We start from the raw sequence: 54,971 nt of genomic DNA, 5'->3' as shown, positions 1-54,971 counted from the left end.
GGTTCGCCGCCCGCACGTCTGGCGGACGTGGCGCCCATCAGCCGCGCCGAACTGGCGCACGACATTGCCGCCTTCGTGCCCGACGATGCGGACCTGGCGCGCATGATCAACTTCCAGACGACGGGCACCACGGGCCACCCGCTGCTGATCGCCTCGCACCCGCTGGTGGCGGGGCGCTACCTGGCCTTCCACAAGCGCGCGCTGCGCCGCTTCGGCGTGACCTTGCGCCATGGCGCGGGGCAGGTGGGCGTGATGCTGCTGGGGCACCAGCGCCGCTGCTTCACCTATGTCTCCGTCACGCCCTCGATGAACGAATCCGGCCTGGCGAAGATCAACCTGCACCCGGACGATTGGCACCACCCGGACGACCGCGCGCGCTACCTGGACGCCATGGCGCCCGAGCTGATCGCGGGCGACCCCATCTCGTTTGCCGAGCTCCTGACCTTGCCCATGGCGCACAAGCCGGCCGCGCTGATGTCTGTCTCGATGATGCTGTTGCCCGGCATGCGCGCGCGCCTGGAAGCGCGTTTCGCTTGTCCCGTGCTCGACATCTATTCGCTCAATGAAGTGGGCCCCGTGGCCGTCTACGACGAGCAGGCGGGCGGCCACGTGCTGCTGCAGCACCGGCTGTACGTGGAAATCCTCGATAGTGCGGGCCAGCCAGTGCCGGATGGCGCGCGCGGCGAAATCACGGTGACCGGCGGCTTCAATTTCTGCCTGCCTCTCGTGCGCTACCGCACGGGCGATTACGCCTCGCTGGCGCATGGCCCGCATGGCCCCGTTCTGGTGGGGCTGGCCGGCCGCAGCCCCCTGCGCTACAGGACGGTCAACGGCGAGTGGATCAATAATATCGATATCACGCATGCCTTGAAACCGCTGGCCATCGCCCTTTTCGGCGTGCACCAGCATGGCGACGGCGCCATTGCGCTGCGCCTGGCGCCGAACGCCATGCCACAGGCTGACCGGGCGCGTGCCTTGCTTGCGCCTTTTTTCGGCGCCATCACGGTCGAGACCCTGCTGGCGGAAGACAAGATCATTCAATACACCTCGGATTTGCAGGAAGCAGTGGCATGAACCTTTATAAGCGCGGCCTCGTGGTCGGCAAATTTTGCCCGCTGCACCAGGGCCACGAACTGTTGATCAAGCGCGCGCAAGACGCTTGCGAAGAACTGCTGGTGGTCAGCTACACCAGGCCCGAATTTCCCGGCTATGAGCCGGCGCGCCGGGAACGGTGGCTGCGCGCGCAATTCCCGCAAGCGCACATCGTGGTGCTGGACGATGCGCGCCTGGCAGCCCTGTGCGCCGCGCGCGGCGTGCCTGCCCGTCATCTGCCGCACAACGACGACGATGGCGAGCTGCATCGCCACTTCATGGGCTGGTTGTGCTGGACGGTGCTGGCGCTGCCCGTCGATGCCGTGTTCACCAGCGAAGACTATGGCCCCGGCTTTGCCCAGGTGCTGGAACGGCATTATGCCGGCGGGCCGGTGGCGCACGTGAGCGTGGACCAGGCGAGAGCGCAGGTGCCCGTTTCCGGAACCTTGGTGCGGCAAGACCCGCATGCGCACAGCGCCTTCCTGTCGCCGATTGTGTGCGCCGATTTTGTCACGCGCGTGTGCGTGCTCGGCGGCGAATCGAGCGGCAAGACTACCTTGGCGCAGGCGCTGGCGGCGCATTTCGAGACGGCCTGGGTGGCCGAATATGGCCGCGAATTGTGGGAAAGCCAGGATGGCATATTGAACTATGATGATTTGCTGAAAATCGGCCGGGAACAGCTGCGTCGCGAAGCGCAGGCGCTATTGGCTGCGCGGCGCTGGCTGTTTTGCGATACCTCGCCCATGACGACGTATTTCTACTGCGTCGAGATGTTCGGCAAGGCGGAGCAGGAGCTGGCGCGGCTGGCCGAGCACCGCTACGATCTGGTGCTGCTGTGCGCGCCCGATTTTCCCTTCATCCAGGATGGCACGCGCCGCGACGAGGATTTCCGCGCGCGCCAGCATGCGTGGTACCAGGCCGAGCTGGCGCGGCGGGGGATCGCCTTTGTCAATGTGTCAGGTTCGGTGGACGAGAGGGTCAGGCAGGTGGCGCAAGTGCTGGCGGCGCGAATGCCGTGCTGACCGCCGCCAGTATCTCGTCCGAAAACGCGGCATCGTCGACGGCGCGCGCCAGCGCCACGGCGCCCACCATGGCCGACAGCATGACGATGGCTTCCTGCCGGGGGGGGCGTTTTTTCTGCCACGGAAAATGCGTGGTCAGCTTGCCGATGATGGATTTCAGGTGGAAGGTGAAGGCGGGCAGCACTGCCGGCTGCTTGCGCGCGTCGCCGGCCAGCGCCGCCAGCAAGCAGCCGTTTCCCGGCGCATCGCGGTGGGCCGCGCTCACATAGTCGCGCACATACTGGCGCATGGCTTCCGGGCTGATGGTTGCCGCATCGAGCGCCGCGCGCGAGTGCTCCGAGCCGTGCAGCGTGCTTTCCGCCATCAGCGCTTCCTTCGAGGCAAAGTGGTTGTAGAAGGGGCCATGCGTGAGTCCTGTCGCCTTCATGATCTGTCCCACGCTGACGCCGTCAAAGCCCTGTTCACGGAACAGCCGCGCCGCTTCCTGCAGGATGCGCTGGTGTTTTTCTGCCGTTTCGGCCGCTGGGTATCGCATGGTGTTCTCCCGATTATTAAATAATTTCTGTTGACATCATACATTACGTGCGTCATGCTTGCGACGCTAAGCATGATGATCGTCATGTTTAGTGTCGCATCAAAACATGATGTCTATCATGTTTGATCCGTCCTGCTGAAAGCCATTCATTCGATTTTACCAATTGCAAAGGAACCATCATGAGTACAGTCAATACACCGGGCACGGCCCTCGTCACTGGCGCGTCGTCGGGCCTGGGCGCCGTGTATGCGGACCGCCTGGCCAGCCGCGGCTTCGATCTGATCCTCGTGGCGCGCCGGGTCGAACGCCTGGACGTGCTGGCCAGGTCGCTGGCGGAAAAGTATGGCGTGTCCGTGCGTGTCATGGCGGCGGACTTGTCCGCACCGGCCGACCTGCAGCGCGTGGCCGATGAGCTGGCCAGCAATCCGGCCATCACCATGCTGGTCAATAATGCGGGCGCGTCGACCCTGGCGCCCGTCGTCGATACGCCGAAAGCGGGCATCGCCACCATGGACAAGGTCAACGTGACGGCCGTGGCGGAGCTGAGCTACGCCGTGCTGCCGCGGTTCAAGCAGCGCAACAGCGGCACCATCATCAATATCGGCTCCGTGCTGTCCTTCCACATCTTGCCCGTCAGCACGATCTACAGCGCCACCAAGGGCTATGTGATGAATTTCACGCGCGGCTTGCAGCAGGAGCTGGCCGGCACGGGCATCGTGGTGCAGCTGGTGCTGCCCGCATCGACGGCGACGGAAATCTGGGAATTGAGCGGCGTGCCGCTGGCGCAGCTGGACCAGGCCACCATCATGCGCGCCGAAGACTGTGTCGATGCGGCGCTGGCGGGCCTGGACCAGGGCGAACTGGTGACCTTGCCTTCCGTCGAAGACCAGGCATTGTGGGAGAAGTTTGATGCAGCCCGCCTGGCCCTGTTCGCAGGCGCGATGCGCGGCAAGCCGGCATCGCGCTATGGCATCGCGGGCTGATACACGCGAAAGAGGAAGCTACAGCGGCCGTACGGGGATGCAGATGTCGCAAGAGAATTCGCCGGTGGCCGGATCCAGCGCCGTGGCCGCGGAAAAGCGCTCGAAGCACGGGCGCTCATCCCACTGCAGGCCGCTGGCCGGCAGCCATTCGCGCGTCATGCGCGTCCACGTTTCGGCAATGGCGCTGGATGGTCCCTTGAATTGCGCTACCGCATAGCGCCCGCCCGGCAGGGTGGTGATGCTGGCCCGGCCGCCCGACTGGAATGCATCGGGCACGGCGACGCAGGCGTCGTAGCGGCATTTGTCCGGCGGCGTGATGCTGGGATCGTCATGGCCGATGCCGTAGCACGTCGCGTCGCCCAGGCCGTGCGACTGCATCCATGGCGCGACGGTGTCGCGCCAGAAGGCGCCGATGGCGGGGCCGTAAGGGCCGATATGGCGCCGGCACGCCACGGTGGCGGGCGGCAGGTCGAGGATGGTGACTTGCATGGGACTCTCTCTATGAAGTGGATTGGAGTGCCCATGGTGCTGGAAGTTCGGCCCGTTTTCCTGACCGGGATTGCGCATGGCCTGATCCGGATTGCTATCTTGCCGGCGCAGGCGCATGGCTGCGAGCATGGCAGCGTTTTTTGCGGCGACGCCGGCGCGCCAGGCCGTCGGCGTGCAGCCGAATTTCAGCTTGAAGGCGCGCGCGAACGCTTCGCCGGAGCCGAAGCCCGTCGCCAGCGCGATGTCCAGTATCGCTTCGCCGGGGCGGCAGGCCAGCCGCAAGGCGGCCGTTTCCAGGCGCCGGCGGCGCGCATAGTCGCCCAGCGTCTCGCCCATCCAGGCGGCGAACACGCGGTGAAAGTGGAAGCGTGAAAAATGCGCGACGTCGGCCAGCTGCGCCAGCTCCAGCGGCGTGTCGAGGTGGCGGTCGATATGGTCAAGCACGGCATTCATGCGCCGCGCGTATTCGGCGCGGAAATGGCCGGATGTCGGCTGCTCAGGGGGAGTAGGAGAGGAAGACATGCCGCCGATTATGGCATGAAGTCCCCTCCGGGCGGCGTGGAAAAGAGGCTTACGCCGCGTTCAATGCCTGCTCCAGGTCTTCGCGCAAGTCGTCGATATGCTCGATGCCCACGGACAGGCGCAGCATGTCTTCGGACACGCCCGCCTTGGCCAGTTCTTCGGGATTGAGCTGGCGGTGCGTGGTGGAGGCCGGGTGGGTGGCCAGCGACTTGGCGTCGCCGATGTTGACCAGGCGCGTGAACAGTTGCAGGGCGTCGAGCACGCGGGCGCCGGCCGCGCGCGGATCTTCTCCACTGGCCAGTTTCAGGCCGAAGGACAGGATGCCCGAGGCGCGGCCGTGCATGTATTTTTTCACCAGCGCGTGGTCCGGGTGGTCTTCCAGGCCCGCGTAATTGACCCACGCGACCTTCGGATGGTTTTTCAAGTGCTTGGCCAGGGCCAGCGTGTTGTCGCAGATGCGGTCCATGCGCAGGGCCAGGGTCTCGATGCCCTGGATCAGCTGGAAGGCGGAGAGTGGCGAAATGGCCGCGCCCATGTTGCGCAGCGGGACGACGCGCGCGCGGCCGATGAAGGCGGCGGGGCCGAACGCTTCCGTGTAGACGACGCCGTGATACGACACGTCCGGTTCGTTCAGGCGCTTGAAGCGCTCCTTGTGTTCGGCCCATGGGAATTTGCCGCTGTCGACGATGGCGCCGCCCACGGTGGTGCCGTGGCCGCCCAGGTATTTGGTCAGCGAGTGGACGACGATGTCGGCGCCATGCTCGATGGGGCGGAACAGGTAGGGGCTCGGTACCGTGTTATCGACGATCAGCGGGATGCCATGCGCATGCGCGATCTCGGCCAGCTTGGCCACATCCGTGACGTTGCCCAGCGGGTTGCCGATCGATTCGCAGAAGATGGCCTTGGTGCGCGCATCGATCAGCGCGGCGAAGGTTTCGGGCTGGCGCGCGTCGGCGAAGCGCACTTCTATGCCGATTTGCGGCAGGGTGTGGGCAAACAGGTTGTAGGTGCCGCCATACAGCTGGCTGGCGGAGATGAAATTGTCGCCCGCTTCCGCGATGGTCTGGATCGCGTAGGTGATTGCCGCCATGCCCGACGCCACGGCCAATGCCGCCACGCCGCCTTCCAGCGCCGCGACCCGCTTTTCCAGCACGTCCTGCGTGGGGTTCATGATGCGCGTGTAGATATTCCCGGCGACCTTCAGGTCGAACAGGTCGGCGCCATGCTGGGCATTGTCGAAGGCGTAGGCCACCGTCTGGTAGATGGGGACGGCGGCGGCCTTGGTGGTCGGGTCGGGGGTGTAGCCGGCGTGCACGGCCAGGGTTTCGATTCTCATGTGGTCTCCGGTTCGAATGGTCTGCAATGGTGAAATCCGCAGCCATTGTGCCATGCGCCCGTTACCAAGTTATCACGCTTGATAGAATTTTAAGTCATAAGCTAGTGCTGTCTTGATATAAGTCATTCAGCTCTGCCTTGCCGATAAACCGTTCATGCGTGCCATGCTGGGCGCAGGCAAACGCGCCGCCGATGGCGCCGCGGCGCATGGCTTCGTCCAGGCCCGCGCCGCCCAGCCAGGCGTGCAGGAAGGCGGCCACGAACGAGTCGCCTGCGCCATTCGTGTCCACCACGGGCAGCTTCAAGCCAGCCGCCGGAGTGTGGCGCACGGTCTCGCTGCCCCGTTCCAGCAGGTAGGCGCCGTGCGCGCCCGCCATGGCGATCACGGCCTGCGCGCGGCCTTCCGCGACAATCGCGCGCATGACGGACTCCGTGCGCTCGCCAAGCGCCGCCGTGCTGAGGAAGACCAGGTCGGCGCGCAGCGCAAAGACCATGTGGTGCGGATTGACGCCATCCCAGTCGTGCAGATCGGTCGACACGGTGGTGCCGCACGTTTGCGCATCGTCAAACAGCGCGGCCACCCAGCCCATGATGGAAAAGTGCGCGTGGCGCGCCGGGCCCAGGTAGGGCAGATAGAAGGCGGCGGGCATGCGCACGTCTTCCGGGTGGCGGCCGTCGTACAGTGACATCCTGCGCCCTTGCGGGTCGACCAGGTTGACGCTGCGCCGCGTGCCCGACGGTTCGACGATGTGCGAGAAATCGAGCCTGGCATCCTTATAGCGCTGCAGGATGGCCGCGCCTTGCGCATCGTCGCCGATGAAGTCGATGAACTTGCAGCGCAGTCCCAGCGCGTGGCAACCGAGTGCCACGCCATTGCCCGTGTGCGCCACGTAGTCGCGGATGGGCGGCACGTGCAGCGAATCGGTGACGGGCAATTGCAGGTCGGGGACGCGCACGATGGTGTCGATGCCGGCGCCGCCGACTACTAAGATGTCATAGCTACTCATGGTGCTGCCTTTTCTAACAGGACGGTGCCGGCCGCATTCACGGCGACGGCGCCGTCTTTGACGGTGTAAGTGTGATTGGTGTAGGCGTCGCGCAGCGGGGTGCCATCGGCGAAGACGCCGTGTACCTTCAGTTCGAGTGCGCCTTGCGCTTCGGGCACGGCGATGACGGCGTCGCCATCCATCACGCGGGCAAACGCGTACGGCTTGTCGTCGATGAATCGGTGTTCGCCGCGCGCCAGGGCAGGGTGGCGCAGGCGGAACTGGCCCAGCTTGCGCGCATGCGCGAGGGTGACCGCATCCATCGAGCTCCAGTTCATGTCGGAGCGTGTGGCCTGCTGTTCGTCGCCGATGGGCGCCACGCCAGGCTGGCGCGCGCTTTCATCGCCATAGAACAGCTGCACGCCACCCGGCGCCAGCAGCAGGGCGGACAAGCCATGCCGCAATTGCTCGCGCGGGAACAGGCTCGTGTCGTGCGAGGAGATGTACGACAGGATGTCGTAGCGGGGCGCATTGCCGATGCGCTTGCCCAGCAACGTCGCGTACTGGCGGTACACGCCATCGATGCTTTTCCAGTCGCCGCCCGCGCGATTCTGGAAATCGAAATTGATCATCGAGTCGAAGCCCGCGTCATGCCAGCTGCTGCGCTCGGGGCCATGGCCCCACGCTTCGCCCGTCATCCAGAACGGTGCGTCGTCGATCTTCTGCTGCGGGTGGCGGGTTTTCCAATCCTTCAATGCATCAGTGGCGGCAGCGCGCAGGGCCAGCCAGCTGGCCGGCTCCACGTGCTTGACGGTGTCGGCCCTGAAACCGTCGACGCCGAATTCGCGCACCCAGTCGGCCAGCCAGCTGACAAGGTAAGTGCGGACAGTCGCATCGGGCAGGGCCACGGCGCGCGTATCGCTTTTACGCTGCAGGATGGGCGGCAAGCCCACGGCCTTGCTGCTTTCCGTGCGGAAGTCGGGCAGATACGCCAACTGCATGGTGAAATCGTCCTTGCCGCCGTCGGGATAGCCTGGCAAGCCGGCGCGTACCCAGTCCGGCCCCCACCATTGTGCGAAATCAAAGTTGTTGTAGTCGATGTAGCTATGATAGTCGCGCAGGGTGGCTTTTTCATGGCCCGGCCACAGCACGGGTACTTTGTATTCGGACAGGGTGCGCAAGTCCGCGTAACCGGGGTGGTTCAGCACCACGTCGAACAGCACGCGGATGCCTTGCGCGTGGGCAATATCGATCATCTCGCGCAATTCCTCGCGCGTGCCCATGTTGGCGTCCATGGTGGTGTAGTCGAGCGCCCAGTAGCCGTGGTAGGCGTAATGCTGGAATTGCTGCTTGCCGCCCACCACCCAACCGTGGATCTGCTCGTATGGCGCCGTGATCCACAGGGCGTTGACGCCCAGTTCCTTGAAGTAGCCAGCTTTGAGCTGCTGCGTGATGCCGGCGATGTCGCCGCCGTGAAAGCTGCCGACGTCGCCGCCTTGCGGGTCGGCGGCGCGGCCATAACTGTGGTCGTTGCCAGGATTGCCGTTGGCGAAACGGTCCGTCACGGCGAAATAGACGATGGGGTTGTCAGCGAAGCTGAAGCTCCCTGCCTGCGCCGAAGCGCTGAGTAACAGGGCGGCCAGCGCAGTCAGGGAGCGTCGCATGGTCAGCCTTTCACGCCGCCAGCCGTCAGGCCGGAGATCATCCATTTTTGCGCCAGCAGGAACACGGCCGTGATGGGCAAGCCGGACAAAATGGCGGCCGCGGCGAAGTCGCCCCACAGGTATTTTTGCTCGTACAGGAACAGTTTCGAGCCGACGGCCAGGGTCAGGTTGTTCTGTTCATGCAGCAGCACGGAAGCGATCGGGTATTCGATGATGGCGCCGATGAACGACAACAGGAACACCACCATCAGGATGGGCACCGTCATCGGCAGCAGCACGTAGACAAACGCTTGCCATTGCGTGGCGCCGTCGACCTTGGCCGCTTCCTCGATTTCGATGGGGATGGTTTGATAGTAGCCCTTGATGGTCCAGATATGCAGCGCGATGCCGCCTGTGTAGGCCAGCACCAGGCTGCCGTGGTGGTCGATGCCCAGCCACGGCACGTAGCTGCCCAGCACGTCGAAGATGGCGTAGATGGCTACCAGGGCCAGCACGGCGGGGAACATCTGCAGCAGCATCAGCGCGGACAGGGTCTGCGACTTGAAGCGGAACTGCATGCGCGCGAACGCATACGCGCAGGTGGTCGACAGCAGCACGGTGACGGTGGCGCTCATGCTGGCCACCTTGATGGAATTCCAAAGCCACAGCAGTACGGGGAAGTCCGGTTCGACCAGGGTGCCGTTGGGCGCCTGGTAAGACATGCCCAGCGCCAGGCGCCAGTGTTCGAAGCTGATCTCGGGCGGTATCAAACTGCCCGAGGCGAAATTGCCAGGGCGCAAAGAGATCGACAAGATCATCAGGAAGGGAAACATCACCAGCGCGATCAGCGCGATCACGGCGACGTGGGCCGCCAGGATGCGCCAGCGGTTGGAACGGTCGACAACGATAGCCATGGTCGGTCCTTTATGCTTTGTTCATGCGCGTCAGGCGCATGTTGACCAGCGAAATCGCGGCCACGAGGAAGAAGATCAGGGTCGAGATGGCGGCGGCCAGGCCAAAGTTCTGGCCGGAATCCTCGAACGCGATGCGGTAGGTGTAGGACACGAGCAAGTCCGTTGTGCCTGCCGGTAACGTCGTGTCGAGGAAATCGGGACGTCCGCCCGTCAGCAAGCTGATCAGCACGAAATTGTTGAAATTGAAACCCAGGCTGGCCACCATCAGCGGCGTCAGCGGTTTGATGATCAGGGGCAACGTTATTTTGAAGAAATTCGTCAGCGGTCCCGCGCCGGCCAGGGCCGACGCTTCGTACAGGTCCGACGGGATCGCCTTGATCAAGCCCATGCACACCACCATCATGTAGGGGTAGCCGAGCCAGGTGTTGACGATCAAAATCATGGCCTTGGCCAGCGTGGTATCCGAGAACCAGGCGGGCTTGATGCCGAACAAGGCGTCGAGCACGAGGTTGATTTCGCCGAAGTTATTGTTAAACAAACCTTTGAAGACCAGGATGGAGATAAAACCCGGTACGGCGTACGGCAGGAACAGCAGGGTGCGGTACAGGCCGCGGAAGCGCAGCGCATCCCAGTTCAGCAGTACGGCCAGCACCATGCCCAGGCCCGTCGTGGTGGCCACGCTGATCAGGGCGAAAACGATGGTCCACACGAAAATGCGCAGGAAGGGGCCGCGGAACGCTTCATCGGAGAAGATCTTCACGAAATTGGCGAAACCGACGTTGACCTTGAAGCCCGGTTCCAGCTTCGTGCCGTCCGGCATTTCATAAAAGCCCGTCTTGAAGTTCGGCTTGACCAGTTCGCCCGTGGCGATTTTCTTGAGCGTTTTGTCCGGCAACTGCTTGTAGACGTGCGCGACGGGGCCGAATTCGCGCAAGCCCACCATGCGCAGCTCGATCCTGTTCGGCAAGATCAAGGTGAGCAACTTCAGATCCTTTTGCAGGGCGATGATATCCTTGATGGGCAGCGGCGGGGCCAGCACGGGCGCCTGCACGGGGTCGAGCGGCGTCACTTCCACGTTCAGGGGCACGGCGCGCTTGAGGGCCAGCGGCTGCGTCAGCAGCACTTCGCCCGTGTCCGGGCTTTCCAGGCGCAAGCGGTATTCCTTGTTGTCGGCATGCACGGTCATGGCATAGCCGGCGCTTTCCACGCGCTGCGTCTCGTCCAGCAGGTATTGCGTGGCGCGCTCATAGGTGAGCAGGTTGCGCGAACTGAAATTGGTAAAGCCGATCGACACCGTGTACACCATCGGCAGCAGCACGAAGACGATGACCGCCGTAATGCCGGGAAACAGATAGCGGTAGGCATAGGCGCGCGGCGACGTGAAGACAAACGTCGTCAGGGTCAGCAAGCCGAGGAAAACGGCGGCCAGCATGGTCTGGCCGGAAATGTACAACATGAAGAGCAGATACAGACCCAGCGCCATGCTGATGGTCAATACCGTAGGGCCGATAAACTTGCGCACGATGGGATACCTGTGAAGATGGAGTGATACGAGATGGCGCAGGTCGGATCAGGCCCGAAGGCCCGTGATCCGGCCTGCGCCAGGCAGTACGATATGCTTAATTCGCCGTCGTAATCCGCTTCGCCGCCGCATCCAGGCCATCCTTGGTCGTCTGGCGGCCTTGCGTGATGTTTTCCAGCGCCGATTGCATCGACGACCAGAAGCGGCCCATTTCCGGGTTGTTCGGCATCGGGCGGCCCGCTTGCGCGCTTTCCATCGTCGCCTGGATGTTCGGATTGGCTTTCAATTCCGCGAACAGCACCTTGTTGGCTGGCGTGCCCAGCGGGACGTCGGCGTTGATGGTTTTCAGGCCATTGATCTGCAGCATCTGGTTTTCCAGGAATTCCGTGGCCAGGTCCTTGTTCGGGCTGGCTTTCGAAATCATCGCGCCCAGCACGCCCACGAATGGGGTGGCCGTCTTGCCGGCGACGGTAGGGATCGTTGCCACGCCGAAATTGATCTTCGACTTGCGCGCATTGTCCCACGACCATGGGCCGTTGATCATCATGGCGATCTTGCCCTGGTTGAAACCGGCTTCCATCTCGGCATAGCCCGCGCCCTTCGGCATGGCGCCGCTGTTGATCAGGGTCATCAGCGCATTCACGCCAGCTTGCGAACCGGCATTGTTCACGCCCGTTTTTGCCGCATCGTAGCGGCCGTCGGACTTGACTTCAAACGGGAAGCCGCCGCCCGCACCCAGCAAAGGCCACGTGAAATAGGTATTCGTGTAATCCCACAGGATGGCTTTCTTGCCTTGCGCGGACAATTTCTTGTCCAGCGCGGCGATTTCTTCGAAGGTTTTCGGTGGGGTCGGCACCAGGTCCTTGTTGTAGACGAGGGCGACGGCTTCGATGGAGATCGGGTAGCCCCAGGTCTTGCCGCCTACGGTGAAGGCATTCCAGGCCAGCGGCAGGATGGCGGCGCGCGCTTCCTTGCTTGGCGTCACTGGTTGCAGCAAACCGGCGTCGATCCAGCCGCCGATGCGGTCATGCGGCCAGATCCAGATGTCCGGGCCCTTGCCGGCGGCCGCCGCTTGCTGGAATTTGTTTGGCGCATCTTCCGGGTGCTCGACGACGACCTTGATGCCCGTCTTCTTGGTGAATTCCTCGCCGACCTTGGCCAGGCCCTTGTAGCCCTTGTCGCCGTTGATCCAGATCAAGAGGGTGCCTGCTTCGGCCGCGTTCGCCATGCTGACGGCGGCCAGGTTGCCGATGCCGGCCAGGGCGGCGGCGATCAGGGTGGTTTTGATGAAGCTGCGTTTCGGGTGCGTGAAGGACATGTCAATCTCCAGTATCTTTTTTTATGCTAAGTTTATGTTGAATATCAAGGCTGAAACGATGCAACCAGGCCAGGCGGCGCCTGTAGCGCCTGGCCCTTAAATCCGGAATCAGGTACGCGTCTGTCCATGCTCGTCGAACACATGGACGCGGGCGGGCGCCACCTGCAGCGCCACGGATTGGCCAATGGCCCAGTCCGTTTCCGCATCGGCGCGCACCACCAGCGGCTCGTCGCCGCCCGGTACCTGCACATACAGATAGCTGATGTCGCCCAGTTTTTCCACCGCTTGCACGGTGGCCGTGAGGGCGGCAGTGGCGCCGGGTGCGCACGCCTGCACGTGTTCGGGACGCGCGCCGACGGTGACGGGGGTGCCGCTGGCCAATGGCTGCGTCAACACGGCTTGCAGCATGCCGCCCGCGTTGGTGGCGATGGTGGCCACGCCGTCCGCGTAGCTGTGGATCTTGCCTTTGAGGAAATTCATGCGGGGCGAACCGAGGAAGCCGGCCACGAACAGGTTGGCGGGGTGGTGGTACAGCTCCAGCGGGGCGCCCACTTGCTCGATGCGGCCCGCGTTGAGCACGACGATGCGGTCGGCCAGGGTCATCGCTTCGACCTGGTCATGCGTGACGTAAATCATGGTCGAGCGCAATTCGCGGTGCAGATTAGCCAATTCGATGCGCATCTGCACGCGCAGCGAGGCGTCCAGGTTGGACAGCGGTTCGTCGAACAGGAAGACGTCGGGCTTGCGCACGATGGCGCGGCCGATGGCCACGCGCTGGCGCTGGCCGCCCGACAAGTCTTTTGGTTTGCGTTCCAGCAAAGGTTCGATGCGCAGGATTTGCGCGGCGCGCTGCACGGCGTCGGCGATCTGCACCTTGTTCATGCCGGCCAGTTTCAGGCCGAAGGCCATGTTTTGCGCCACGCTCATGTGCGGGTACAGGGCGTAGCTCTGGAATACCATGGCGATGCCGCGCTTGGCGGGCGGCACGTCGTTCATGCGGGTCTTGCCAATATACAAGTCGCCGCCGCTGATTTCTTCCAGGCCGCAGATGCTGCGCAGCAAGGTGGATTTGCCGCAACCCGACGGGCCCACGAAGACCATGAATTCGCCGTCGGCGATCTCCAGGTCGATGCCGTGCAGGGTTTGCACGTCGCCATATGCCTTTTTCAGGCCTGTTAACTTCAGTCCAGCCATGTCTGTCGTCCTCAATCTCACTGAATGTGCCTGGCCAAATCTACTGCGCGTCGAACTTGCGGCTGGCGATGCTCACTGTGCATTCGCACAGCTGCGCTTCTCAGCCACAACTTTCATCCGCTCGCTACGATTTTGCCAAGCACTGATACTCTGTTGTTCGGCCCCGCTGATGCGCGGGGCTCGTTATTGTAATTGGCGGCATGGCCGCCAAAGGCTGCGATTTACGCCAGGGTGCCGAACCAGCCGCCATGCGCAGGCAAGCTGATCTGTTGGCCATCCTTGCTGCCTGGCAATCCATGACCGGCCAGGTCGGCCGCTGGCGCCGCGTCTGGCCAGGCAAACGTGACGGCTTGCGTGCCCAGGTTGAAGGCGGCCAGCACGGGCGCTTGGCCTGGCAAGTCGCGGCGCAGGGCCAGCACGGGTTCCGGCGCATCGAAGAAGACTATGTCGCCGCGCAACAATTGCGGCAGGGTGCGGCGCCAGGCGAGGATGTTTTGCGCAAACTGCAATGGTGAAGCGGCATCGTTTTCTTCGACATCAACGGCGCGCGCCAGGTGTTCAGGCGGCACGGGCAACCAAGGTTTTGCCGTGCTGAAACCGCCGTGCGGCGCCTCGGCCACCCATGGCATCGGCGTGCGGCAGCCGTCGCGGCCCTTGAACTGGGGCCAGAACGGGATGCCGTACGGGTCTTGCAGCGCTTCGAAAGGAATGTCCGCTTCCGTCAGGGCCAGCTCGTCGCCCTGGTACAGGCACGGCGTGCCTTTCAGCGCCGCCTGCACGGCCAGCACCACCTTGGCCAGCGATGGCGACGGATTATCTCCGCCCCAGCGCGTCATGACGCGCACGCTGTCGTGGTTGCCCACGGACCAGGACGCCCAGCCGTCGGCCACTTGCGCTTCGAACTCTTCCACTTGCGTGCGGATGTGCGCGGCCGAAAACTCCGCCGTCAGCAAGTTGAAACTGTAGGCCATGTGCAGCTTGTCGGCGCCCGTGTAGGCAGCCATGGTGGCCAGCGCATTGTCGTCGCCCACTTCGCCGATGGAAATGGCTTGATATTCGTCAAGTACGGCGCGCACGCGCTGCAAATAAGCGATGTTTTCCGGCTGCGTCTTGTCGTACACGTGCGCCTGCATGCCGTACGGGTTGATGGCCGACACGCTGCTCGCGTCGCGCTGCGCGGCGGGCGGATTGTCGCGCAGCAATTGGTCGTGATACGGGAAGTTGCAGGAATCGAAGCGGAAGCCATCGACGCCGCGCTCGAGCCAGAAACGCAGGTTGTCCAGCTGCGCCTGCTGCACGGCCGGATTGTGGAAATTCAGGTCGGGCTGGCTGGCGAGGAAATCGTGCAGGTAATACTGGCCGCGGCGCGGCTCCCATTGCCAGGCGGAACCGCCGAACACGGACAGCCAGTTGTTCGGCGCCGTGCCATCCGGTTTCTGGTCGGCCCACACATACCAGTCGGCCTTGGCATTGTCGCGGCTGGAGCGGCTTTCCACGAACCACGGGTGGTTGTCGGACGAGTGCGACAGCACCTGGTCGATCATCACTTTCAAGCCCAGTTCATGGGCGCGCGCCACCAGGCGGTCGAAATCGGCCAGGGTGCCAAACATGGGGTCGACGTCGCAGAAATCGGCCACATCGTAGCCGAAGTCCTTCATCGGCGACGTGAAGAAGGGGGAAATCCATACGATGTCGGCGCCCAGGGCGGCGATGTAATCGAGTTTGGAGGTGATGCCAGGCAAGTCGCCGATGCCGTCGCCATTGCTGTCGAGGAAGCTGCGTGGATAAACCTGGTAGATGACGGCGCTGCGCCACCAGTCGGCGGGCAGATGGGCGAGATTGTTCTGGATGGTCGGCATGAATGATTTCTTAAAAGTTGCCTGTAGCCTTGGCTATCAGGGCGGCGCTGCTGGTTGGTAGGCGAACGTCTTATTTTAAAATTCAAAGCGCTTTGGGTATGAAATGAGTATAGTTCAAAGCGCTTTGAAAAGTAAAGCGATACACGCGCCAGACATACGATTTTTTTATGAGGGTGATTCAGGAAGGCGAGACAGTGGCGCCGGCCAGGCGGCCGGCGGCATGGGGAGGCGGAATACGCCTAGTTTGGTACAGGCCCGGCGGACTCGCCCGGCAACAGTTCGCACGGCCACAGTTCCTGCAGGTCGGTGACGGGCGTGCCATCCATCAGGGCCAGCAGCATGTGGATCATCTTCGCGCCGGCGCCGCGCGGGTCGGGCTGGACGACGGTGGTGACGTTGTGGCCGGCCAGGGAATCTTCCATCACGCCCCAGACGATCAGCGACATGTCGCGGCCGATGGCGATGCCCGCGTCGAGCAGGGCGCGCACGGCGCCCACGCCCGACATATGGTTGTCGACGATGACGGCAGTAGGGCGGGGCGAGCGGGCCAGCAGGCGCTGCATGGCCTGGTAGCCGGCGCGGCGGTCGTGCGCGTTGTCGACCAGGTTGTCGGGGTCGACGGCGAGGCCGCCCGCCTGCATGGCGTGCTGGAAACTCTCGACGCGCTGGCGCACGAAGTTCAGGTCCGGCGTGGCGCTGATCAGGCCGATGCGCTGGTGGCCCAGCTGCGCCAGGCGCTCGACGGCCAGGCGCATGCCGGCCTCGTTGTCGTAGTCGAACCACGCGTGCGGCTGGTTCAGCTGGGTGCGGCCATGCGCGACAAACGGCATGCCCTGCTGCGCCAGGTAGGCGATGCGCTCGTCGAACGGCTTCGTGCGGCCGACAACGAGGCCATCGATGCGGCGGCCCTTGACCATGCGTTCATAGGTGTGGAATTCGTTGGTGGCCGAGGCGGGCGCGATCATCATGTCCATCTGTTGGGCTTCCAGCGCTTCCGACATGCCGCCCACGATGTCGATGAACATGGGATCGGCCAGGTCGTTCGGCATCAGCGGGTAGATGATGCCGACGATATTCGTGCGTCCCACGGCCAGGCTGCGCGCCATGGGATTGGGGCGGTAGCCGGCCGCCTGCGCGGCGGCCAGCACCCGCTCGCGCGTGCGTTCGCTCACTTCCGGATAGCCATTCAAGGCGCGGCTGACGGTGGTTTCGGATATTCCTAGCGTTTTGGCGAGATTTTTGAGGTTCATGGATGCTGCGGTTGGGGTCTATCCAGGGTGGGTCGGGAGCGGTGCCGTGCGATGACGGGTAGTTTATCTGATAAATGCCGGATTGATCAGGGTCATGACAAGCGGCGGCGGCGCCCAAAAAAATACGCGGGCAAACCCAGGGGCGCCCGCGCTAAAAGAGGATACTGCTGAATCACTACATTGAAGCTGCCGGCCATCGCGTGCAGCGGCGAAATGGTGGGTCCGGGTACTGCTTGCCCCTGGATAAGCGGGCGGTGTTGCTGCCACCGGCAAGCGTCCGGGGACGCTTGCCAACGTTCTAGCGGCCTGCGATTACCACCAGGATTCCACTTGGAAACCGACGGAGCTGCCGCTGGTCTTGCCACCGAACACGCCGGTCGACGACAGCGCCGATTCCACGGCGGCGGCCGACTGGGCTGCCTTGTTCCATTTGGCGTAGGTGTAGAAAGCGCGCAGCACGGGGCGCGACCAGAAGCTGTTGCCGGCCGACAGTTGCGGCGCGAAGGTCAGCTTGGTCAGGTTGCGGCTTTCGCCGCCTTCCGGCTTGACGATGTCGTGGCCCAGTTCCACGGCCAGGCTGTAGTTGTCCGTGAAGTGGTAGACGGGACGCGCGCCGATCGACGTCCACTTGCTGCTCACGCCTGCCGATTCCTTGTCTTCGTAGACGAAGGTGCCCATGCCCGACCAGGCGCCTTTGGGCTGGATCATGATCTGTTCCGTCAGGCGCACGACCTTGTCATCCTTGTTGGCGCCCAGGCTGAAGCCGCCCGTGTTGGCGGCGCTGCCCTTGCCGTACTGCAATGCCACCTTGTTGAAGCCGCCCAACAGATTGCCTTGCGTATGCATGATGGTCAGCAAGTGGCCGCTGGCGATGGGGGCCGCGCCTTGCGCATTGCGTTTCTGGTTGAATTGCAGACCCAGGGTCAGTTCGCCATCCGGGTTGACCTTGATGCCGGAGAAACGCAAGTCGTGGGACAGGCCCATGCGCTTGCTGTCGCCGTCATCGGCCGTGCGCACGACGGCGTAGGCCAGCTTGGCGGCGCCCAGGTCGATGTTTTCCAGGCCGGCGCCAGGGCCGCTGTTATTCCAGAAGTAGTAATCGGTGATGTGCACGTCCTGGCGGTCGTAGTAGCGCTTGCCGACCCAGGCGCGCGCTTCGGCGAAGGCGCCCGTGCCGATCTTGTCGGCGACGACGTTCATTTCGCGCCACGACGGGTCCGATTGCTCCCAGTCCTGGTTCTGGTTGACGGAGAACGCCACCAGGGTATTGATGCGGAAGGTGGTGCCGTTGGCTGCCTTGAAGGCTTCGCCGCCGAATTTCAGCTCGCCGTAGGTTTCGCACTCATTGCCCAGACGATACTTGGACGAGGCGCCGGCCAGGCCGAAACACGCTTCCTTGCCGCCTTCGCTGCTGGTGCCGAAGCCCGAGCGGATGTAGCCGCCGAAATCGATCGGCAGGGCGGCCTGGGCGGCCGAAGCGCTCAAGGCCAACGCCACGGCGGCAGGCAAAGTTTTCAAGAAATGTTTGTTCATTGCGTCTCCAGTGTTTTTATAGGTGTGGGATCGGTGCGCATAACTTCGCACAACCAAAGCGCTTTAGTTATGTTTCAAAGCGCTTTGAGTATAGTTCAAAGCGCTTTGATGAGTAAACTAGTTTTATCTTTGAAAACTTTTGAGGTGTTGCGGAGAAGCATCAAAGGCGGGCGGCGGCGCGTGGACGCCGCCGGGTATGGCGGGGCAAGGGATGGCTGCTGCGGGAAAGCCGGGCCGCTTAGTTTGGCGCCTTGCAGGCGGGCAGGGCGGCCGCGTCCCGCGCGGCGTCGGCTGCATTCGCCGGATGGCGCAGGAAGGCGAGGATCAGCAGGGCCGACGCCGTGGTGATGCTGGCCAGCACATACAGCAAGTGGCGGAAGGCGGCGCCATAGGCTTGCGCCAGTTCGGCGGCGCCGGCCTGCGGCAACAACGCGCCCGCATGGCGCAGCTCGCCCAGCGCCAGGAAGGGCGCCGCCAGCGCCGCCTGCTCCGCGCCGATGCCGGCAAGGCCGGCGCCGCCCAGTGCCGCCATGGTGAAGGTGCCCAGCAGCGCGCTGACGATGGCCAGCGCCAGGCCTTCGCCCGCCACGCGCGTCGTATTGAAGATGCCGGCCGCCATGCCGGCCCGTTCGACGGGCACGACGCTGATGGCCAGGCCATCCATCAAGCCCCAGGGCAGGCTGATGCCGCAGCCGATCAGCAGTAGCGGCCCCAGCAAGGTGGCGGGCGACTGGCCCGGCGCGCAAGTGGAGAGCCACAGCAAGCCGCTAGCCGCCAGCAGTAATCCGCTGGCGCAGATGTGCGCGGCGGCAAGGCGCTGCGCCGCCATGCCGGCCAGGATCGGCAGCACCAGCATGGGTGCCGACAGGGCGATCATCATGCGTCCCGCCTCCAGCGCGCTGTAGCCTTCGATGCCGATGAAGCGGGCCGGCAGCAGCACCAGCAGCACGACGAAGGAAAACGCGGGCGCGGCCGCCAGCAGTTGCACGCCGGCAAAGGCGGGCAGGCGGAACAGGGATAAATCCAGCATGGGCCGCGCCGCGCGCCGCTCCACGCGGATGAAAAGGGCCAGCAGCAGTGCCGCTGAACCGAACAAACCCAGGCTGGCGGCGCTGTTCCAGCCACTGTCGGGCGCCTGCAGCAAGCCATAGGTAAACAGGGACAAGGCGCCCGTAAACGTCAGGGCGCCGGGCCAGTCGACGCCCTGCGCTTGCGGGTCGCGCGATTCGCGCATGGCGCGCGCGGCGGCCAGCAGGGCGGCCAGGCCGGCCGCGGCCGTGGCGACAAAAATGGCGCGCCAGCCCGTGTGCGTGATCAAGGTGCCGGCCAGGAAGGGACCGAAGGCCAGGCCCACGCCGAAGGCTGTGCCGATCAGGCTGAAGGCGCGCGCACGGGCGGGGCCGTCGAATTCCTGCGCCAGGGCCGCCAGTCCGCTCGACAGGGCCATGGCGCAGCCCAGGCCCTGCACGGCGCGCAGCACATCGAGCCACAGGATGCCGGGCGCGGCCGACAGCGCCAGCGCGGCGGCGGAAAACACGCCCATGCCCAGCAAGAACACGCGCTTGCGGCCATAGCGGTCGGCCAGCGCGCCTGCCACCATCAGGCAGCCGCCAAAGCTGAGCATGAAGGCATTCGTGATCCACGCCAGCGCCAGCGGCGAGCCGTGCAGGTCGGCGGCGATGGCGGGAATGGCGATGGCCGGCCCCGTAAAACTGAGCGGCATGCATAGCGCGGCGAGGCAGACGGCCGCCAGCACGAAGGCGCGCCGGGCCGGGGAGGCCGGCTTCATACGGTGATTCGTATCCATGGGAATGATTCCAGAAAGAGGGAATCTGATGATAATATGGACGTAATCAATGAAAAAGTGGCTGAAAATCCACTCATAACGGACAAATATTCCCTAATCAACATGGCGAGATGATATGGATAATCTGAACGGCATTGCCGCCTTCGTGCGCGCGGCGGAAACGTCCAGTTATGTGGCGGCCGGGCGGCTGCTCGGGGTGTCGGCCTCGGCCGTGGGCAAGAGCGTGGCGCGGCTGGAAGAAAAGCTGGGCGTGCGCCTGCTCAACCGCAGCACGCGGCGCATCAGCCTGAGCAACGAGGGGGCGCTGTTTTACGAGCGCTGCCAGCGCATCCTGGCCGACCTCGGTGATGCCGAGGCGGAACTGTCGCACCTGGCCGAGGCGCCGCGCGGCAAGCTCAAGGTCAGCCTGCCCGTGATTGGCTACCGCATCATCCTGCCCCTGCTGGCCGACTTTACGCGCCAGTATCCGGAGATCGAGCTCGACCTCGATTTCAACGACCGCCTCGTCGACGTGGTGGCCGAAGGCGTCGACGTGGCCGTGCGCAGCGGCACCTTGACGGATTCGCGGCTGATGGCGCGCGAGCTGGGGCCGTTTGCCTTCGCCATCGTGGGCTCGCCCGCGTATTTCGCCCGCCACGGCGTGCCGGCCACGCCGCGCGCGCTGGAAGGGCACGCTTGCGTGCGCTATAAATTCCCCACCACGGGAAAACTGCAGGAATGGGCGCTGCAGCGCGCCGGGGGCGACAGCGGCGGCGAGTTGCGCTTACCGACCGCCTTGACCTGCAACAATATCGAAGCCTTGATCGGCGCCGCCACGCAGGGCGTGGGCCTCGCTTACCTGCCTGACTTTATCGTGCGCGACGCCATCGCGCGCGGCGAATTGCAAGCCGTGCTGGCCGACTACCTGCTGCACTCAAGCAAGTTCTGGGTGCTGTGGCCATCGAGCCGCCACCTGTCGCCCAAAATTCGCGTCTTTGTTGACCATTTGTGTACCCACCTGCATTTTTCCGCGCCCCCTGCCGACCCTGCATCCTTCCCGTGATGCCCCTGGCCGCCGCGCCGGCGGCTGGTTGGGGAATATTCCTACCCCAAAGAGATTATTCCTAACACCGCTGAATTTATATTTGCTGCACCGCATCAGGCAATGCCGCACGGCATCAACTTATACCCTTCCTGAATACCGGTCATTCGTTATGGAAATTGCCATAAGGAATTTATTTATGTTAATTTCATATCTGTTTCTGCAACATTGCATCGGCTGGTCGCTTGCGGGAACATGTGCAGGATTAGGCGCCATAAGCGTGTAGTAACCAACAATTAAGGGATGGTAACCCCGTTCCGTTCAGGGAGTGTGCATGAAGACAGTCACTACGACACCGCCGGATCTGGCGCCAGCCGCGCCAGCGAAACCGGCCCGTAAAACGGGTCTGCTGCTTGGTGGCGGCGCACCAAATTCCACCTTGATCGCCGGCGCCCTGGCCGCTTTCCTCGACGAAGGCATCGAGTTCGACGTCATTTCCGCCTCGGGCGCCGGTGTGTTGATGGGTTTGCTTTACACGACGCCGCACGAGGCAACGCCGCGCCAGGCCTTGCAAAGCTGGGCCGACACGGGCGTGGCCGACAGCATTTACAAGATGATCCCGATCAACTACAAGGTGTTCCAGAAGCCGGGCATGCACGCGAGCACTTTCCGCGATGCTTTCCAGCCGCCGGCCAACAATCCTTTTTTTCAGGCGTTCCAGCAAACGTTTGCGGGCGTGCCCACGGCCTGGTCGGACTGGGGCAAGCTGATGGTGTCGTCGCTGTCGCCGTCGGACCTGTCGGCGAAAAGCCTGGGCCTGTGCGCGCACTTGCCCTTCCTGGAAAAGGCCGTGGATTTCTCGGGCGTGGCCCGCATACGCCCCGATTTCTACATCAATGCCTACAACCTCAGCGAACACCGCATGCAAATCTGGGGCAAGCACGAAATCGAACCCATCCACGTGCGCGCCGCGTTGTCGTTTCCGTTTCTGTATGCGCCCACGACCATCGCGGGCGACGACTACATCGAAGGCGCGGCGCTCGACACGCTCAATTTCGACCCGTTTATCGAAGGCAAGGGCGAGCACCATGACGCCGACACCCTGGTCATCCTCGATATCCTCGGTGACGAGCGCTTGCTGCGCAAGCCGCGCAACCTGTACGACGCCTGGGTGCGCTCCATCATCACGCCGCTGGTGAAGATTTCCAAGAGCGAGCTGCGCCTGTTCGAACTCGAGCACAACACGGATGCGCGCACGGGCCAGCCCAAACGGCGTTTGCTCAAGCTCGACCTGATGGGCGGCATCCCGGAACAGCACTGGCCCGACACCCTGGACTGGTCCAGTTCGAACATGCAACTGCTGTTCGACGTGGGCCACAAGGCGGGCCTGGCGTTTTGCCGCCAGCATGGCGACTTGCTGCGCCGCACGCCTGACGCTGCCCCGCTGGCGGCCTAGCCACCGATCCCCGGCCACCTGATCGGCAGCTATTTATCCTGCCTGGCCTTGCCAGGCCACTCTTTTTACTGTGAAACACCATGAATATCACCAAGCAATTAATTCTGACTCTCACCATCGCCTTGCTGGCCCTGCTATTGCTGGGCGCCGGCGGCGCCATCCAGCTGCAGCGCGCCCAGGAGCGTTTTGACACGGTGCAAAACCGCATCATCCCCAGCATCCAGGGCTTGAATGCGGCCAAGGGTTTCCTGGCCGACTCGCGCCTGGCTGGCTACCGCCTGTCCGTGTTCTCGAATTTGGCCGACAAGACGGCGCTGGACAAGGCCGTGGCCGATGCCAACACGAATTTCGACAAGGTCATCACCACCTACCGCGCCGAGCGCCTGTACGATGCGACGGACAGCAAGATGCTCGATGCCGACCAGGCCGCGATGGAAGCCTACCGCCGCGCGCTGGTGCCATTCTTTGCCGCCGCCTACGCGGGCGACATGGATGGCGTGCGCGCCACCTTGCTGGCCGGCACGCCGCTGGCCATCACGGCCGCGGCCGCCAAGAAAAGCATGGATGACCATATCGCCTACAACAACAAGCTGGTCGATGACGTGAAGGCGGAAAGCCTGGCCGCCTACGATACGGCGTTCAACACCATGCTGGCCGTGCTGGGCGTGGCCGTGCTGCTGACGGGCGCGCTGGCCTGGCATATCTACCGCACCATCAGCGGCGGCCTGGGCGATATCGAACACACGCTGGAGCGTGTCAGCGCTTCGCTGGACCTGTCCGCCGCCATGCCCGTCGAGCGCATGGATGAAGTGGGCCGCACGGCCACTGCCTTCAACAAATTCCTCGAGCGCATCGTCGGCGTGATCGCCACCGTGCGTACCTCGGCCGATACGGTCAGCGTGGCGGCCGCGCAGATTTCCGCCGGCAACGCGGACTTGTCCGTGCGCACGGAGCAGCAGGCGTCTTCCCTGGAAGAAACTGCGTCCAGCCTGGAAGAGTTGACCTCGGCCGTGCGCCAGAATACGGACAATGCGCGCCAGGCGAACTCGCTGGCCGTGTCCGCTTCGGACGTGGCCCGCAAGGGTGGCGCCGTGGTGGCGCAAGTGGTGGGCACGATGGGTTCGATCAACGAATCGGCGAAGAAGATCGCCGACATTATCGGCGTGATCGACGGCATTGCCTTCCAAACCAACATTTTGGCGTTGAATGCGGCCGTCGAAGCGGCCCGCGCGGGCGAACAGGGCCGCGGCTTCGCCGTGGTGGCCACGGAAGTGCGCAACCTGGCGCAGCGCTCGGCGGCTGCCGCTAAGGAAATCAAGGGCTTGATCGAGGATTCCGTCGACAAGGTCAACACGGGCAGCGCGCTGGTCGACCAGGCGGGCGCGACGATGGAAGAAATCGTCGCCAGCATCCGTCGCGTGACGGACATCATGGGCGACATCGCCAACGCCAGCCACGAGCAAAGCGCCGGCATCGAGCAAGTGAACCAGGCCATTTCGCAAATGGACCAGGTCACCCAGCAAAATGCGGCCCTGGTGGAAGAGGCTGCTGCAGCCGCATCCTCGCTGCAAGACCGCGCCGTCGAGCTGGTCGACGTGGTGGCCGTGTTCCGCCTGCATGGCGACGCCCAGGCAAAACCGTTGAAAGTGGCAGGCGGCTTGCCGGCCCCGGCTTCCGCCTCAGCCAGCCGGCGCCTGGCGTTGCCTGGCCGCAGCGCCCGCGCTTAAGCTTGGAAATTGCCCCGGTACGCCGGGGTTTTTCTTTGGTGGCGGTGCTGTTCCATGGGGGAACGTTGATGTTGGGATGGCAAGGGCAGGGCGCCGCCTGGTTCCGCGGCAGTCTGGGAGTATGCTTGCCTTTTGCGAGTGTGAGTCCGCAGTCCAAAGCGGATATCGCAGTCGAAGCGCGTTAAGACGGAAGTAAGCCATCAAGTTTGGCCCCGTGTCATAACTTGCCCGAAGCAGGAGTGCGTTTGCGCTCTGGCAAGTTGAATCCCGTTTTATAAAACGCATCCTTGAATTCTACGCATCCATTACAGGGCCTAACGGTTTCTAATGCCGATATGCGCTGCTCAGTCAGTTGCATCAAACATAAGTCCATCGAAAAATGGTAAGCACTTCCGCCATGCATTGCCTTGTTCTGGAACTTGCACTCCGCGTCGCGGAAAACAAGCCATGCACGTTGCGCGCTTTGCAGCCCTTGTGGCTTGGCAAGCGCGTACATCAATGTCTTGTAGATGACGTTTAAACGCGTGTCGGATTCTTTTAGCTCTCGACTCATGCAGAAAGTATTTTCAAGATTATTACCTTCTTCGCAATGCTCCTGTTTTATCGATGCCATATCGCTTTGTTGTTCGGAGGCATTGGTCAAGGACGACAGCGAAAGGCTCAAGAAAATACCGCCCAACATGGACAACCGGCTTAAAACAGTAATTCCCACGAGCACTCGCTCCTTCTGATAATTGATCGTATTGAGATCCGCTCCTGGCCTGACCCGGTTGTTAATCAAAGATAATTCGCTGTCCCACTTCGAATTCATTCTCGTGGCAGTAAAACAGGATAAGCGGCGTGTCGTTCGAATAAACCATCGCGTCGTCACGTGAAGGGACAAAAATATCCGACCAATTCTCGACCAGGAACACACTGCTGCACAAGAAACATTCGTCTTCTCCAAATACCACCACGACTTGCTGGTTTCCCGGCACACGGGCACGTAACCATTTGCTTGCGATGGCCGCATCCTCTCCGGATGCGAACCGCTCGATCGCGTCAACGGTGTTAGCGTTCAGGCCGAGATGCGTCTTCGAGTCGTGAAGGCCTGCTATCTCATAGGCGCGGCGGGCATCCTCGGCATTCAGCCAGGCGACATCCGCTGAGTGATGCTGTAGTTCCTGAACCCGCCAATGTGCTGTGTTCATCATTTCTCAAAATTTCATATGCTCGTGGTTATGGCGAGCAGCGCGGTCGAATCCGGTGCATCGCTTGATCCTGGCGCCAAACAAGGCTGTCATCATGGTCCGGCTTTATCTGCGACCAGTATAACCAGAATCTAATTCTATTGGCATGATAAAAAAACAGTGTATCCTGCAATTCCAGCAGATATATTTTTTGTCGAGGCAAAGAAAAAGCTGCGGCATTTGTTTCTGCTGGCGGAGTATCTTTGAATTGGCGCAATGGCATGGCGATATTGCGTGATGAATGCTATGCCGCAGGCAAATATCCAGACACAGCGCGGCGCCGGATAGCAGACCCAGTTACTTTCACCACAATGATAGGGAGATTCCCAATTGATGCAAATCAAAGAAAGCATTCACATTGCAGTCCCGCCCACGGTCGTCGACCAGATTTGGAGCGAGGTCGACCGATGGCACCTGTGGGATCCGGACACAAAGCAAGCCCGGCTCAATGGGCCGTTCGCGGTGGGGACGCATGGCAGGATCGTTCCCAGCAAGGGGATGGGCATTCCGCTGCTGGTCACGGAGCGCACTGCCGGCCGCTCGTTCACCGTCGAGGGCCACATCCCCCTGTTCCGCATCCACTTCGAGCACACGGTTGCCGCCGTCAATGGCGGATCGGAAGTCGTTCACCGCGTGTGGTTTACGGGAGCGCTTGCCTTTCTGTTCGGGCCAGGCGTTGCCAGGCAAGTCAGGGTCGGGCTTCCCAGGACGATGCTTTCGCTGAAGGCCTATGCCGAGAAGCGCAACGAAACACTCCATGATGGCGAGGCGGGCAGGGCTGGCGCGACTATAGCCTGATAGATAGTTTCCCCTTGTCAATTCCTTGCAAAGCACTGCAGCAAATTAACGTGCCGTTCCCGTCATGATGGAATACAATTCTTGCGTGGCAGCCAGCTTGCCTGGCAAGGCCGGGCACGGCACCACGCTTTGACCTCGGAAAGATGTTGGCTTATGACTCTGCAGTTCCCCCAGCGAACGGCGCCTTGCGCGCCATCCACGCTCCGCCTTTCACGCAAGCCCCTCGTTTCCCTGTTCGTCCTGACGTTTTCATGCCTGCTGCTCACGGCGCCCGTCATGGCGGCCACGCCAGCCAGCGGCAGCGTCATGCTGGAAGAACTGACCAGCACGGAGTTGCGCAGCCGTATCGACCATGGCGCCACCACCGTGCTGGTGCCGATTGGCGGCGTCGAGCAGAGCGGGCCGTACATCGCGCTGGGCAAGCACAATGTGCGCGCCGGGCTGCTGGCGCGGCAGATTGCGCAAAAGCTGGGCAATACCATCGTCGCGCCCGTCGTTTCCTACGTGCCGGAAGGCAGTATTGCTCCGCCGGCCGGCCACATGCGCTTTGCCGGCACGATCTCGATACCGCCAGCCGCCTTCGAAGCCGTGCTGGAAGGGGCGGCCGCCAGCCTGCGCCAGCATGGTTTCCGCGACATCATTTTTCTTGGCGACCATGGCGGCTATCAAAAAAACGAGCAGAACGTGGCGAATAAGCTCAACCGCGCCTGGGGCAAGGCTTCCACCGGCAAGGAAGCGCGTGCTTACGCCTTGCTCGACTACTATGACATCACGCAATCGACCTATATTGCCGAACTGCAGAAGCGCGGCCACAGCAGCGCCGAGATCGGCCTGCATGCCGGTTTGGCGGACGCGGCGCTGATGCTGGCGACGGACCCGTCGCTCGTGCGCAGCGAGGCCATGGCCCACGGCCCCAAGCCTGGCGTGGCGGATGGCGTGCGCGGCGACGCGACCCGCGCCACGGCTGAACTGGGTCAGATCGGTATCAAGCTGCAGGTGGACACCTCGGTGGCTGCCATCAGGCAACTGCTGCAACGACCTAAATAATTCCGCTGGAAGTGCTGAACTTCCGGCTTTTGCAACGAAACGACGCGAAATCACATGAAAAAATCTCAACGACGCACCATCGTCACCTTGTCCGCCCTGGCTGCCGCACTGGCCGGCCTGGGCGTGGCCAGCCAGGTCATCGGCGCCAGTACGCCGGCCCCGGCCGCCGCAGCGCCGGCCGCCGCGTATTCGCCGCTGCCGGGCATGCCCCCGCTGGTGGACCCGAAAAACGTGTACGGCAGCATCGCCAGCAGCAATATGAGCCCCGTCGTCAAGGATCACTTGCGCCGGGTCTACGTGCCCAACCTGCGCTCGAACGATGTGTATGTGATCGACCAGGACAGCCTGAAAGTGGTGGACAAGTTCAAGGTCGGCAGCGGCCCGCAGCACGTCGTGCCGTCGTGGGACTTGCGCACCCTGTGGGTGGCGAACAATGCCGAGCGCACGGACAAGGGCAGTTTGACGCCGATCGACCCCTTGACGGGCAAGCCGGGCAAGGAAGTGCCCGTCGATGATCCTTATAATATGTATTACACGCCGGACGGCAAGTCGGCCATCGTCGTGGCCGAAGCGCGCCACCGCCTCGATTTCCGCGATCCGAAGACCATGGCCGTGCAGTACTCGATCGACACGCCCCAGTGCGGCGGCATCAACCATGCCGATTTTTCCAATGACGGCCGCTACGCCATGTTCACCTGCGAATTCGACGGCACCATCGCCAAGATCGACCTGGTGGGCCGCAAGGTCGACGGCTACCTGAAATTGCAGATGCCGGCCAAGCGCTTTGCGGAGTCCGGCCCCGTGGGCGGCCCGGCGAATGAAATCTGCAGCGTCAAGAAGGGCATGCCGCAAGACATACGCATCTCGCCGGACGGCAAGAAATTCTTCATCGCCGACATGGACGCCGACGGCGTGCACATCGTCGATGGCGCCACCCTGAAGGAAATCGGCTTCATCCAGACGGGTGTGGGCGCGCACGGCCTGTATCCGAGCCGTGACGGCAAGAAATTGTACGTGGCCAACCGCGGCACGCACCGCATCCATGGCAAGCCGAAGGGCAAGGGCAGCGTCAGCGTGATCGACTTCGCCACGGAAAAAGTCGTGTCGAACTGGCCGATTCCCGGCGGCGGCAGCCCCGACATGGGCAATGTGAGTGCCGATGGTAAATATCTGTGGCTGTCCGGCCGTTTCGACGACGTGGTGTACCGCATCGATACAAACAGTGGCGACGTTTCCAAAGTGAAAGTCGGCCAGGAGCCGCACGGCTTGACCGTGTGGCCGCAGCCGGGCCGCTATTCGCTGGGGCATACGGGCAACCTGCGCTAGGCGAGGCGCGTGGCGCTCCCTGGAACCGCAGTGCCGGGTCTGCAGTTATGCTTGCCTAAAAAGCAATGTTGGCGCATACTGTATTCCCCATTCCACTACCTTCAGGGAGCACCAGCATGATTCTTGATCACATCGGTTTGAATGTCAGCGATGCACAGGCCAGCAAGGCCTTCTTTTCGGCCGCCCTGGCGCCCCTGGGCGTGTCGGTGGTGATGGAAGTGCAGGGCTGGGTCGGCCTGGGCAAGGATGGCAAGCCCGATTTCTGGTTCGGGGTGGGCGGCGCGCCGCATGCCGGCATGCATCTCGCCTTCGCGGCGGACAACCGCGCCCAGGTGGATGCTTTTTACCAGGCCGCACTGGCAGCGGGCGGCAAGGATAACGGCGCCCCCGGAATCCGCGAAATCTATCACCCGAATTACTACGGCGCTTTCGTGCTGGGCCCGGACGGTCACAATGTCGAAGCCGTCTGCCACCGTCCCGAACCTTGACGCCGGTCATTACCTGAAGAGAGCAGCATGAAGCACAGCGCCACCCTGTTTGCCGACGATGCCGGCCGCTATGCCTATGTGAAAGCGGGCTTTTCCTGGCCGGCCCTTTTGCTGGGCTCGCTCTGGGCCGTCGCCAAGCGCCGCTGGTGGCTGTTGCTGCTCATGCTGGCCATGGATGCCTGCCTGTGGTTTGGCAGCCACCTGGCCACGGAACTGCGCATCGGCCCGATGATGCTGCTGATGGCCGCCGTGGAGCTCAGTTACCTGCTGGCGCGCGGCTGGTATGGCAACCGCTGGCTGGAAGCGTCGCTGCGCAGCCGTGGCTACAAGCCCGTCGTGCCGGGCTGAACCTGCCTGGCACAGATTTCCCATCACGTCACTGACGTTTGCCAAAGGCAAGCCGTCCAGCCAAAACTTTCTGCGCAGCCTAGCGCACCTTTGATCCAGATCATCCCTCAACTGCGGTGCTCACGTAGCCTTGGGACTCGCGTTGCAAAGCATCGTCCCACCAATCGGATATGTTTTTTCGCGTTTCGTGGCGTAGCCCGGCCGTCTTCCTCACCGTTCGACAGCCGGTGGTGTCGCCATCTGTTTATGTCCACCCAACCGCTATCTAATGAGGAACTCCATGTATCCATATTCCCGTAGTGTTACCCCCGCCGCCAAAAACCACCTGGAAGCGCAACTGGCTTTTTTCAATGGACTGTCGAAGTCGCTGTTCCAGTCGGTGCAGCACTTCAGCGACCTGAACATGCAACTGGTCCAAGGCTTGCTGGAAGAAACCGCAGTCACCAGCCAGAACCTGCTGACGGTCGAGCGCGCTGAAGATGTGTTCCAGGTGGCTGCCGCGGCGGGCCAGCCAGCCGCCGAGCAACTGCGCAAGTACCAGCAACAGGTGTCGCGCCTGGCAGCCGATACGCAGGTCGAACTGGCCAACGTGGCAGAGCGTCATGTGAATGAAACGAGCCGTACTGCCAAGGCGCTGGCCGAAGAAGTGGCCCGCACGGCGTCGGAAGAAACGGAGAAAAACGTGCGCAAGCAGCAGGAAGCCATGCAGCGCATCGCTGAACCGTTCCAGGCCTATCAGCAAAACGGCGCCAGCCGCGACCAGCAACGGGGCGCGCAAAGCCGTGACGGCCAAAGCCTGCAAAGCGGCAGCCACCAGGGCAGCCAGCAGTCGGCCGGCAGTGAAGGCTCGGCCAGCGGCAGCGTATCGCAAGCGGGTTCCGCACAAAGCAAGAGCAGCAGCGCCAGCCGTAAAGAGTAAGCACGCGGCTGCTTGCGGCTGAGCCGCTTCGCGAGGGCCGAGCCTTGAGCTGCGGCCAGCCGGCACGCAGCATCGTGCCTCCTGGTTTGGACAGAGCGCCCGCCCTTCACGGGGCGGGCGTTTTGTCGTATGCGTGCAGTTCAGAGGCCGGCGTGGCCGCGCCAGGTGAGCGGGTGGGCACGGTGATGCTTGCCGGCACGGCTGTCTTCGGCGAGACGGCGGACAAGACCGTGTCACCGCTCCCGCTCCCGCTGTTGGCGTCGATGAAGGCGCTGACGGCGTCCAGGGTGGGCGCCAGCCTGCGCAAGGGCGCTGCCAGCGTGGCGACCAGGGTGGCGTGGCCCACGTGGTCGAAATACGTTTCCGTCACGGGCCTGGCAAGCGTCCGCAAGGCCTTGGCCAGACCGCCCGTGTTGCGTCGCGGATCGACCAGTTTATCCTGTCCGGGCAGGGGGGCGATCAGCAGGGCGGGCGGGGCTGCGGCCGTCACGTGGTGGATGGGCTGCGACGCGGCGGGTGTGTCCGGGTAAAAGAAAACGGGCCGGGTGGTGGTGTTTTCGATCGGCAAGAAATCATAGGGGCCGGCCAAACCTATCCAGCCCCGCAAGTCGTGTGGGTGCATGCCATGGCGCGCCAGCAGGCTGGCGTCGAGCGCCACCATCGCCGCATTGTAGGCGCCGGCGCTATGGCCCATGACGAACAGGCGCGTCGGGTCGCCGCCGTGGCGGCTCGATTCCATCGCGGCCCAGGCCACGGCGCGGGCCGCATCCTGCAGGATTTCGGGATAGTGCACCTCCGGATACAGCCGGTAGTCGGCGATCACGGCCAGATAGCCGCGCGCCGCCAGCGCATGGCCCACGAAGGCATAGTCGGCGCGCTCGCCCGTCGTCCAGTTGCCGCCATAAAAGAACACCACCACGGGCACGGGCCCCGTACGGATTTTGGGGGCGTAGACATCGAGCTTTTGCCGTGGCAGGGGGCCGTAAGCGAGGCCGCGCGTCACGTGCGAAGCGCTGCCGGACGAGAAGGCATTGATGGCCATCAAGGGTGAGCAGGCGGCAAGGCCGGCAGCCAGTGGGATGGCCGCCAGCAAACCGAGCAGGGTGGTGCGCAGGATCGTCATGCCAGCTCCTGATGGTGAGGGGTGATGCTTGCAGTGTAGGCCAGGCAGGGCAGGGCGCACACGGGAAAGTTGCTGTATAGCATAGATAAATGTGGCATGCGTCAATCAATCCTGCAACAGCCATTTGCGCGCGGTGGCGATGACGGCGTCCGACAGGGTGCGCGTGAGCGGGGTCTGGATATCCCAGGCATGCCAGGTCAGGGGCACGTCGAGCGCCTGTCCGGCCGCCACGTCGACCAGCCTGCCGGCGGCCAGCGCCGTTTCCGCCTGCAGCAGGGGCACCATGCCGTAAGCATAGCCCGCTTCGATGAAGCGCACGAAGTCGCGCGCCGAACCGAGCACGTGGTGCGGATAGCGGCCCGTGTAGCCGAGCCGGTGCTGCAGATAGCGCTCGTGCAGCGCATCCTTGCTGCCGAACGTGATGGCGGGCGCCTGGCTGACGGCATCCACCGTAAATCCATGGGGAAACCATTGCTGCGCGAACGCGGGCGAGGCCACGCACAGGTAGCGCATGCCGCCCAGCGGCGTGGCCGTGGTGCCCGCCACCAGGTCGTTGGCGCTGGTGACGCAGGCAAATACGCGCCCTTCGCGCAACTGGCTCAGGGTGTGGTCCTGGTCGTCGAGGCGGATATCGAGCAGGCAGGACGGCGGCGACAGCAGCGGTCCCAGCGCTTCCGGGATCCAGGTGGCGGCGCTGTCGGCGTTGACGGCGATGGCCAGTTCCGGCAAATGCGTGGTGGGGCCGGGCTGGGCGTCGAGCGCCGCTTCGAGCAGCTTGACTTGCCGGTAATGGGCGATCAGGCGCTGGCCCGCTTCTGTGGGCAGGGGCGGGTGGCTGCGGATGATCAGCAGGGTGCCTTCCAGGTTTTCCAGGGTGCGGATGCGCTGCGACACGGCCGGCTGGCTGATCGCCAGCGCCTGCGCGGCCTTTTCAAAGCTGCCCAGGCCGATCACGGCGTCGAGGGCGGCCAATCCACGGTAATCGACGACGCGCATAAGTTTCTCTTATATATGGTTAGAATCATTCATTATACTTATATTTACTTTTTCTTTACACTGTTGAAATAGGGTAACAACTCCACTCTCCCGCGCGGTCCTGCTGGTACCGCTACACCCTCCACCTACCTTTGATGACTTTGCCGTTGCCGGCAGAGCGTGGGCGGCCGTGCGCGTGATGGAAAGCAATAAAGGAATCGATATGGACAGCGCAATCTTCTTGAAAGGCATGGGGCTCGGAGCGAGCCTGATCGTTGCCATCGGCACGCAAAACGCCTTCTTGCTGAAACAGGGCTTGAAGCGTCACTACGTGCTCACCTGCATCCTGGTCTGCCTGGTGTGCGATGCGATCTTGATCACGGCCGGCGTGGCCGGCATGGGCACCTTCATTGCAGACAACCCCAATTTCTTGCTGTGGGCCAAGGCCGGCGGCGCGACCTTCCTGATCGCGTATGGCTTGCGTGCCGCAAAGTCCGCCTGGCGCCCAACGGCTCTGACGGTGTCGGCTGCCAAGTCGCCGGAAGGCTACTGGGCCGTGATCGGCGCGGCGCTAGCGTTCAGCCTGCTGAACCCGCACGCCTTCCTCGACACGGTCATCCTGCTCGGCTCGATCGGCGGCCAGCATGAAGGCGTGGGACGCTTCTACTTCGCCGGCGGCGCCATCATGGCTTCGGCCCTGTGGTTCTTCCTGCTGGGCTTTGGCGCCCGCTACCTGGCGCCCGTGTTTGCCAAGCCCATGGCTTGGCGCGTGCTTGACGGCATCATCGCCCTCGTCATGTGGGCCATCGCCGCCTCGCTGTTCCTGTAAGGCATCAGCTATAAGGCATCAACGCGTCAGGAAGGCCAGCACGCGGCTGGCCAGCTTGCCATACGGCGGCCACAGCAGTTTCAACGCACTGTAGCGGGCCTGGTAAAACACGGGCCGCAGCTTGCTGAAGGTGTGAAAGCCTTCGACGCCGTGGTAGTGGCCCATGCCGGACTCGCCCACGCCGCCGAAGGGCAGGTCGTGCTGGCCCACGTGATACAGGGCGTCGTTGACGGACACGCCGCCCGACATCACGCGGTCGATCAGCAGCTGCACCGTGTCTGTTTTGTTGCTGAACGGATAGATGGCCAGCGGCCGTGGTCCCGCATTGATGCTGTCGATCACGTTCTCAAGCCTGGCATAGCCGCGCAGCGGCAGGATGGGGCCGAAGATTTCCCGCGTCAGCAACAGGCTGTCCTCGGGCGCGCCGAGCACGATGTGCGGCGCGATCTTGCGCGTGGCGCGGTCGTAGGCGGGCCCCGGCAACAGCGAAATCACTTGCGCGCCCAGTGCGCGTGCTTCGTCGAGCGCCTGCAGCAGGCGTTCAAAGGCGGGCTCGTCGATGATGGAAGTGTAGTCGGGCGTGTCCAGCCGCGGGTAGCGCGTGGGCACGATGGCGCGTGCGTGTTCGACGAAGGCAGGAATGCTGGCCTCGGGCAGCCAGGCGTGGTCGACGCACGTGCAGATTTGCCCCGCGTTCAGGAACTTGACGAACAGGATGCGCTCGGCTGCCGTGCGCACGTCGAAATCGGCGCAGACGATGGCCGGCGCCTTGCCGCCCAGCTCCAAGGTGACGGGGCACAGATTGCGCGCGGCGGCCGCCATGACGGCGCGGCCCGTCTGGCCGGAACCCGTAAATAGCAGGTGGTCGAACGGCAGTTGCGAAAATTCCATGCCCACGCCGCCCGTTTCGTCAAAGAACTGCAGCTTTTCCGGTGGAAAGTAGGCGGGCATGGTGTCGATCAGCAGCCGCGCCAGGTGGCGCGAGTTTTCGCTCATCTTGACCATGGCGCGGTTGCCGGCGGCGAAGATATAGGTCAAGGGCACCAGGCTCAGGTTCACGGGAAAATTCCACGGCACGATGACGCCCACCACGCCCAGCGGCTGCGGCATCACGCGGTTGCGGGCGCCAGGGAAATTGCGCCAGTCCACGCCGCGGCGCTGCGGCCGCATCCATTTTTTCAAATGTTTAAGGACGTGGTTGATGCCGTCAATGGCGGGAAAGATTTCTGCCAGCAAGGTTTCGTGCCGGGAACGGTTGCCGTAGTCGGCGCTGATCGCCGCGCACAACGCGTCCTTGTGGTCGCGGATGAAGCGCTGCAAGGTGTGCAAATCGCGTTTGCGCTCGGCCAGGGTCGGCACGGGGTGGGCCAGGCAGGCGGCGCGCTGCAAGCGCAGGGCGGCAGCGAGTTCGGTGCTCAATAGCATGTTTTCTGCGACATCAGGCATTGTTTTCCTTGGCCGGCCCGGCAATGTGCGCGCCGTTTCATCACACGTTTCAGCACACTATAGTGGACTCTGCGGATAAGTGCCGCCAGCGTGCCGACGGCGCTGCACGATACGCCGTAAAATGTCCGGCAACTGTACGCTACTCTTTCCAGGAATGCCATGACCTCGACCACGCCAGACTCCCTGCACATCGTGTGCCCCCATTGCGACGCCGTCAACCGCTTGCCGGCAGCGCGCCTGATCGAACAGCCCACGTGCGGCAAGTGCCAGAAGGATTTATTTACGGGCCAGCCCGTGGACCTGGCCAGCGCCCGCTTCCTCAAGCATATCGAACGCAGCGACATTCCCGTGCTGGTCGACTTCTGGGCGCCGTGGTGCGGTCCGTGCCGCAGCATGGCGCCATTCTATGTGCAAGCCGCCAAGACCCTGGAACCCGCATTTCGCGTCGTCAAGGTGAATACGGAAGCGTCGCCGGACCTGGGCAGCCGTTTCAATATCCGCAGCATTCCCACCCTGGCCCTGTTCCGCAGAGGCGTGGAAGTGGCGCGCCAGCCGGGCGCCATCGATGCGCAAGCCATCATCGCCTGGGCGAGGGACAAGGCGCGTTTCTAAACGCACAGGAAAACCATCACAGTTTTCCATTTGACATTTAATATGGCGCCATATTATATTGCGCCATATGATAAAGCTCGAACAGAAATACACGGCCCTGCTGGGCGACGTGCAGCGCCGCGCCAGCGGTCTCGACATGGCGCAGTCCACGGCGCGCTTGCGCCTGTGCTTTGAAGTGCTGGGCCTGGCCTCCGCCATCGATGGCGATTGTGCCGCGCGCCTGGGCCGGCATGACTTGTCGGAAGGAAAATTTGTGCTGTTGTCCCTGCTGCGCGACGTGCCCGGAGGGCTGTCGCCGCACGAACTGGCCGAGCAGGCCGGCGTGACGCGCGGCACCATCACGGGCTTGCTCGACGGCCTGGAACGCGATGGTTTCCTGGCGCGCCACGCGGACCAGGTCGACCGGCGCAAGCTGCTGGTGCGCCTGAGCGCCAAGGGAGACCTGGCCGCCGCCACCCTGGTCGATGAACACGCGCAATGGATCGCCAGCCTGTTTGCCGATTTCACGCCGGAAGAAATGCAGTTGCTGAGTGCGCTGCTGGAAAAAGCCTGGCGCAAGACGGATAGAGGTGAAATGCAGGGTGCGCCATGAGCCGCGGCGTCGCCGACATCGCTCCCGCGCGCCTGGCCCTGCTGAACGGCGGAAGCGTGGCCAGCGCCACCCTGACGGAAGGGCTGGCCATCGATTTCGCCCAGTTGCTGGCTGCGGCCGTGCCCGCTATCGGCGCCGCTCGGCTGGATCAACTGCGCGCGCAGGCAGCAGCCGGCATCACCCGGCGCATGGCGCTGGCGGCGCAATTGCTGCTGGAAGCCAACGCCGACCTGGCGCAGTTGCAAGCGCATGCGTCCGACACGGTACGTGGCTGGGCCTGCTTTGCCATCGCCGCCCAGGCTGGCCTGACCTTGCCGCAACGGCTGGCGGCCATGCGGCCGCTGGCCGACGATGGGCACTTCGGCGTGCGCGAATGGGCCTGGCTGGCGCTGCGGCCCCATCTGGCGGAGAGCCTTGACGAGGCGATTGCTTTGCTGGCGCCGTGGACGGCTGACCCGTCAGAAAGAGTACGCCGTTTCGCTTGCGAAGCGCTGCGCCCGCGCGGCGTGTGGTGCGCGCATATTGGCCGGTTAAAAGAACAGCCGCAGCTGGCCTTGCCCGTGTTGCATGCCTTGCGCGCCGATCCGGCCGTCTACGTGCAGGATTCCGTGGCCAACTGGCTCAACGATGCGGCCAAGAGCCAGCCGGATTGGGTGCGCAGCCTGTGCGCGCAATGGTTGCAGGAAAGTGCCAATGCCGCCACCCAACGCATCTGCAAGCGCGCCCAACGCTCGCTTGCTTAACTTTTTGGAGGAAAACATGCATTACCTGTTAGAGCTGTACAACCCGAAACCCGCCTGGCTGGCCCTCGACGCCGCCGCGCGCCAGGCATATTTCGGCACGGTGGGCGCCGGCATGGCGGCCTTGTCCGGCACGGGTGCCGAAGCGCTGGCCATGGGCGCCATCGATGGCGGCAAGCTGCATGGGGCTGCCCAGCAATTTTATGCCGTCTGGCGCTTCCCGGACGAGGCGGCACTGGATGCCTTGCTGGCCGGTATCGCGGCCACGGGCTGGCATGATTACTTCGACACCATCAATGCGGCGGGACCGGCCGTGGATTTTCCTGCCCACCTGGCGCAACTGGCGGGCGTCTAGCCGTCCGCCGTTTTCCTTGCCGCTGCGGTAAAGTTGGCATTTCCATCCGACCATTGACGTTGATGCCAATCAAACTGCTCTCCATCCTGATGCTTGCCCTGGCGCCCATGCTGGCGTCGGCCATCCCTGCCACCCCGCAAGCCCTCGTCGCCGCCGCCCGCAAGCAGGTGGGCGTGACCCTGCAGTACGACCCGCGCTACGAACGGCTCGCCTATCCGGGCGGCGACGTGCCGCTCGAGCGGGGCGTGTGCACGGACGTGGTGGTGCGCGCCTACCGCCAGCTGGGGCAGGATTTGCAGGTGCTGGTGCACGAAGACATGCGCAAGGCGTGGCAGGTGTACCAGCAGCAAGGACGCTGGCAGATGAAGGGGCCGGACCGCAATATCGACCACCGGCGCGTGCCGAACCTGGGCACCTACTTTGCCCGCCATGGCACCAGCTTGCCGCCAAGCAAGGAAGCGAACGCTTACCGCGCGGGCGACATCGTCACCTGGCGCCTGCCGCGCAACCTCACGCACATCGGCATCGTCAGCGACAAGCAGTCGTGGGGCGGCGTGCCGCTCATCATCCACAACATCGGCGAAGGCGCGCGCGAGGAAAATATTCTATTCAGCTATCCCATCACGGGGCACTATCGTTGGCAACCGCGCTGAGGGGCAGGGGAGCGATCTCCTGCAGGATCGCCAGCACCTGGGCCAGCGCCGTGTCGATATCGAGCTTGTCGATGGCGCCATAGCCGAGGAACAGGCCTGCGTGGCGTGCCTCGCCGTGATAAAAGCCCGATAGCGCATACAGGCTGATGTCGGCCAGGCGCGCGCGGCGCAGCAATTCGGCGATATCGAGCGGCGCCTGGGCTAGGGCCGCCACGTGGAAGCCGGCGCTGGCGGGCACCAGGCGGAACCACGGCGACAGCGGGCCGTTGAACCAGTGCTGCAGCCGCTCGCGCCGCCCCGCATAGATATCGTGGCAGCGGCGGATATGGCGCAGCAGATGGCCGTCGCCGATGAACTTGGCCAGCGCATGCTGGCCCAGGCTGGCCGTGTGGCAATCGCTCAGGTATTTCACCGTTTCCACGGCGGCCACGATAGCTTGCGGCAGCACAACATAGCCGAGCCGCAATTCTGGCAGCATGATCTTGGAAAAGCTGCCCACGTGCGCGACGACGCCGTAGCGGTCCATGCTTTGCAGGGAATCTTCGGGCCGGCCTTCGTAACGGAAGGCGCTGTCGTAGTCGTCCTCGATGATGATGGCGCCCAGCTGCTGCGCCCGTTCCAGCAAGGCATGGCGGCGCGCCATGCTCATCGGCATGCCCAGCGGAAATTGATGCGCGGGCGTGACATAGATCAGCCGCGTGCCGTCCGGGATTTGTCCGACGATGAGGCCATCCTCGTCCACGTCGATGCCCACCACGCGGGCGCCCTGGCTGGCGAACACGGCGCGCGCCACCGGGTAGCCGGGTTCTTCCACGGCAACCGTGTCGCCTGCTTCCAGCAAGGTCAGCGCCAGCAGGTGCAAGGCTTGCTGCGCGCCGCTGGTGACGAGCACTTGTTCCTCGGTGCAATGGATGCCGCGGCTGAAAGCGGCATGGCCGGCGATCGCCGCGCGCAAGGCCGGCAAGCCGGCGACAGGGCCATAGCGGCCGCGCGCCTGGCCACCCTGGCGCAGCGCGTGCAGCATGCAGGCGCGCCATTCATCCTGCGGGAAGTGCGCGGGCGTGGCGCGCCCGCCGATGAAGGCATAGCGCGCCGGCTCTTCCTGGCTGGCGCGGCGCAGGGGCGTGGGCGTCGCTTCCCAGCGGGCGATGCGCTGCGCGCTGGCCAGCGGCGTGCTGGCGTGGCGACGCTGCGGCGACGCGTGCGGCGTCTGCACGAAGCTGCCCACGCCCACTTTGCCGACCAGCAGCTTTTCATAACCGAGCTTGTCATACACGTCGGACACCGTCTTGCGCGACAGGCCCAGCTGGCTGGCCAGCAGGCGCGAGGGCGGCAATTGCTGTCCGTCCGTCAGCCGGCCCGAGCGGATGGCCTCGCTGAGCTGGCGGTACAGCTGGCCGCCCAGGTCGCGCGTGCCGTCGATCAGGATGTGTAATTCCATGGAGTATCTGCTGGTGGTCTGCTGTTTTTCGGGGGGATTGGCCTGCCGCGCGCTGTTCCTGGGCCACTACAATGGTGCATCCCTACTCCTTCAAGGAATGCATCATGACACAGCAACGACTCGATTTTACACAAGCTTCGCCGGACGCCGTCAAGGCCATGTACGCGCTGGAAGCGGCGATTGCCAGGCTGGGCGTGGAACACTCGCTGCTCGAGCTGATCCGCCTGCGCGCCTCGCAAATCAATGGCTGCGCCTTTTGCGTGGACATGCACACGAGCGACGCGCGCAAGGCGGGCGAAACGGAACGCCGCCTGTATGCCGTGTCCGTCTGGCGCGAAACGCCGTTCTTCACGCCGCGCGAGCGGGCCGTGCTGGCCTGGACGGAAGCGCTGACCCTGCTGCCGCAAAGCCAGGCGCCCGATGACGTGTATGCGGCGCTGGCGGAACAATTGACGCCGGCGGAAATGGTCAACGTGACCCTGGCCATCGGCTCCATCAATACCTGGAACCGCCTGGCCGTGGGTTTCCGCAAGATGCCCGAATAAATCCTGTGTTCGTTCGCGAACAGACGCCTGGCTGATCCCTGCGTAGTCTGGCAAGACAACTTGTCAGCGAGGGAACGGCCATGGAAGTCAATATCAGCGAAGCAATTGAAAAGACACCGGAACAGCTGGAAGAAGCGCGCCGCGAATTCATCGCGGAACTGTGGCGGCGCTTTGAAACCTTGCAGGAATGGGCCGTCAGCCACTGGCCCGACCAGGAACACCCGCTTAGTTCCGCCGACTTCGTCGAGGCGCGCAAGGAAATCTTGAGCTTGCGTTCGCCGGCCGGTTCCCTGAACCAGCCGGTGCAGCAAAATGAAGCGGAACCGGAGCAGGGCGGCGCGCAGTATGTGGATGTGACGCCCGCCCCCTGGCCTTGAGGAGCGCCTGAGAAAACGTCCATGACTGCGTTGCCGCGCCTGGCCGTACTGGCGTACTGCCTGTGGCACGGCGCCTTGTCCTGAACGTTTTTCAGGTGCCCCCGTCCTGAAAAATCCGCTGTAAAAGTTACTGCTTGACCACTTCCGCTTTCTTGCCCTGCGCAAACACCCAGCACAGCAAACTCACCAGCAACCCCGCCATCACGCCATACGCCAGGTTCAGGGCGCTGTCGAACAGCAGTGGCGCCACCAGGCCCGAGACCAGCGCGAACAGCAGCATCTGGATGAACGACTGCATCGACGAAGCCAGGCCGCTGTTGTTGGGGAAGTGGTTCAAGGCCATCAGGGTCATCGGCGGCATGGCGATCGACAGGGCGAACGAGTAGAAGAACAATGGCAGCACGGCCCACGGCACTTCGGCGGCAAAGAAGTAGTTGTAGCCGATGTTGACCAGCGCGGCGATCAGCATCAGGATGAAGCCGGTCCAGATCATCTGGCGCTGGCTGTAGCGGTGGGCGATCTTCGCCGACAGGGCCGAACCGAACACCATGCCGCTAATTAAGGGAATGAACAGCCAGGCGAATGCCGTTTCCGGCAGGTGCAGGATGTTGATGATGAAGTAGGCGGCCGAACCGATGTACAGGGCGAAGCCGCCAAAGGCCGCGCCGATGGCCGTCGACAGCAGCAGGAACTGGCGGTGGCACAGCACTTTCCAGTAATTGACGGCGATGTCGCCCAGGTGGAAGGCGTGGCGCTGTTCCTTCGGCAAGCTTTCCGGCAGCGCGCGCCAGACGACGACGAACATCAGCACGCCGAAGGCCGTGAGGAACCAGAAGATCCAGCGCCAGCCCAGGCCCACCTGCAGCCAGCCGCCCAGCACGGGCGCGATGGCCGGCGCCAGCGCGAACACCATCATGATGTGCGAGAGGATTTTCTGCGCGGCGGCGCCCGAATAGCGGTCTTGCACGATGGCGCGGCCGATGACGGAACCGGCGCCCGCCGACAGGCCCTGCAGCACGCGCCAGGCCAGCAGCCAGCCCAGCGACGGCGCCAGCGCGGCACCCACGGAAGCGATCACATACAGCACCAGCGAGACGAGAATGACGGGACGGCGGCCGAACGAGTCGGACAGGGTGCCGTAAAACAGCATCATGAAGGCGAACGTGAACAGGAAAAAGCTCAGGGTTTGCTGCACCAGCAGGGGGCTGGCATTGAAATCATGCGCGATGGCGGGGAAAGACGGCAGATAGGTGTCAATTGCAAGCGGTCCGACCATCGCCAGGCCCGCCAAAATCCATGTTAATAATTTAGTCATGTTGAACAGTGTTTTTGTTAGTCCGTCATTTTACGCTAGTGACCGGAATCAGGTTTGACGCCGGCCTTTTTGCCATCCATATGCGTTTTTCGTATATGAAATCTTGAAATTCTTCGTTTGCATCGCTTGCCGCCGCCGCTAAGCTTGGGCGAACCGGCTTGTTTGCCGTTTTCTGGAAGTGATACGCCATGCACAGTATTTATCCCGCGGCGCCCGCCGACGACACGGCCCAGTGGAACCTGGGGCCCGTGATCCAGGCCTTGCGCAGCTCGCGCGAAGACAAGCACAAGATCCGCCATAACGGCAGGGTGCGCGAACTGCCGTCGCGCGAAGCCCTCACCACCATCGTCAACGGCCTGTCGGCAGCCTTGTTCCCAACGCATTACGGGCGGCCCAACCTGACGGACGAAAGCATCGATTATTTTGTCGGCGACACCCTCAACACCACCCTGAACCGCCTCAGCGAGCAGGTGCGGCGCGGCTTGCTCTTTTCCGTACCTGCCGGCGATGAAGGCGATGGCGCGGGCGATGATGCGGCCCTGGCGCAGCAGGCGCGCGACATCACGCGCGCCTTCGCCGCCAGCCTGCCCGATATCCGCGCGCTGCTGGTGTCGGACGTGCAGGCCGCCTACGCGGGCGACCCGGCCGCCACCTCGGTGGCCGAGATCATGCTGTGCTATCCGGGCACCATCGCTATCCTGTACCACCGCCTGGCGCACCGGCTGCACGCCCTCGGCGCGCCCTTCCTGGCGCGCCTGATCGCCGACATCGCGCACACGCTGACGGGCATCGACATCCACCCGGGCGCCCACATCGGCGCCTCCTTCTTCATCGACCACGGCACGGGCGTGGTGATCGGCGAGACGGCCATCATCGGCCAGCGCGTGCGCCTGTACCAAGCCGTCACCCTGGGCGCCAAGCGTTTTCCAGCCGATGCCAGCGGTGCGCTGATCAAGGGCACGCCGCGCCACCCCATCGTCGAGGACGACGTGGTCATTTATGCGGGCGCGACCGTGCTGGGGCGCATCACCATCGGCGCGGGATCGACCATCGGGGGGAATGTGTGGCTGACGCAGAGCGTGCCGCCAGAAAGCAATGTATCGCAGGCGCAGATGCGCAACGATTGAAGCGTGGCCGAGAAAACGTCCATGGCGGCGCTGCGCTTTGCCCTGAACGTTTTTCGGCCACTCTTCGCGCCAGGAGAGGGTTCCTGGCTTTGTGATGACCTTACTTCACCGTCAGCGCTTCATAGCGCGCCACGGGCACGCCATCCTTCAACAGCAGCAATTCCTGGTCGGCGTAGCGGTAGCCATTGACTTCGCCCAGGGTGGTCAGCAGCAGGCGTTCCAGGTCCATGTCCTGCGGCTGGCACATCATCATGGTGCCTGCCAGTTGTCCAAAGTTCAAGGTGCTGACGCCATCGCTGGTGTAGCCGCCCATCATCTGGTTGCAGCCGCTGTTGCCGCTGGCGCGGCCTTCAGCCAGCAGCAGGGTCACTTCGCGCTGCTCGGGCGCCTTGCGCACCACTTGCTTGCCCTTCAATTCCTTCAGCTTCCACTGCGTGCCCGTCAGCTTGGGCGCCGGCTTGGCGGGCGAGGTGGCGCCTGGCGCGGCGGCGGCAGCGTCGCTGCGCACCGGTGTTTGCGCGCAGCCGGCGGTGATGGCGACGATGGCGGCGAGGGGAATCAGGCTGGCGAGTTTGAACATGGCGGTTCCTTCTTTAAATGAATGGCGCCAGCGTAGCAGATCGGCGCTGCGCCAGCGTGCACGGTTGACAAGCTCATTGGCAAGCTTACTGCTGCTTTTCCTGTTCCAGCCGGGAGTCGAGCACGGTGCGCGCCGCCGCCACATAGGCGCGGCAGGCTTGCGGGTCGACAAAGGCGTCGCTGCCGGCCGTGGCGCTCGCCTCCAGCCGTTCCCACAACTGTGCAGCCTCGGGATGCGCGGAGATCAGCACGTCGCAAGGCAGTTTTTCCAGGGTCTCGAAGCTGCGGCGCAAGTCCGCCACCGCGTTCGGATACTCGCTGCTGGCGCTGAACTTGAAGCCGGGACGCGAGACGGCGTTGAGGCTGTCCGCATACACCATGTTCAGGCAGCGGGGGCCGTCGCACGATTGCCACGTCCAGCTCAAGCCTCCGGGCGTGTGGCCCGGCGTGGCGTGCGCCGTCAGGTTGACGGGGCCGACATTGAACTGGCCGCCGTCGCGCGCCAGGCGCATGTCCTTGACGGGCGGGTACTTGGGCAGCGCGTGGTATTGCGGGTCGTCCGGCCCCACTTCGCCCGACGCCAGGTCCAGCGCCGCCGACGGGCTGGCGGCCACCAGCGCATTGCTGCGCCGCTGCAGTTCGGCCAGGCCGCCCGCATGGTCGATATGGCCGTGCGAATTGAGGATCAGCTTGACGTCCTCGATGCGAAAACCCAGCGTGCCGATATTGGCGATGATCTTGGGCGCCGATTCCGGCAAGCCGCCGTCGATCAGCACGTGGCCCTGCGGCGACGTCACCAGCACGGAACTGAGGCCTTTTACGCCCACATAATAGGTATTGCCGAAGATGCGGAACGGCGCCTGGTCCGCATTCCAGGTGGCGCAGATGTCGCAGCCAGGCGTCGGCGGCGTGACTGGCGCCTGCGCCAATGCCAGGGAGCCATGGCCTGCCAGCAGCGCCAGTGCCAGCGCGCGCGTAAGAGTGGGGGGCATTGCGATCCTTATCCGTGGTGCCAGGGTGGCATATGCTGACATGGAACGGGGCTGGACGCAAACCCTAAGGGGCGGCGGACGGCGCGCCGGCGGTATCCTGCTGGTAGACCAGTTCGATCAGGGTATCGTCCGCATAGCGGGTGTCGCCGATGGGCGACAGGAAGGAGCGGCCTTCCTTTTCCACCTTCAGGGCGATGCGGCGCTCGCCATCGAGCAGGGTGGCGCTGGCGATGGCCTGGTCGCTGCGGGTGCCCATCTTGAGCTGCTCGGCGGAGCACCAGTCGGTGGTGCGCAGCAGGGTGCCGACCAGGGTGCGTACCCAGAACGGTATCTCTTTCTTGGCGATGGCAATCGTCACCTGGCATTGCAGGCGCAGGTCGCCCAGGCGGCGCATGCCGGCCGGCACGCCGTCGCTGTGAATGGACGGCTGCCAGCGGTAATTGCCCTTTTTCTTGTTGGTGACCAGGTCCGCGTCTTCGCTGTCGGCCTGCGCGCTGCGCGGCAGCGTGAAACTGCCGTCGGCGGCCAGGGGCAGCGCAATCGAGGTTTCGTTGCCGGCGATGCGCAAGGCCAGGTCCTGCATGGCGTCCGCCGGCGCGCGGCTGCCCGCGACCAGCTTGAAGCGCACTTCGCGCGCCCGGGGCGCCAGCGCATGGTATTCGTCGAAGGCATCGAGGCCGGCCGCCATCACGCGGTACGATTTCAGTTCCGGGTTGCGGATGCTGTTGATGTGGATCGATTGGCCGGTTTCCGCCGGCGCTTCCACTGGCACGTCCGCTTGCGCTGCCGCGTGGCAGGCGGCCAGGATGGCGAAGAGCAAAGTCGAAGAGCGCTTGCCGCGAAAAGAAAGGAGGTCCACGTCGTCGCTTGTCATGTTTTTAACATGACAAGCTAACATGATAGTCAACGCTTGTCACTGGCGCCGTCAGGCCACCGCCAGCGCCACCCCTTCTGGCGCGATGCTGACCTGACGGCCCGCGTGATCGGCGGGCAGGCGCGGGCCCTGGCCGAAGACCTTGTGGCGCAAGCTGCCTTCCTCGTAATGGGTACGGTAGCGGCCGCGCCGCTGCAGTTCCGGCACGATGTATTGCACCACGTCGGCCATGCTGTCGTGGGCGACGGCGAAGGCGAGATTGAAACCGTCGATGCCCGTTTCATCGAGCCAGCTTTCCAGCCGGTCGGCCACCTGGCGCGCGTCGCCGACGATGACTGGGCCGCGTCCGCCCAGGCCGATGTATTCGGCTGCTTCGCGCACCGTCCAGCGGCGGTCCGGGTCGGCCTGGCTGAACGAAGCCAGCGCCGAGCGGCCGGCCGGAGAATCGATGTACTCGATGGTGGCGTCAAGCGGGTAGCGGCTGAAATCGACGCCCGTCCAGCCGGACAGCAGCACGAGGGCCGCCTCGATATTCACGTGGCGCAGGTAATCGGCATGCTTGGCGCGCGCTTCCTCTTCCGTGGCGCCCGTGATGACCAGCGCCTGCGCGTAGATCAGCAATGCGTCGCCATCGCGCCCGCTTTGCCGCACTGCGGCGCGCAAGTCGTCCGCGTAACGCTTGACGACCGTCTTGCTGGGGCCACTGACGAAGGTCGCTTCCGCATGGCGCGCCGCGAAGCGCGTGCCGCGCGGCGAGGTGCCCGCCTGGTACAGCAGCGGCGTGCGCTGCGGCGACGGCTCGCACAAATGGATGCCGGGCACCTGGTAGTGGCGCCCGGCATGGTTGATCGGATGCACGCGGGCCGGATCGGCATAGATGCCGCGCGCCTTGTCGTTGACGACGGCGTCGTCGTCCCAGCTCTTTTCCCACAGCTTGTAGACGACGTCCAGGTATTCGTCGGCCAGGTCGTAGCGCTCGTCGTGGCCCAGCTGCTGGCTCAAGCCCAGGTTGCGCGCCGCGCTATCGAGATAGCCGGTGACGATATTCCAGCCGATGCGCCCTTTCGTCAGGTGATCGAGGGTGGAAATGCGGCGCGCGAACGTGTACGGGTGCTCGTAGGTGAGGGCGCAGGTGACGCCGAAACCCAGGTGCGTGGTGGCCTGCGCCATGATGGGCACGAGCGCCAGCGGGTCGTTCAGCGGCACCTGCACGCCGTGTTCCAGGGCCGCATCGAGGCTGCCCCGGTACACGTCATACACGCCCAGCACGTCGGCGAGGAAAACCGCGTCGAACAGGCCCGCTTCCAGCAGTTGCGCCAGTTCCGTCCAGTGTTCGGGATCGGTATAGCGGTGGCTGCGGTCGCGCGCATGCGTCCACAGCCCTGGCGACTGGTGGCCGACGGTATTCATCTGGAAGGCGTTGAAGCGTATCGACTTGGCCATGGCTTATTTGGCCGCCGTCTGCAAGGCTTGCTGGTAATCGGGTTTCGAGTAGCCGGCAAAGTGCTTGTTCGTGATGTCGAGGAATTCGCGCGAGCGGTAGGCGGCCGCCAGGTCTTTTGCGAACTGCTTGTCCTTGTCCGCCGTGCGGATGGCCACCAGGTTGATGTAGTTGGGCGAGATTTTCTCGGCCACCAGCGCATCCGTCAGTTTCAGCCCCGACGCCAGCGCGTAATTGCCGTTGATGAAGGAGTAATCGGTGTCGCCCAGCGAGCGTGGCAGCTGCGCCGCTTCCAGCGGCAGCAGCTTGATTTTCTTGGTGTTGACGGCGATATCCTTTTCCGACGCGCGCACGGGGTCGAAGCTGGCGCGCAGCTTGATCCAGCCCAGCTGGTCGAGCAGCACCAGCGCGCGTGCCTGGTTGGTCGGATCGTTCGGCAAGCCCACCGTCGTGCCTTCCTTCACGTCGTCCAGGGTCTTGTGCTTCTTGCTGTAGATGGCAATCGGCGCCGTGGGGATCGTGATCAGGTCCGTCAGGGCCAGCTTGTGCTCCAGCGCGAATTTCTTCAGGTAGACGATGTGCTGGAAGACGTTGGCGTCCAGCGAACCCTCGGCCAGCGCGAAGTTCGGCTGGATATAGTCGTTGAATTCCACCAGCTTGACCTTGTAGCCCTGCTTTTCCAGGATAGGCTTGATACCCAGCTTGATCTGGTCCGCATACGGCCCGGCGCTGGTGCCGATGGTGATGTCCTTCGGGTCCTTGGCGTGGACGAAGCTGCTGGCCAGTGCCAGGGTCAGGGCGGTGAGGAGGATGCTGCGGCGGGCGATGGTCATGGTGGCTCCTTGGTGGGTGAATCAGGAATACGCCGTCGGCTCGGGCACGCTGCCATTCAAGGCAAAGCGTCCCAGGTCGCGCAGCTTGTAGTCGATGGGGTCGTGCAAGGTGTGCACGCGCACGTTGCGCCAGTAGCGGTCGAAGCCGTATTGGGCCGAGGTGGAGCGGGCGCCCGTCAGTTCGAACATCTGGCTGCTGATCTCCAGTCCCGCCTGGTGCGCCAGGCACTTGGCTTCGGCCACAGCGACGGCCAGCAAGCCCCGTTCGCGCGCCGTCACCAGCGCGCCCTTGCGGAACACTTTTTCCAGTTCCTGCGCCGCCGCGTCGGCCAGCACCTGCGCGGGGCGCAGCAAGAGCCACAGCAGGCCATAGCGGTGCTGTACCAGAGGGTCGTCCGTTGCCTTGGCCACGCCCGAGGCAAACCAGGCTTTCGCCTGTTCGTCCGTGTAGCGGCGCGCCGCCTCGAATGCGCCTTCGGCGATGCCAAGGTACAGGTTGGCCATGATCAGCTGGGCGATCTGCGAGCGCACGGTGGCTTGCGGCGTGGCGGCCTGCGCGGGCGCCTGCAGCACCAGCTCACGCGGTAGGGCCACCGCCTGGAAATGCACATTGCCGCTGTCCGTCTGGCGTTGGCCGAAGGCGTCCCAGTCCGCCTGCACGGTCACGCCATCCTGGCGCGTAGGCAGGGCGGCGATCAGCGCCGTTTGCGTGGGCGCGTGCCAGGCCGAGACGGTCAGCCAGTCCGAGCCCACGGAACCGGAAGAAAAGCTCTTGATGCCGTCGAGGGTGAAACCGTCGTCGCTGTCGGCCGCGGTGACCCGTTTGTCGAGGGGATTCAAGGCATTGCCCCAGAACAGGCGCTCGTCGACGGTCAAGGTGAGCAGGCGGCGCTGCTGCTGCGCGCTGCCATACAGCTGCAGGCCGGCCAGCTGCAGATGGTGGAAGCCGAAGACATGCGCCAGCGCGCTGTCGGCCCGCGCCAGGATGCGGATCACCTGGTACACGAGGGGCCAGGACGCGCCCTGGCCGCCGAATTCCACGGGGATCGACAAAGTCAGCAGACCCGACTCGCGCAGCCATTCGCGTTCCTGCGCCGCGTGCCCGCCGGCCTGGTCGCGGGCATTGGCCGTTTCGGCCAGGCGCGCGGCCAGCTTTGTTGCGATGCGGATGGCGTCCTGCAGGGGTTCCGGCACAGGCGGCTGGGGACGGGCGGCATGGAGAAAAACGCTAGACATGAGTGACATTCCAGAAAGACGATGACGCCGATATTGCACCGCCAGGCGTGCGCCGTACACGAAGAAAACCGCGCATGCATATGCGAAAAAAGCCGCGCGGGAGCCGGCGCCTTCGCTTGCGGGGCGTCAGGCCCGGATAGTCAAAAAACGCATATCGAAGCGCGAAAGCATTCGTTTTGCCGGACTGCTGATGGCGATAGGCTGCAAGCATCCGAGCAACTCCACTTTCGACAACCTACAGGGACGGGCATCACATGAGCATCTTGTTATTGGGCGGTAGCCCGCAACTCCCCTCGAGTTCCAGCCGCCTGCTGCTGCATATCGGCGAACAGCTGGCGCTGCAGGGCCACAGCTACGCCAAGCTGCATGTGCGCGACCTGCCGGCGCGCGCCTTGCTGCTGGCCGACTACGACGACGCGGCGATTGCCCGCGCCGTGCGCGCCGTGGCCGACGCCGACGCCATCGTGATCGCCACGCCCATCTACAAGGCGTCGTATACAGGGTTGCTGAAAGCCTTCCTCGACCTGCTGCCGCAAGATGGCCTGGCCGGCAAGCTGGTGCTCCCGCTGGCCACGGGCGGCGGCCATGCCCACACCCTGGCGCTCGACTACGCGCTGCGTCCCGTGCTGCATGCGCTGGGCGCCAAGCAAGTCTTCACCAGCATCTACGCGAATGCGCAGCAACTGGCGTGGCACGAAGAACGGGGCCTGAGCCTGGATGCGCCGATTGCCGAACGCGTGCAGGCGGGCATCGAGGAACTCTCCACCGGCCTGTTCGTGCTGCAGGGGCAGCGCCCGCCCGCGCCCGCCGATATTTCTGTCCCCGTGCGTTCGCTGCAAGACCAGCCTTACGCGCCCCAGTATCAAGCCGCCTGATTATTCACCGACCAAGGAACTGCCATGACACACCGCCACGCACAACGACTCTCGCGCCGTACCACCCTGGGTTTGCTGTTTTCTGCCGTCGCCGGCGTGATGGCGGCCGGCATGCCGGTCGCGGCGCAGGCGCAAGCCAAGGGGGAAGTGCAAGCCAAGGGCGAGGTGCGCATCGGCTACCAGAAATACGGCACATTGACCCTGCTCAAGGGGCGCGGCACGCTGGAGAAACGCCTGGCCGAGCAGGGCGTGGGCGTGAAGTGGACGGAGTTCCCTGCCGGCCCCGTGCTGCTGGAAGGCCTGAACGTGGGCAGCATCGATTTCGGTACGGTGGGCGAGGCGCCGCCGATCTTTGCCCAGGCGGCCGGCGCCAATCTGGTGTACGTCGGCAATGAGCCGGCGTCGCCCGCCAGCGAAGCCATCGTCGTGCCCAAGGGTTCCGGCCTGCGCACCCTGGCCGACTTGAAGGGCAAGAAAATCGCCCTGAACAAGGGCTCGAACGTGCATTACCTGTTATTGAAGGCGCTGGAAAAGGCCGGCGTCGCCTACGCCGACATCCAGCCCGTATTCCTGCCGCCGGCCGATGCGCGCGCCGCCTTCGAACGGGGCAGCGTGGATGCCTGGGCCATCTGGGATCCGTTCCTGGCGGCCGCCGAAAAGCAGCTGGGCGCCCGCGTGCTGGCCGATGGCAAGGGCTTGGTGGCGAACTACCAGTTCTATCTCGCCTCGCGCACGTATGCCGAGAAAAACCCGGAAATCCTGCGCATCGTGCTCGATGAAGTGGCCAAGGTCGATGACTGGGGCCGCAACAACCCGGAAGAAGTGGCGACGATTCTGTCGGCGCAGACGGGGCTGGGCAAGGATGTCGTGGCGCTGGCCGCCTCGCGCTATGCGTATGGCGTCAAACCCGTGTCGGTCGACGTCATCGCGTCGCAGCAAAGGGTGGCGGACGCGTTTTCCAGCCTGAAGCTGATCCCGAAACCGATCGTCGTCAAGGACGCGCTGCTGCCGGCGCGCCAGTTGGCCACAAGCACCAAATAATCAAGGAATACACACCATGTCATTGAATGTCTTCTGGTTCATCCCTACCCACGGCGACAGCCGCTACCTGGGCACGTCGCAGGGCGCGCGTCCCGTCGATGCCGATTATCTGCGCCAGGTGGCCGTGGCCGCCGACACGCTCGGCTACGACGGCGTGCTGCTGCCCACGGGCCGCTCCTGCGAAGATGCGTGGGTGGTGGCGTCGTCGCTGATCAGCGTGACGCAAAAGCTCAAATTTTTAGTGGCCGTGCGGCCCGGCCTGTCCACGCCCGGCCTGGCCGTGCGCATGGCGTCCACCTTTGATCGCCTGTCGAACGGGCGCCTGCTGATCAACGTCGTCACGGGCGGCGACCAGGGCGAGCTGGAAGCGGACGGCCTGTTTGCCGACCACGCCAAGCGCTATGAAATCTCCGATGAATTCATCAAGGTGTGGCGCGCCACCCTGGCGGGCGAGGGCGGCGCGGCCGGCTATGATTTCGAGGGCAAGCATATCCAGGTGAAGGGCGCGAAAACCCTGTATCCGCCCGTGCAGAAACCATATCCGCCGCTGTACTTCGGCGGCTCGTCGGAGCCCGCGCATGAACTGGCGGCCGAGCAGATGGACTTGTACCTGACGTGGGGCGAGCCGCCTGCCGCGGTTGCCGAGAAAATCGCGGACATCCGCGCGCGCGCCGCCAAGCGGGGACGCACGGTGCGCTTCGGCATCCGCCTGCACGTGATCGTGCGCGAAACCAACGAGGCGGCCTGGCGCGCGGCCGATGAACTGATCAGCCACCTGGACGACGACATCATTGCCAAGGCGCAGGCGGCGTTCGGCAAGATGGATTCCGTGGGCCAGCAACGGATGGCGGCCCTGCATGGCGGGCGGCGCGACAAGCTCGAAGTGTCGCCCAACCTGTGGGCCGGCGTGGGCCTGGTGCGCGGCGGCGCGGGCACGGCCCTCGTGGGCGATGGCCCGACGGTCGTGGCGCGCATGCAGGAATACGCGGACCTGGGTATCGACACCTTCATTTTCTCCGGCTATCCGCACCTGGAAGAATCGTACCGCTTCGCTGAACTGGTGTTCCCGTTGCTGGGCAAGGGCAAGGCCGTGGGTGAGCAGTCACTGACGGGACCGTTCGGCGAAGTCATGGCCAGCAATATCGTGCCGGCCGCGCCGCAGAAAAAGGCGGCCTGAGATGGGCGCCGGCCCCACTTTCACCACCAAGCGTCTGCCCGGCACGCCGTGGCGCAATGCGCTGGCGCCGTGGGCCTTGCCCGTGGCACTGCTGCTGGCCTGGCAACTGGCGGCGCAGTGGGGCTGGCTGTCGAGCCGCATCTTGCCCGAGCCGTGGGCCGTGGCGAAAGCCTTCTGGCACCTGGCCGTGTCGGGCGAATTGTGGCTGCACCTGAAAACGAGCTTGTGGCGCGCCACGGTCGGTTTTACCGTCGGCGCGGGACTGGGTCTGCTGCTGGGACTTTTGACGGGCAGTTTCCGCCACGCGGAAACCCTGCTCGACACGACCCTGCAAATGGTGCGCAACATCCCGGCCCTGGCCCTGATCCCGCTGGTGATCCTGTGGTTCGGCATCGACGAGACGGCGAAACTGTTCCTGCTGGCCGTCGGCGTCTTCTTTCCCGTCTACCTGAACACCTTCCACGGCATCCGCTCGGCCGACCAGGGCTTGATCGAGATGGCGAAAAGCTACGGCCTTTCGGGCTGGCCCCTGTACCGCGACGTGATCCTGCCGGCCGCCATGCCGTCGATCCTGGTCGGCGTGCGTTTTTCGCTCGGTCTCGTGTGGGTGCTGCTGATCGTCGCCGAAACCATCTCGGCGCAGGCCGGCATCGGTTACATGACCATGAATGCCCGCGAATTCCTGCAAACGGACGTGGTGCTGGTGGGGATTTTGCTGTACGCCTTGCTGGGCAAGCTGGCCGACCTGTTCTCGCGCCGGCTGGAACGCCACTGCCTGCGCTGGAATCCCGCCTACCGATAGTGACGAAATGAGGAAAGAACACCATGCTGCTCGCCCCCATCCAGATCGAAACGGATTTCCTGTCGCACTTCGTGCAGTACGACCCGGCCAGCGCGCCGCCGCAGGCGAAGGCCGCCCCGCAGGCCCCTCTGGCGCGCCGCGGCGTGCCCCTGGCCTTGACGCAATTGAGCAAGGCCTATGGCGAACGTCCGGTCCTGAAAAACGTCGACCTGCAGCTGGAAGCGGGCGAATTTGTCGCCATCGTGGGACGCAGCGGCTGCGGCAAGAGCACCTTGCTGCGCTCGATCGCGGGCCTGGAGAGCGTCGATGAAGGCCATATCTCCATCGGCAGCGGCGTGGGCGCGCCCGATATCCGCATCATGTTCCAGGAATCGCGGCTGCTGCCGTGGAAGACGGTGCTCGACAACGTGGCCCTGGGCTTGCCCCGTTCCGTCGGCGCGGCGGCCGCCTCGCTGTGGACGGTGGGCTTGGCCGAGCGGGCGGACGATTGGCCGTCAGCCCTGTCGGGCGGGCAGAAACAGCGCGTGGCGCTGGCGCGCGCCCTCGTGCACGAGCCGCAACTGCTGCTGCTCGACGAACCCCTGGGCGCGCTCGACGCCCTGACGCGCATCGAGATGCAGCAGCTGATCGAGTCGCTGTGGCTGGCGCGCGGTTTCACGGCCGTGCTGGTGACGCATGACGTGGCCGAAGCCGTGGCCCTGGCCGACCGGGTGCTGCTGATCGAGGATGGACAGGTCACCATGGACGTGCCGGTGGACTTGCCGCGCCCGCGCCAGCGCGGCCATGCGGCGTTCGCCGCGCTGGAACAGGCTATCTTGTCGCGCGTGCTGCAACCGCAGGGTCAGATAACTGCGCCAGCACAATGAAGCCGTCGCTGTCGAGCGTCGCGACGATGGCTTCATAATTGTCGATGGCCGGGTGGCGCGTGGCCAGCGGATGCGCATGCGTGGCGGTGACGACGATGACTTTCGCGCCAGCCGCTTCGCCCGCCTCGATGCCGACGGAGGCATCCTCGAACACCAGGCAATCGGAGGGCGCCACGCCCAGTTTTTCCGCCGCCAGCAAATAGCAATCGGGCCGGGGTTTGCCCGCCTTGACGTCTTCCGCCGTCACCATGATGGCCGGTATCGGCATGCCGGCCGCCTTCAGGCGGGCCGTGGCCAGCGCGCGCGGCGCCGAGGTGACGATGGCCCATTGCGCGGGCGGCAGCGATTGCAAAAAGCGCAGCGCGCCCGCGATTTCAATAATTCCTTCCACATCGATGATTTCGGCATCCGTGATGCCCTGCGATTCGCGCTGCGCGTCGACGCCGGGCAAGCGCAGTTTGGCGATGGTGTCGACCGAGCGCGCGCCGTGGATGGTGGGCAGGAAGGCTGCCACGTCGAGGCCCTGGCGCTGCGCCCAGGTGCCCCAGATGCGTTCTGCGGCGGCGATGGAATTGATGACGGTGCCGTCCATGTCAAAAAGAAAAGCCCGGTAGCGGCCGGCGGCCGATGGTGTCGGGGATGAAGACGGCGAGGGCAGTGCGGACATGGCTTCCTTCCGGATGATGGACTGGAAGCCATTGTAACGGCAGTCGATTTTTATTTCACAGGTAGACCGATTCAAACCTGGCCACGGGTGAGCCATCCTTGAGCAGGATCAGGTACTCGCCATCGAAACGGTAACCCGTCACGCTGTTCAAGTTGGCCAGCACGGTGCTTTCCAGCTGCATCAGGGGCGGCGGGCAGGCCATGCGCGTGCCGGCCAGCTGCGTGAAGCGCAGGGCAGTGCCGGCCAGCGTGTAGCCGCCCATGACCTGGTTGCAGCCCGTGAAACCATGGACCTTGCCATCGTCGGTGAGGGTGATGCGCACTTCGCGCTCCTGCTGCGGCGCCATCGTCACCGGGGCGCCATCGAGTTCCGTCAGCTTCCAGTAGGTATTCGTCAGGCTGTAGCTGGGCGTCAGGGCGGTGTCCGGCTTGGCGCTGTCGGACGTGGCGGCGCAGCCGCCGGTCATGGCGATGGCTGCGGCGAGGGACAGGTATGTGAGGCGATGCAGCATGGGGCGCTCCAGTATCAAGGTGTATAGCCGCAAGATTAGCAGTTTTCCCGTATCTGCCGGCGTACCGCAGCGGCGAATGTTTCCATTTTGCCAGTACTGGCATTACACTCATGCTTTCTGCTGTTTCAACCTTGATCGGGAGCCGGGCCGATGCTGCAAGCGCAAGCGCTGGATAATCGACTGGTCGCCACCAGTGCCGACGACGTGCTGGTCGACCGCATCGTGCCGGGCGCGCCGCTGGTCATCGCCTTCGGCTTCGTTTCGTGGACAACGCGTCCCGCCTTCGATTTTTACGGGCGCCTGCGCAAGCTGGAGCAGGCCAGCGGACAGCACCTGAACAAGGTCCTCGTGCGCGATTCGGGCAATGCCTGGTACCACCGGCGCATCGCGGGCCTGGGCAATCACGTGGATGAAACGGCGCAAGCCCTGCGCGAGCTGGTGCGCCGCATCGCGCCCGGCCAGGTCAGCACCGTCGGCCAGTCCATGGGCGCGTACGCGGCCGTCATGTATGGCTTGCTGTTGGACGCGCAGCAGATCGTCGCCTTCGGACCCTTGTCTTTTCTGGACGTGCAGCAGGCGCGCCT

At 64.0% G+C, this 54,971-nt stretch carries 55 protein-coding genes (2 of these 55 cut by a window edge); 27 read left to right on the top strand and 28 right to left on the bottom strand.

Annotated elements, in window-relative coordinates; all coding sequences use genetic code 11:
* Both O3298_RS17265 and O3298_RS17260 read left to right on the top strand, forming a co-directional pair.
* Window positions 1-1,074, top strand: the 3' portion of a protein-coding gene (locus tag O3298_RS17265; RefSeq protein ID WP_289911679.1) for a capsule biosynthesis protein CapK. Its footprint begins 306 nt before the window's first position; 1,074 of the gene's 1,380 nt are visible here — the last part of the coding sequence; its start codon lies beyond the left edge, outside the window; the stop codon is at window positions 1,072-1,074.
* Window positions 1,071-2,114, top strand: a complete 1,044-nt coding sequence (locus O3298_RS17260; protein ID WP_305060085.1) for an AAA family ATPase — start codon at window positions 1,071-1,073, stop codon at window positions 2,112-2,114. The genes O3298_RS17265 and O3298_RS17260 overlap by 4 nt, the downstream gene beginning before the upstream one ends.
* On the opposite strand, the gene O3298_RS17255 is transcribed toward O3298_RS17260, so the two are convergent.
* A complete protein-coding gene (locus O3298_RS17255) occupies window positions 2,071-2,649 on the bottom strand; it encodes a TetR/AcrR family transcriptional regulator (RefSeq protein ID WP_289911676.1) in 579 nt (192 codons plus the stop codon). The genes O3298_RS17260 and O3298_RS17255 overlap by 44 nt on opposite strands.
* A gap of 179 nt (window positions 2,650-2,828) precedes the next feature.
* Between O3298_RS17255 and O3298_RS17250 the strand changes: the two genes are divergently transcribed.
* The gene (locus O3298_RS17250; RefSeq protein ID WP_305060084.1) at window positions 2,829-3,632 is read left to right on the top strand and encodes an SDR family oxidoreductase; all 804 of its coding nucleotides are present in this window, start codon (window positions 2,829-2,831) and stop codon (window positions 3,630-3,632) included.
* Window positions 3,633-3,650: 18 nt separating this feature from the next.
* On the opposite strand, the gene O3298_RS17245 is transcribed toward O3298_RS17250, so the two are convergent.
* From O3298_RS17245 to O3298_RS17190, 12 genes are all read right to left on the bottom strand, one after another.
* On the bottom strand, window positions 3,651-4,643 hold the full coding sequence (locus O3298_RS17245; protein ID WP_305060083.1) for a GyrI-like domain-containing protein: 993 nt from the start codon (window positions 4,641-4,643) through the stop codon (window positions 3,651-3,653).
* A 49-nt stretch (window positions 4,644-4,692) separates the two neighbouring features.
* Window positions 4,693-5,979, bottom strand: coding sequence for an O-acetylhomoserine aminocarboxypropyltransferase/cysteine synthase family protein (locus tag O3298_RS17240; protein WP_289911673.1), 1,287 nt, complete (start codon window positions 5,977-5,979; stop codon window positions 4,693-4,695).
* Between the two features lie 94 nt (window positions 5,980-6,073).
* Window positions 6,074-6,985: a carbohydrate kinase family protein gene (locus O3298_RS17235; protein ID WP_289911670.1), complete on the bottom strand. Its 912-nt coding sequence runs from the start codon at window positions 6,983-6,985 to the stop codon at window positions 6,074-6,076.
* Window positions 6,982-8,628: an alpha-amylase family glycosyl hydrolase gene (locus tag O3298_RS17230; RefSeq protein ID WP_305060082.1), complete on the bottom strand. Its 1,647-nt coding sequence runs from the start codon at window positions 8,626-8,628 to the stop codon at window positions 6,982-6,984. The genes O3298_RS17235 and O3298_RS17230 overlap by 4 nt, the downstream gene beginning before the upstream one ends.
* A gap of 2 nt (window positions 8,629-8,630) precedes the next feature.
* The gene (gene malG / locus O3298_RS17225) at window positions 8,631-9,521 is read right to left on the bottom strand and encodes a maltose ABC transporter permease MalG (protein WP_077402472.1); all 891 of its coding nucleotides are present in this window, start codon (window positions 9,519-9,521) and stop codon (window positions 8,631-8,633) included.
* 10 nt (window positions 9,522-9,531) lie between these two features.
* On the bottom strand, window positions 9,532-11,043 hold the full coding sequence (malF, locus tag O3298_RS17220) for a maltose ABC transporter permease MalF (RefSeq protein WP_289899035.1): 1,512 nt from the start codon (window positions 11,041-11,043) through the stop codon (window positions 9,532-9,534).
* 97 nt (window positions 11,044-11,140) lie between these two features.
* The gene (gene malE / locus O3298_RS17215; protein ID WP_305060081.1) at window positions 11,141-12,361 is read right to left on the bottom strand and encodes a maltose/maltodextrin ABC transporter substrate-binding protein MalE; all 1,221 of its coding nucleotides are present in this window, start codon (window positions 12,359-12,361) and stop codon (window positions 11,141-11,143) included.
* Between the two features lie 108 nt (window positions 12,362-12,469).
* Window positions 12,470-13,555, bottom strand: a complete 1,086-nt coding sequence (locus tag O3298_RS17210; RefSeq protein ID WP_251351135.1) for an ABC transporter ATP-binding protein — start codon at window positions 13,553-13,555, stop codon at window positions 12,470-12,472.
* A 221-nt stretch (window positions 13,556-13,776) separates the two neighbouring features.
* On the bottom strand, window positions 13,777-15,414 hold the full coding sequence (locus O3298_RS17205) for an alpha-amylase family glycosyl hydrolase (RefSeq protein ID WP_289911666.1): 1,638 nt from the start codon (window positions 15,412-15,414) through the stop codon (window positions 13,777-13,779).
* 239 nt (window positions 15,415-15,653) lie between these two features.
* On the bottom strand, window positions 15,654-16,664 hold the full coding sequence (locus O3298_RS17200; protein ID WP_289911665.1) for a substrate-binding domain-containing protein: 1,011 nt from the start codon (window positions 16,662-16,664) through the stop codon (window positions 15,654-15,656).
* 312 nt (window positions 16,665-16,976) lie between these two features.
* Window positions 16,977-18,197: a carbohydrate porin gene (locus tag O3298_RS17195; protein ID WP_305060080.1), complete on the bottom strand. Its 1,221-nt coding sequence runs from the start codon at window positions 18,195-18,197 to the stop codon at window positions 16,977-16,979.
* Window positions 18,198-18,435: 238 nt separating this feature from the next.
* A complete protein-coding gene (locus tag O3298_RS17190) occupies window positions 18,436-20,004 on the bottom strand; it encodes an MFS transporter (RefSeq protein ID WP_305060079.1) in 1,569 nt (522 codons plus the stop codon).
* 115 nt (window positions 20,005-20,119) lie between these two features.
* Here O3298_RS17190 and O3298_RS17185 point away from each other — a divergent pair, with 115 nt between their 5' ends.
* From O3298_RS17185 to O3298_RS17175, 3 genes are all read left to right on the top strand, one after another.
* Window positions 20,120-21,046 carry a LysR family transcriptional regulator gene (locus tag O3298_RS17185; protein ID WP_305060078.1) on the top strand — a complete coding sequence of 309 codons (927 nt, stop codon included), beginning with the start codon at window positions 20,120-20,122 and terminating at the stop codon, window positions 21,044-21,046.
* A gap of 313 nt (window positions 21,047-21,359) precedes the next feature.
* Window positions 21,360-22,481: a patatin-like phospholipase family protein gene (locus O3298_RS17180; RefSeq protein WP_289911661.1), complete on the top strand. Its 1,122-nt coding sequence runs from the start codon at window positions 21,360-21,362 to the stop codon at window positions 22,479-22,481.
* An 80-nt stretch (window positions 22,482-22,561) separates the two neighbouring features.
* Window positions 22,562-24,208: a methyl-accepting chemotaxis protein gene (locus tag O3298_RS17175; protein ID WP_305060077.1), complete on the top strand. Its 1,647-nt coding sequence runs from the start codon at window positions 22,562-22,564 to the stop codon at window positions 24,206-24,208.
* Between the two features lie 217 nt (window positions 24,209-24,425).
* Here O3298_RS17175 and O3298_RS17170 read toward each other — a convergent pair whose 3' ends face one another.
* Together O3298_RS17170 and O3298_RS17165 are read right to left on the bottom strand one after the other, a co-directional pair.
* Complete coding sequence (locus O3298_RS17170; protein ID WP_305060076.1) at window positions 24,426-25,019, bottom strand: lysozyme inhibitor LprI family protein; 594 nt, start codon at window positions 25,017-25,019, stop codon at window positions 24,426-24,428.
* Window positions 24,982-25,401, bottom strand: coding sequence for a hypothetical protein (locus tag O3298_RS17165; RefSeq protein WP_289911658.1), 420 nt, complete (start codon window positions 25,399-25,401; stop codon window positions 24,982-24,984). The genes O3298_RS17170 and O3298_RS17165 overlap by 38 nt, the downstream gene beginning before the upstream one ends.
* A 369-nt stretch (window positions 25,402-25,770) precedes the next feature.
* Between O3298_RS17165 and O3298_RS17160 the strand changes: the two genes are divergently transcribed.
* The 6 genes from O3298_RS17160 to phaP all read left to right on the top strand — a co-directional run bounded on the left by O3298_RS17160 (window position 25,771) and on the right by phaP (window position 30,363).
* Window positions 25,771-26,235, top strand: coding sequence for an SRPBCC family protein (locus O3298_RS17160; protein WP_305060075.1), 465 nt, complete (start codon window positions 25,771-25,773; stop codon window positions 26,233-26,235).
* A gap of 276 nt (window positions 26,236-26,511) precedes the next feature.
* Window positions 26,512-27,282: a creatininase family protein gene (locus tag O3298_RS17155; RefSeq protein WP_305060393.1), complete on the top strand. Its 771-nt coding sequence runs from the start codon at window positions 26,512-26,514 to the stop codon at window positions 27,280-27,282.
* Window positions 27,283-27,336: 54 nt separating this feature from the next.
* The gene (locus O3298_RS17150; RefSeq protein WP_099664588.1) at window positions 27,337-28,608 is read left to right on the top strand and encodes a YncE family protein; all 1,272 of its coding nucleotides are present in this window, start codon (window positions 27,337-27,339) and stop codon (window positions 28,606-28,608) included.
* Between the two features lie 116 nt (window positions 28,609-28,724).
* A complete protein-coding gene (locus O3298_RS17145; protein WP_289905571.1) occupies window positions 28,725-29,096 on the top strand; it encodes a VOC family protein in 372 nt (123 codons plus the stop codon).
* Between the two features lie 27 nt (window positions 29,097-29,123).
* Complete coding sequence (locus tag O3298_RS17140) at window positions 29,124-29,444, top strand: hypothetical protein (protein ID WP_305060074.1); 321 nt, start codon at window positions 29,124-29,126, stop codon at window positions 29,442-29,444.
* A gap of 280 nt (window positions 29,445-29,724) precedes the next feature.
* Window positions 29,725-30,363 (top strand): phasin family protein, encoded by a 639-nt coding sequence (phaP, locus tag O3298_RS17135; protein WP_305060073.1) that lies wholly within the window; start codon window positions 29,725-29,727, stop codon window positions 30,361-30,363.
* 106 nt (window positions 30,364-30,469) lie between these two features.
* Here phaP and O3298_RS17130 read toward each other — a convergent pair whose 3' ends face one another.
* Window positions 30,470-31,486, bottom strand: coding sequence for an alpha/beta hydrolase (locus O3298_RS17130; protein WP_305060072.1), 1,017 nt, complete (start codon window positions 31,484-31,486; stop codon window positions 30,470-30,472).
* 105 nt (window positions 31,487-31,591) lie between these two features.
* Window positions 31,592-32,482: a LysR family transcriptional regulator ArgP gene (locus O3298_RS17125; RefSeq protein WP_305060071.1), complete on the bottom strand. Its 891-nt coding sequence runs from the start codon at window positions 32,480-32,482 to the stop codon at window positions 31,592-31,594.
* Between the two features lie 202 nt (window positions 32,483-32,684).
* Here O3298_RS17125 and O3298_RS17120 point away from each other — a divergent pair, with 202 nt between their 5' ends.
* Entirely contained in the window at window positions 32,685-33,290 is a 606-nt protein-coding gene (locus O3298_RS17120) for a LysE/ArgO family amino acid transporter (protein ID WP_034785705.1), read from the top strand.
* An 18-nt stretch (window positions 33,291-33,308) separates the two neighbouring features.
* Here the strand turns inward: O3298_RS17120 and O3298_RS17115 are convergent, their stop codons facing one another.
* The gene (locus tag O3298_RS17115) at window positions 33,309-34,736 is read right to left on the bottom strand and encodes a coniferyl aldehyde dehydrogenase (RefSeq protein ID WP_289911651.1); all 1,428 of its coding nucleotides are present in this window, start codon (window positions 34,734-34,736) and stop codon (window positions 33,309-33,311) included.
* 159 nt (window positions 34,737-34,895) lie between these two features.
* Here O3298_RS17115 and trxC point away from each other — a divergent pair, with 159 nt between their 5' ends.
* The 5 genes from trxC (at window position 34,896) to O3298_RS17090 (ending at window position 37,688) form a co-directional block, all read left to right on the top strand.
* A complete protein-coding gene (trxC, locus tag O3298_RS17110; RefSeq protein WP_099664582.1) occupies window positions 34,896-35,348 on the top strand; it encodes a thioredoxin TrxC in 453 nt (150 codons plus the stop codon).
* 70 nt (window positions 35,349-35,418) lie between these two features.
* On the top strand, window positions 35,419-35,940 hold the full coding sequence (locus O3298_RS17105; protein WP_289912229.1) for a MarR family winged helix-turn-helix transcriptional regulator: 522 nt from the start codon (window positions 35,419-35,421) through the stop codon (window positions 35,938-35,940).
* Window positions 35,937-36,683, top strand: a complete 747-nt coding sequence (locus O3298_RS17100) for a HEAT repeat domain-containing protein (protein ID WP_305060070.1) — start codon at window positions 35,937-35,939, stop codon at window positions 36,681-36,683. The genes O3298_RS17105 and O3298_RS17100 overlap by 4 nt, the downstream gene beginning before the upstream one ends.
* A 16-nt stretch (window positions 36,684-36,699) precedes the next feature.
* Entirely contained in the window at window positions 36,700-37,035 is a 336-nt protein-coding gene (locus tag O3298_RS17095) for a DUF6616 family protein (protein WP_305060069.1), read from the top strand.
* Between the two features lie 62 nt (window positions 37,036-37,097).
* Window positions 37,098-37,688, top strand: coding sequence for a DUF1287 domain-containing protein (locus O3298_RS17090; RefSeq protein WP_251351151.1), 591 nt, complete (start codon window positions 37,098-37,100; stop codon window positions 37,686-37,688).
* Here O3298_RS17090 and O3298_RS17085 read toward each other — a convergent pair.
* A complete protein-coding gene (locus O3298_RS17085; protein ID WP_305060068.1) occupies window positions 37,657-39,129 on the bottom strand; it encodes a PLP-dependent aminotransferase family protein in 1,473 nt (490 codons plus the stop codon). The genes O3298_RS17090 and O3298_RS17085 overlap by 32 nt on opposite strands.
* Before the next feature lie 104 nt (window positions 39,130-39,233).
* Between O3298_RS17085 and O3298_RS17080 the strand changes: the two genes are divergently transcribed.
* Both O3298_RS17080 and O3298_RS17075 read left to right on the top strand, forming a co-directional pair.
* Complete coding sequence (locus tag O3298_RS17080) at window positions 39,234-39,674, top strand: carboxymuconolactone decarboxylase family protein (RefSeq protein ID WP_035817618.1); 441 nt, start codon at window positions 39,234-39,236, stop codon at window positions 39,672-39,674.
* A gap of 80 nt (window positions 39,675-39,754) precedes the next feature.
* Complete coding sequence (locus O3298_RS17075) at window positions 39,755-40,051, top strand: hypothetical protein (RefSeq protein ID WP_251351154.1); 297 nt, start codon at window positions 39,755-39,757, stop codon at window positions 40,049-40,051.
* A gap of 127 nt (window positions 40,052-40,178) precedes the next feature.
* Here O3298_RS17075 and O3298_RS17070 read toward each other — a convergent pair whose 3' ends face one another.
* A complete protein-coding gene (locus O3298_RS17070; protein ID WP_077402553.1) occupies window positions 40,179-41,366 on the bottom strand; it encodes a multidrug effflux MFS transporter in 1,188 nt (395 codons plus the stop codon).
* Between the two features lie 188 nt (window positions 41,367-41,554).
* Between O3298_RS17070 and epsC the strand changes: the two genes are divergently transcribed.
* Window positions 41,555-42,493, top strand: coding sequence for a serine O-acetyltransferase EpsC (epsC, locus tag O3298_RS17065; RefSeq protein ID WP_305060067.1), 939 nt, complete (start codon window positions 41,555-41,557; stop codon window positions 42,491-42,493).
* A gap of 100 nt (window positions 42,494-42,593) precedes the next feature.
* Here the strand turns inward: epsC and O3298_RS17060 are convergent, their stop codons facing one another.
* From O3298_RS17060 to O3298_RS17035, 6 genes are all read right to left on the bottom strand, one after another.
* Complete coding sequence (locus tag O3298_RS17060) at window positions 42,594-43,073, bottom strand: META domain-containing protein (RefSeq protein ID WP_289915858.1); 480 nt, start codon at window positions 43,071-43,073, stop codon at window positions 42,594-42,596.
* Between the two features lie 85 nt (window positions 43,074-43,158).
* The gene (bla, locus tag O3298_RS17055) at window positions 43,159-44,064 is read right to left on the bottom strand and encodes a subclass B3 metallo-beta-lactamase (RefSeq protein WP_099664573.1); all 906 of its coding nucleotides are present in this window, start codon (window positions 44,062-44,064) and stop codon (window positions 43,159-43,161) included.
* 64 nt (window positions 44,065-44,128) lie between these two features.
* Window positions 44,129-44,938: a hypothetical protein gene (locus tag O3298_RS17050; RefSeq protein WP_305060066.1), complete on the bottom strand. Its 810-nt coding sequence runs from the start codon at window positions 44,936-44,938 to the stop codon at window positions 44,129-44,131.
* Between the two features lie 51 nt (window positions 44,939-44,989).
* Window positions 44,990-46,381: an LLM class flavin-dependent oxidoreductase gene (locus O3298_RS17045; protein WP_289915851.1), complete on the bottom strand. Its 1,392-nt coding sequence runs from the start codon at window positions 46,379-46,381 to the stop codon at window positions 44,990-44,992.
* A 3-nt stretch (window positions 46,382-46,384) separates the two neighbouring features.
* Window positions 46,385-47,212 (bottom strand): MetQ/NlpA family ABC transporter substrate-binding protein, encoded by an 828-nt coding sequence (locus tag O3298_RS17040; RefSeq protein WP_251351163.1) that lies wholly within the window; start codon window positions 47,210-47,212, stop codon window positions 46,385-46,387.
* Between the two features lie 21 nt (window positions 47,213-47,233).
* On the bottom strand, window positions 47,234-48,448 hold the full coding sequence (locus O3298_RS17035; RefSeq protein ID WP_305060065.1) for an acyl-CoA dehydrogenase family protein: 1,215 nt from the start codon (window positions 48,446-48,448) through the stop codon (window positions 47,234-47,236).
* A 254-nt stretch (window positions 48,449-48,702) separates the two neighbouring features.
* Here O3298_RS17035 and ssuE point away from each other — a divergent pair, with 254 nt between their 5' ends.
* Genes ssuE through O3298_RS17010 form a run of 5 tightly spaced genes read left to right on the top strand, consistent with a single transcriptional unit; the run spans window position 48,703 to window position 53,209 of the window.
* Window positions 48,703-49,323: an NADPH-dependent FMN reductase gene (gene ssuE / locus O3298_RS17030; RefSeq protein ID WP_099664566.1), complete on the top strand. Its 621-nt coding sequence runs from the start codon at window positions 48,703-48,705 to the stop codon at window positions 49,321-49,323.
* Between the two features lie 24 nt (window positions 49,324-49,347).
* Window positions 49,348-50,364 carry a sulfonate ABC transporter substrate-binding protein gene (locus O3298_RS17025; RefSeq protein WP_289899009.1) on the top strand — a complete coding sequence of 339 codons (1,017 nt, stop codon included), beginning with the start codon at window positions 49,348-49,350 and terminating at the stop codon, window positions 50,362-50,364.
* A gap of 16 nt (window positions 50,365-50,380) precedes the next feature.
* Entirely contained in the window at window positions 50,381-51,541 is a 1,161-nt protein-coding gene (ssuD, locus tag O3298_RS17020; protein ID WP_305060064.1) for an FMNH2-dependent alkanesulfonate monooxygenase, read from the top strand.
* A gap of 1 nt (window position 51,542) precedes the next feature.
* Window positions 51,543-52,343, top strand: coding sequence for an aliphatic sulfonate ABC transporter permease SsuC (gene ssuC, locus O3298_RS17015; protein ID WP_289905550.1), 801 nt, complete (start codon window positions 51,543-51,545; stop codon window positions 52,341-52,343).
* 23 nt (window positions 52,344-52,366) lie between these two features.
* Window positions 52,367-53,209, top strand: a complete 843-nt coding sequence (locus tag O3298_RS17010; RefSeq protein WP_305060063.1) for an ATP-binding cassette domain-containing protein — start codon at window positions 52,367-52,369, stop codon at window positions 53,207-53,209.
* Here O3298_RS17010 and O3298_RS17005 read toward each other — a convergent pair.
* Window positions 53,154-53,876 carry an HAD-IA family hydrolase gene (locus O3298_RS17005; RefSeq protein WP_289899006.1) on the bottom strand — a complete coding sequence of 241 codons (723 nt, stop codon included), beginning with the start codon at window positions 53,874-53,876 and terminating at the stop codon, window positions 53,154-53,156. The genes O3298_RS17010 and O3298_RS17005 overlap by 56 nt on opposite strands.
* Window positions 53,877-53,931: 55 nt before the next feature.
* A complete protein-coding gene (locus tag O3298_RS17000; RefSeq protein WP_305060062.1) occupies window positions 53,932-54,387 on the bottom strand; it encodes an META domain-containing protein in 456 nt (151 codons plus the stop codon).
* Between the two features lie 150 nt (window positions 54,388-54,537).
* On the opposite strand from O3298_RS17000, the gene O3298_RS16995 reads away from it, so the two are divergent.
* A protein-coding gene (locus O3298_RS16995; protein WP_305060061.1) for a hypothetical protein crosses the window boundary here: on the top strand, window positions 54,538-54,971 show its 5' portion. Its footprint extends 517 nt past the window's final position; the window shows 434 of its 951 coding nt (coding positions 1-434); its start codon is at window positions 54,538-54,540; its stop codon lies off the right edge, out of view.

The sequence above is a fragment of the Janthinobacterium sp. SUN137 genome, from assembly GCF_030587265.1.
In the GTDB taxonomy this organism is placed as follows: domain Bacteria; phylum Pseudomonadota; class Gammaproteobacteria; order Burkholderiales; family Burkholderiaceae_D; genus Janthinobacterium; species Janthinobacterium kumbetense.
This window is presented reverse-complemented; position numbering and strand designations above follow the sequence as displayed.

Bases quoted from the DNA above. Each gene is read 5' to 3' on its own strand.
- O3298_RS17140 (WP_305060074.1), top strand. From the start codon at position 29,124: ATGAAGCACAGCGCCACCCTGTTTGCCGACGATGCCGGCCGCTATGCC.
- O3298_RS17005 (WP_289899006.1), bottom strand. From the start codon at position 53,876: ATGTCCGCACTGCCCTCGCCGTCTTCATCCCCGACACCATCGGCCGCC.
- O3298_RS17145 (WP_289905571.1), top strand. From the start codon at position 28,725: ATGATTCTTGATCACATCGGTTTGAATGTCAGCGATGCACAGGCCAGC.
- trxC (WP_099664582.1), top strand. From the start codon at position 34,896: ATGACCTCGACCACGCCAGACTCCCTGCACATCGTGTGCCCCCATTGC.
- O3298_RS17150 (WP_099664588.1), top strand. From the start codon at position 27,337: ATGAAAAAATCTCAACGACGCACCATCGTCACCTTGTCCGCCCTGGCT.
- O3298_RS17255 (WP_289911676.1), bottom strand. From the start codon at position 2,649: ATGCGATACCCAGCGGCCGAAACGGCAGAAAAACACCAGCGCATCCTG.
- O3298_RS17075 (WP_251351154.1), top strand. From the start codon at position 39,755: ATGGAAGTCAATATCAGCGAAGCAATTGAAAAGACACCGGAACAGCTG.
- O3298_RS17170 (WP_305060076.1), bottom strand. From the start codon at position 25,019: ATGAATTCGAAGTGGGACAGCGAATTATCTTTGATTAACAACCGGGTC.
- O3298_RS17165 (WP_289911658.1), bottom strand. From the start codon at position 25,401: ATGATGAACACAGCACATTGGCGGGTTCAGGAACTACAGCATCACTCA.
- O3298_RS17070 (WP_077402553.1), bottom strand. From the start codon at position 41,366: ATGACTAAATTATTAACATGGATTTTGGCGGGCCTGGCGATGGTCGGA.
- O3298_RS17035 (WP_305060065.1), bottom strand. From the start codon at position 48,448: ATGTCTAGCGTTTTTCTCCATGCCGCCCGTCCCCAGCCGCCTGTGCCG.
- phaP (WP_305060073.1), top strand. From the start codon at position 29,725: ATGTATCCATATTCCCGTAGTGTTACCCCCGCCGCCAAAAACCACCTG.
- O3298_RS17160 (WP_305060075.1), top strand. From the start codon at position 25,771: ATGCAAATCAAAGAAAGCATTCACATTGCAGTCCCGCCCACGGTCGTC.
- O3298_RS17260 (WP_305060085.1), top strand. From the start codon at position 1,071: ATGAACCTTTATAAGCGCGGCCTCGTGGTCGGCAAATTTTGCCCGCTG.
- O3298_RS17080 (WP_035817618.1), top strand. From the start codon at position 39,234: ATGACACAGCAACGACTCGATTTTACACAAGCTTCGCCGGACGCCGTC.
- O3298_RS17195 (WP_305060080.1), bottom strand. From the start codon at position 18,197: ATGAACAAACATTTCTTGAAAACTTTGCCTGCCGCCGTGGCGTTGGCC.
- O3298_RS17045 (WP_289915851.1), bottom strand. From the start codon at position 46,381: ATGGCCAAGTCGATACGCTTCAACGCCTTCCAGATGAATACCGTCGGC.
- O3298_RS17095 (WP_305060069.1), top strand. From the start codon at position 36,700: ATGCATTACCTGTTAGAGCTGTACAACCCGAAACCCGCCTGGCTGGCC.
- O3298_RS17100 (WP_305060070.1), top strand. From the start codon at position 35,937: ATGAGCCGCGGCGTCGCCGACATCGCTCCCGCGCGCCTGGCCCTGCTG.
- ssuE (WP_099664566.1), top strand. From the start codon at position 48,703: ATGAGCATCTTGTTATTGGGCGGTAGCCCGCAACTCCCCTCGAGTTCC.
- O3298_RS17085 (WP_305060068.1), bottom strand. From the start codon at position 39,129: ATGGAATTACACATCCTGATCGACGGCACGCGCGACCTGGGCGGCCAG.
- O3298_RS17250 (WP_305060084.1), top strand. From the start codon at position 2,829: ATGAGTACAGTCAATACACCGGGCACGGCCCTCGTCACTGGCGCGTCG.
- ssuC (WP_289905550.1), top strand. From the start codon at position 51,543: ATGGGCGCCGGCCCCACTTTCACCACCAAGCGTCTGCCCGGCACGCCG.
- O3298_RS17115 (WP_289911651.1), bottom strand. From the start codon at position 34,736: ATGCCTGATGTCGCAGAAAACATGCTATTGAGCACCGAACTCGCTGCC.
- O3298_RS17235 (WP_289911670.1), bottom strand. From the start codon at position 6,985: ATGAGTAGCTATGACATCTTAGTAGTCGGCGGCGCCGGCATCGACACC.
- epsC (WP_305060067.1), top strand. From the start codon at position 41,555: ATGCACAGTATTTATCCCGCGGCGCCCGCCGACGACACGGCCCAGTGG.
- O3298_RS17025 (WP_289899009.1), top strand. From the start codon at position 49,348: ATGACACACCGCCACGCACAACGACTCTCGCGCCGTACCACCCTGGGT.
- O3298_RS17155 (WP_305060393.1), top strand. From the start codon at position 26,512: ATGGCGGCCACGCCAGCCAGCGGCAGCGTCATGCTGGAAGAACTGACC.
- O3298_RS17245 (WP_305060083.1), bottom strand. From the start codon at position 4,643: ATGTCTTCCTCTCCTACTCCCCCTGAGCAGCCGACATCCGGCCATTTC.
- O3298_RS17200 (WP_289911665.1), bottom strand. From the start codon at position 16,664: ATGAACCTCAAAAATCTCGCCAAAACGCTAGGAATATCCGAAACCACC.
- O3298_RS17130 (WP_305060072.1), bottom strand. From the start codon at position 31,486: ATGACGATCCTGCGCACCACCCTGCTCGGTTTGCTGGCGGCCATCCCA.
- bla (WP_099664573.1), bottom strand. From the start codon at position 44,064: ATGCCCCCCACTCTTACGCGCGCGCTGGCACTGGCGCTGCTGGCAGGC.
- O3298_RS17125 (WP_305060071.1), bottom strand. From the start codon at position 32,482: ATGCGCGTCGTCGATTACCGTGGATTGGCCGCCCTCGACGCCGTGATC.
- O3298_RS17180 (WP_289911661.1), top strand. From the start codon at position 21,360: ATGAAGACAGTCACTACGACACCGCCGGATCTGGCGCCAGCCGCGCCA.
- malE (WP_305060081.1), bottom strand. From the start codon at position 12,361: ATGTCCTTCACGCACCCGAAACGCAGCTTCATCAAAACCACCCTGATC.
- O3298_RS17040 (WP_251351163.1), bottom strand. From the start codon at position 47,212: ATGACCATCGCCCGCCGCAGCATCCTCCTCACCGCCCTGACCCTGGCA.
- O3298_RS17240 (WP_289911673.1), bottom strand. From the start codon at position 5,979: ATGAGAATCGAAACCCTGGCCGTGCACGCCGGCTACACCCCCGACCCG.
- O3298_RS17000 (WP_305060062.1), bottom strand. From the start codon at position 54,387: ATGCTGCATCGCCTCACATACCTGTCCCTCGCCGCAGCCATCGCCATG.
- O3298_RS17230 (WP_305060082.1), bottom strand. From the start codon at position 8,628: ATGCGACGCTCCCTGACTGCGCTGGCCGCCCTGTTACTCAGCGCTTCG.
- O3298_RS17120 (WP_034785705.1), top strand. From the start codon at position 32,685: ATGGACAGCGCAATCTTCTTGAAAGGCATGGGGCTCGGAGCGAGCCTG.
- O3298_RS17175 (WP_305060077.1), top strand. From the start codon at position 22,562: ATGAATATCACCAAGCAATTAATTCTGACTCTCACCATCGCCTTGCTG.
- ssuD (WP_305060064.1), top strand. From the start codon at position 50,381: ATGTCATTGAATGTCTTCTGGTTCATCCCTACCCACGGCGACAGCCGC.
- O3298_RS17205 (WP_289911666.1), bottom strand. From the start codon at position 15,414: ATGCCGACCATCCAGAACAATCTCGCCCATCTGCCCGCCGACTGGTGG.
- O3298_RS17090 (WP_251351151.1), top strand. From the start codon at position 37,098: ATGCCAATCAAACTGCTCTCCATCCTGATGCTTGCCCTGGCGCCCATG.
- O3298_RS17210 (WP_251351135.1), bottom strand. From the start codon at position 13,555: ATGGCTGGACTGAAGTTAACAGGCCTGAAAAAGGCATATGGCGACGTG.
- malG (WP_077402472.1), bottom strand. From the start codon at position 9,521: ATGGCTATCGTTGTCGACCGTTCCAACCGCTGGCGCATCCTGGCGGCC.
- O3298_RS17185 (WP_305060078.1), top strand. From the start codon at position 20,120: ATGGATAATCTGAACGGCATTGCCGCCTTCGTGCGCGCGGCGGAAACG.
- O3298_RS17050 (WP_305060066.1), bottom strand. From the start codon at position 44,938: ATGACAAGCGACGACGTGGACCTCCTTTCTTTTCGCGGCAAGCGCTCT.
- O3298_RS17010 (WP_305060063.1), top strand. From the start codon at position 52,367: ATGCTGCTCGCCCCCATCCAGATCGAAACGGATTTCCTGTCGCACTTC.
- O3298_RS17060 (WP_289915858.1), bottom strand. From the start codon at position 43,073: ATGTTCAAACTCGCCAGCCTGATTCCCCTCGCCGCCATCGTCGCCATC.
- O3298_RS17190 (WP_305060079.1), bottom strand. From the start codon at position 20,004: ATGGATACGAATCACCGTATGAAGCCGGCCTCCCCGGCCCGGCGCGCC.